Source organism: Chitinophaga agri (assembly GCF_010093065.1).
Lineage (GTDB): Bacteria > Bacteroidota > Bacteroidia > Chitinophagales > Chitinophagaceae > Chitinophaga > Chitinophaga agri.
In genome coordinates, this window is the sequence record NZ_CP048113.1 from 1,095,755 (window position 1) to 1,153,425 (window position 57,671).

Consider the following 57,671-nt stretch of genomic DNA (forward strand, 5'->3'; position numbering starts at 1 on the left):
ATCCGGTACAATATCACTTCCCGACACCTCTTCATATCCCGGTACAGCCGCCGAGATGCGGTACGTAACCCCGGTCTTGGCGACGCTCTTACTACGATAATAAACACGCCCTGACAAGATATATGGACTAAGCCTCTCTTTAAAAATGCCATTCTCAAAAAGATTAACGACGGCGTCTTTCAGTTCATTTGTGTCTTTTCTATCCCCCAGTCTCGTAGATAAAGCGACCCGTGCAATCATCACACTGTCTTTATTCATAAGCAGATTTAGTACCGGCTTATTAGAATCATCAGGAATAGATATGTTAAAAGACTTCTCACAAGCACCCAGAATGAGTAAAAGAGATAAGAGCAACAACATTTTCATCTGCATACTTAGAATCTTAAATTATAAGAGAAACTGGGTATAAGTGGTAATAACACAATACCACTAAGTCGTACCTTCGGCGTATTATCCGCATACTGCTTTACATAATAAAAGAATGGGTTCATCCTGTTATATGCATTTAATACGCTAATATTCCACGTACGTATATTTCCATTACTTTTCTGTTTGATAAAGTTCACGCCCAGATCGAGGCGATGATAAGCTGAAATCCTTAAGTTATTCCGGTTATTGATATAGTCTACCGTTGGATTCCAGTAATTCGGATCGTTTGGCGATATCGGCCCGTTAACACCTTCATACCTGGCCACAGGAACGGTAAAGGGAGATGCTGACTGATACGTCCAGGTGCCCGAAAGCTCGATATTCCTTTTCAGTTTATAGATCGTCACCAGATGAAGATCATGCCTCCGATCATATTTATAGTAGAATGTATGACCATAATTAACACCTGGAATATTACGGTCGGAAACGGCCCAGGTATATCCCAGCCAGCCGGTTAAGCGTCCTGTTTTCTTCTGTAGTAAGAATTCGAGCCCGTACGACCTGCCAGTACCTGACGCGATCTGTTCCTGCCAGGTATCTCCTTTACTGGTGGTAAGGTATGCAGCGCCGTCTTTGTACTCCGCTACGTTATACATCTTCTTATAATAGACCTCTGCAGACAATTCATACCTGTTTCGGAATACGTTACGTGCCAGTCCCAGGGCAAACTGGCGGGCCTGCTGGGGGGCTACTCTCCTTGTAGCTGGCACCCATAAGTCTGTGGGCAATGAGATGGAATTATTTGCTAACAGATGAATGTACTGGGTCATGTGGGTATAAGATGCCTTCAGTGCCCAGTCTCCAGGCAGTAAAAACCGCATGCTGGCGCGGGGCTGCAAAGAATGATAAAAATGCGACTGCACGTTGAATCCACTCCAGTGCACACCGGCATTCAATTTCAAACGTGGCGCGATCTCCCAGTCATCTTCCACATACAGGTCCATCTCTCCCGCCCGGATGTTACGGTTGTTGTTCATCGAATCCAGGGTAATGTCGTCTCCACTGGTCTGTTTCACTCGAACGATACCCGGAGTAAATACCCGGTACATATATGACGCCCCCATTTTAACTGCATGAGCAGGCATAGGACGATAATCGATATCTGTTTTGATGCCGTAATCGCTTATTCCGGAATGTAGCTTCAGGGCATTGGAGCTGCCATCCCCATCATATTTATCTTCCGTATACACACCTGTACTGAATTTGTAACTACTACCTATCAGCATGGTGTTGGTGAACAGCTTCGGAGATATGATATGCGTCCAACGCAAGGTACCCGTAATGTTCCCCCACTGAACTGCCAGGTCTGACAGATCGTAATTTTCCGCAGGTGCTTCATCATCCAACGCATATTTTTCCTGTATCCTCAGCCTGTCCTTCCCCATATAAAAACTAGCATACAGCTTGTCTCCTGACGAAAGCTCGTGATGCACCTTTGCATTCAGATCATAGAAAAAGAGGCTGAACTTTTTCAGATCCACTGCAGAACTTTTTGCGATCGGTCCTGCGATGAGATCAGGGTAGGACCGCCGTCCGGAAAGCACATAAGACGTTTTCCCTTTTCTGAGTGGGCCTTCCAGTGTTAGTTGCGTAGAAAGCAGTCCAATGGAAAAGTCTCCATGCTGTTTATACATATCGCCGTCCTTTGTTGAGATGTCTACGACCGATGACAATCTTCCGCCATAACGTGCGGGGAATGCGCCTTTATACAGTGTTACGTCTTTTAGTACACTGGTATTAAATGTTGAGAATATACCCAGCAGATGCATAGGATGGTACAATGGTGCGCCATCCAGCAGTATGAGGTTCTGATCAGGTGTTCCGCCACGGATCAGTAACGCACTTGAGCCTTCCGTACCCTGTTTGACGCCGGGCATCATTTGCAAAGTTTTCAGTAGATCGGGCTCACCCAGCAGACGTGGCAATGAGCGTACCTGCGAAGCTGGCAGATTAATGGCACTCATTTGTGAGGATGCTGTACGCGTACCATTAATGGTGACAGCCGCGAGTTGCCTGTTGGCAGGCTGTAGCCTGAAATGAATACGTTGATCCCCCTTCATACCGATAACAGTATCCAGTCGCTGATAACCGATATAAGATAGCTGCAGATGTAATGAGTCGCCGGGCAGTGTGATACTGTAAAAACCATAGTTGTTAGTCGTCGTACCAGATTGTGCCACCATCGCTGCGAGTGAAACACCGATCAGTTTCTCACCACTTACAGCATCTTCAACAAACCCGCTCAGTGTATTGGTACTCACCGGACGTGCTATGATCAGCAGATTACCACCCATCTGTTTAACATCGGCTGGCGTACCTTTCAGGATATCACGCAGTATTGTTTCCACCGTTGCGTCCCTGTACGCACGCGCTTTCACACGTATACCCTGCACCCGCGTACGCTCATACGATATAGGTATTCCACTTTGTTGCTGCAGCAATTTCAACGTTGCTTCAAGAGATGACGCCGGAATACTGATAGTGATCTTCCGCTCCATATCCTGTGCCCTGACAGGAAGCCAGCCGAGTAATAAACAAATAGTTATAAAATAGCGCATAGTTCTTTTTTGCAGGAACATAGGTTTCCATGGCCGCAAGGGCAGCCGTTTTAATTTAACGATATGTATCAGTTATTAATGTATGGTCAACGTAATTCCACTGCGTGTATATTCAAGTCCGCTGATATCTTTCAGCATCGCCAGTACATCTTCTACCGTATCGTGCTTGCTGATGCGAAATGTAAAACGGTAAGCTGTGTTGGCTGCAACATCCACTATGACCTGCAATCCATAATAGTTTTCAAGGATACGTACCACCTCGGCCAAGGACGCATCACTGATCGTCAGATTTCCATTACGCCAGTCGGCCACCTCTCCTGCCGTCCTTGCAACAGTATGCCTGGTTACCTCATAGCTGAGTTGCTGTCCTGCTTTGAGGATGTCCAGGACGCCCGTACTGTCAGCCACCTGCACGGCCCCGGAACTAACCATTACCGTCACTTTCTCTGACTGTATATATTTCAATAGTTCTTCTGCGTGAAAAACATAGCATCTTACACTAGCACCAGATTCTCACCTGTTAAAAACGCCCTGCAACGGGCTAATAATATCGCCTTAGCCAGCAATACGATAATAAAATAACAATAAAAACAGGTTTCGCAGTGGCACCACTATTTCCTTACCGCTTCAATCGATCTGACAAATACTGCCGCGGCTTCTTCCTCCGTCAAACGCGGATCATATCCAATGAATTTCTGACGAATGTTCATATTGCCGTCAATGATAAACCGTGTCGGCAAACCAATCGTTCCAAACTCATTATAGTACATGTTCTGATTACCGTCTTTTCCCTTTTCATCAAACACAACATGAAAGTTATACTTAAACCTGGCCAGGTCCTTTTGCACAAGATCCCTATACTGTTCTGACTTCTCACGGGTATCTACAAAAAGAAAAGCGACAGTCGTATCATTCGCATACCGTTGCATCACCTTATTGATCATTGGAAAATCCTTGTGGCAATAATAACACCACGTAGACCAGAAACACACAACCAGTATCCTACCTTTATAATCCGTAAGACTGACCGCTTTCCCCCTTGTATCTAACATAGTGAAACGGGGGGCAGGGGTATTTAATAGTGTATCACCGGATATGGCAGCATACCTGGTGTTAGAGAAGCCCTGCATATAGGTAAACATGCAACACAATAGAATGTAAAGCAGATACTTTTTCATCATTGAAGGTTTTTGAACGCAAAAATATCAGACCCAACATAGTTAAATGTTAAAAGAAAAAACTTTTCTGTTAACTAATGTTAACTCCGGGATAATGAATTCGTCAAACCTGTAATTTTAGCGCGCATTATGAGGAGAAAACTGAAATTTACGTTTTTCATTTCCGCAATGACCGCATTGCTGATCGTGCTATTTCAGACCTACTGGGTATATAATAGCTTTAAAGTTAGCAGGCGAAATTTTACGACTTCCGCAAAACACGCATTGCAGAGAAGCATCAGTCTGTACCAGCTCGGTCAAAGTGAAATGCCTACATCCCTGAAGTACAGGGATCCAACCCTCACTTTTTTTCTGAGGACCATCCCCAACAGGGACTCCATTGCTTTTGATACGCCAAAAGTTATCAAACCTTTTCATGCCGAGTTCCTGACCGTCAAAATAGATGAATATAATATCAGCGAAGTGAACGCGCTCCTGGGACGCCTGATATCTCAGCAACTGCGGCGACCTGTAAACGCTGATTCGTTAAACCTCATTTATAAAGAAGAGCTTCGGAAGGAAAACATTGAGGTGCCCTTTCACATCATCGTTGTGGACAGCAGTAGCATCATCAGACAACATGATATTGCTGTGCCTATCAAGTTTCACAGATCGCCTGTAGTGATTGTCAGGGCAATTCCAATCAACTTCTCACTGGCATTGTGGAAGGAGAACATTATTCCTGCTGTCATTTCCCTGATCCTGATATTATTATCCGCCGGAAGTCTTTTTGTAATGGGCAGTATGATACTACGTCAGATGAGGCTGAACACGTTCAAAGATGAATTTATCAATAACATCACACATGAATTAAGGACACCTATCACGATACTGAAATCCTCGGCCGATGCACTGAAGAGCTTTGGTGTTTCCTCCGATCCGGAGCGGCTTGCCAGGTACATAAACATCAACGTGACCATCCTTGATAAACTCGACAAAGACATCGACCGCATCCTGGAAGTAAGCAAGTATGAGCACGGCATCCTGCATGCACAGCGGAAAGTTGTCAATTTAACAGCCCTTTCCAGAGAAATAGCCAACCGGTTTGACCTGCAGGCCCCTGACAGCATTTCCATTCGTAACACGTTACCCAACGGAGAAGCAAATACCGATTGTCTCATCATAGATACCATCCTGAGCAATCTCATAGACAATGCGATCAAATATTCGCCGGGAGATATCCGCATAGATCTCGGCTTTGCTCCCATAGCCGACGGATGGAAACTGCGGATACGGGATAACGGGAAAGGTATTGAACAATTTCATTTACCTTTTATCTTTGACAAATTCTACCGCGCACAATCTGTCAATGTTCATGATGTGAAAGGTTATGGGCTGGGACTGAGTTACGTTAAATTACTGGTATCTGCATTACACGGGAACATCTCCGTCAGAAGTCAGGTAAATAAGGGAACAACTTTTACGATTCATTTCCATGACTAATAAGATCAATGTACTACTTGTAGAAGACGAGCCGGTATTGGCTGCCATCATAAAGGAATCACTTGAAACGCGTGATTTCCTCGTCAGCATTGCTATTAATGGCAATAACGGATGGACCCTGTTCAAAAAACTGAAACCGGATATCTGTATCATTGATGTGATGCTACCTGGTAAAGACGGGTTTTCACTAGTATCTGATATTCGCACTGTAGATGAAAAAATCCCTATTATTTTTCTCACAGCTCGAAAACAGCCAGAAGATGTGATACGGGGACTAGAAATAGGCGCAGATGATTACATGAAAAAGCCTTTCTCGATGGAGGAACTGGTGTTACGACTAAAGATAATGGTGCGGAGACAGGTTCAGTTCTCAGGCCCCATGAACAGTACGGCAGGTATGCTGAAAGTAGGCCGTTTTACTTTTAATACGCAAAAACAGGAATTAACGACACAGGAACAGGTCATCCAGCTATCACAACGTGAAGCGGACTTACTGAGGTTATTAATTGGCGCGAAAAACGAGCTGTTAGACCGTAAAACGGCACTGCTTAAATTATGGGGAGACGATGATCCATTCACGGCCAGAAGCATGGACGTCTACATCACCCGGCTCCGTAAATACCTTCGGGAGGACACTTCTGTAGGGATCATTAATATCCGGGGGAAAGGATATAGTCTGATAGAATATGTATAACGCATACATGGAGGAACTCAGTCTGGAATATGCCCTATTAAATGTTCATACAGCAGCAACGTGAATATGCAGCCTCATTATAAAAGAACTGATAGTGATATATCAGCGGCTTATCATGCTTACACATAAGTGAATAACCTTAATTGACAGAAAATTGCACTTATACTAAAATAATAATGACATCTATTAATCACGTTATTTCTCCGGGGTTGAACTTCTTCCCATATTTACCCCATAATCTCCATTGCAAGTCTTAATACCTATCACCATGAACATATTCAGCCTATGGCGGCTGGCCCTGTCATCATTTGCAGATACCTGGACCAGGCGCTTACTTCACCGGCATTCAGATAGGTCAATGATCACAGTCATAACGGAATATCAAACGAAAACGGCTTATCAGCACGCATTTGTGGAAGCTTTAAGTGCATATGTAGACCATGCTGTCAGGGCAGATGGAAATATCATGTCAGCCGCCTATTATGAGAGGGGAGATATTTGTGTTATGTGGATGATCGAGCGATGGAACAACTACCGATGTTACAGTAACAACAGGAGCTGCAGAGAGATAAAGAAGATCAGGGCGCTGGAAAAAACCGGGCTGATCGCCGCAGCCGACACTACCTTCCTGAAAGACTTACTCTCGCTTTCCAATCATTCAATGACTATACCATCGAGGATTAAGGAGCAGCCTGTCACTATTATGTTGCTCGTAGATGTAAAACCAGGGACTGAAAATCAATTCCGAGCGATCAACGAGACAGTGATGTCCGTTTTCAGGAACGAACCGGGGGTATTACTTTTTCAGCTCAGCAATGTAATATATGAAAAAACGAAGTTTATCGTCTGCAAGCAGTTCCGCGACAGGGATACTTTTCTATATCATTTAAAGGATCCCGCACTCCAGCCTGTGATCTCATTTCTGCAAAGCTCGGTAAAAGAGCATCCATATGAAAAAGGATACCACCATCTGATCCAGTTCGCACCATTACATCTCGTCTAATGACACACCTTTATACAAATGCTGCTCCTGACGAAGCAACCGCATCGTCTTCTTCTTCCTCCCCTCCGGAAATACAATGATGTAGCTGCCACATAAAATAAAAATCTTTATCACAGATCTGCATTGCAGCTGTATAATAAAGTAGTATTAAAATTATGAGGATACCTATCAGCTGAGTTATTTGTGGGGAAACGTTGTTACTGCCAACTTTGAACTGCCATAAAACACCTGAAAAATGAAAAAGAGAATTCTCATTATCGCTTCCAATGCGAACACCATCGGACCTCGCAACAGGAGAACCGGTACATTTCTTTCAGAAGTGGCCCATCCTTACGTCGTATTCGATAAAGCAGGATTCCAGGTTGATTTTGCTACGTTATCGGGCGATGCTCCCTATCTGGATGCACTGAGCCTTGCCGACGACCCTGACAACCTGAAGTTCTGACAGGCCAGGGATGGGCGGAGTATCCATCACACAACTGAGCCATGGTCCGCGAACAGTGTCGTTAAAGGTAACCTGGCAATAGGTAATTAAGCCGATCACCAGTCGAAATTTTCATCAGATCAATAATTCAAATATTATGAAAACAAGAAAGACAATCTTCATGTTGGCTACCGGTGTCACACTGATATGCATGAGCTTTTCGTTTATTTCCCTGCGAAACTTTACTGGTAAAGTTAGACATGCTGTAAAAGAAGACAAACCGACGATCGTATTAGTTCATGGCGCTTTTGCCGATGGATCATCATGGAGTAAGGTAATACCTATCCTGCAGGAAAAGGGGTATCGTACGATCGCTGTTCAAAACCCACTGACCTCCCTGGAAGATGATGTCGCCTTTGTTCAGCGGGCACTTCGGGAAGTTGAAGGAAAAATTGTCCTAGTAGCGCACTCCTGGGGAGGTGTTGTGATCACACAGGCAGGAAACGATAATAAGGTGCAGTCTCTGGTATATGTGGCGGCCTATGCGCCTGACGAAGGACAAAGCATCCAGAGCCTTGAGAAGGATGCATATGAAGTCAGGAAACATCCGCGTGTGCCGGGACTGGCTGATCCTGTCATTACAGATGGGTACATCAGGCTGAAAGAAGAAGCCGTGGTCAGTCACTTTGCACAAGATCTGCCAAAACAGGAAGCAAGGAACATTGCTGCCAGCCAGGGACGCTTTCATCTAAGTACCATTACTGCGAAAGTTTCCAATCCGGCATGGAAGACCAAACCTTCTTTTTTTATTGTTGCTGACAATGATCATATCATCTCACCGCTGCTGGAAGCTGATATGGCGCAAACTATCGGTGCGACCACCTACCATCTACCCACCAGTCATGTTGCGATGCTGGCCAAGCCCGAAGAAGTAGCGAAAGTGATCCTAAAGGCGGCCGGCGGCCAATAAATCCGTTATAGTATGAAAACTACACCCGTTCATGTCGTAGCCCGCTGGAAAGTAAAGGCGGGAAAACTGGAACAAGTGCTGCCGTTACTCAAAGAAATACGCACTATGAGCCTCCGGGAAGAAGGTAACCTGTTTTATGAGATACATCAGAGTAAAGCCGATGTCAATACGCTCATTCTTTTCGAGGGATATGCCGACGAAACTGCACAGCAAACGCATGTACAATCCGCACATTTTAAACGGATTGTGACAGAACAGATTGTGCCCATGCTGAAAGAACGGGAAGTGACACTGGCCATCCCCATCAATATCTAAGCAACTTATAAAGGGGTGCTTAAATAAGCTTCTCCGCTATGCCGTTGCCTTTTCACCCCCTGCCACGCAGGTGGCGGGGTGCCGGGCCGCAGTTTGTATCAGCAATGACCTTATAATAAGTATCCGTATGGATGTAACCTACATCCGTTAATACGACAGATATACAGGTAATTTAAACCGGTTCTCTATCAACGGCATATAAATATTCTGAAATAATCCTTTTAAATTATCATGTATGCCTTCACCTGTTTTCAACCAACAACCTTTCCTGCATATACAACGGCTAACAGAAATGACGGGTAAAAGGCCCGACGATATAGGAGAAGAAACCGTTGAAATATATCTGGTATTCACCGGCGAAGTAACGATCCATATCAACAGGTCACTGATAGTACTGGAAAAAAACAACCTGTACTGCTGTTATCGTAATGATATGACAGACATTGAAGCCGCCCCGGGAACAGCAGGTTATATTATTCGTTTCAGCAAACGGCTCCTTTACGCAGATGATTATGAATTACTCAGCTACGACTTATCTGCGTTTCATGCACTCGTACTGCGGAACGAAGTTGCACAGGTAGATACTGCTTTCCTGAAGGAAGGGAAACAAATATGTGAGATGATGTATCATGAATTCCGGTCTGATAACGACTACCGTAAACAGGTACTGAGAGGTTTCTTAGGCATTTTCCTGCTCCATCTGATCAGGACGTCGAGCTTATTTGTATATGTCCGGGGTAGCAAAAGACAGCATATACTCATGCGGAAATTCAATGCCCTGCTGGAACAGGAATTTAAAAACTGTAAGAAAGTATCCTGTTATGCGAACATGCTTTCTGTGACGCCCAGTTACCTGAACGAGATTATCAAGCAGGTAACCGGTAAATCTGTAGGGATGCATATAAGGGAAAGAGTTGTATTAGAGGCGGTGCGTCAGGCTATATCCAGAGGCGCTAGTCTGAAAGAAGTCGCCTACAATCTAGGCTTCAACGATAGCGCGCATTTCAGTAAATTCTTCAAGAATGTCGCGGGCATGAATTTCTCAGATATAAAGAGATCCTATTACTCAGAATTTCTCTCGCTTTCATCGGAAAAGCATATGCTATCAAGAATGGTGCATACTTAAATAAATAATACATCCCCTACTGCCACATCACTAACAGCAGGGGATGTATTTTACTGTATATTTTAAAGAGACTCTCCGTTCACTTCCAGAGAAAATAATTTATAGCTCTCAATTCTAGGGAGCTTGGCTGGCTTATGAGTAGCCTCAGTGCTCGCCTTTTTGTCTGTCTCATAATTCCTGTATTCAGCGATATATTTTCCTGTGCTCAGATTATATTCGAACGACTGATTGAATGTCGGATCACCTGTATTGCTGGACGCGCCGATCAGATAAAAGCCACCATTCTGATAGGTGAAGAGATGTTTACAGCCACCGCGGAGATATTCATGCTCAATATACCAGATATCCCCCATGATCCAGCTATTCGCCTTCACTGGTCTATCAGTAAGATGACATGAACAGTGGTTGCTCCATTTCATGGCAGCAATCGTTTTACATAAGTTGAATTAAAGTGGATCAGTTCCAGCCATTCTTAATTTCTCTGGCTACATTAGGATTATAGTTCTTTTCTACGTCAGGAATAGGAAACAACAAATGTTTATCCTGGAATGGCTGTGTACCGGTACCCGGTTCTGCTGCCTTTTCCATGTTAATCGTTTGTTTGATAATGCCCCAGCGCAGAAGATCAAAATACCGGAGCTGCTCGCCGCACAGTTCCAGCTGACGTTCACGCATCAGTATCTTCATCGCATTCGTTTTATCTCCCAACGTGTTATATAAAAACGCATGTGACCGGGCGCGTACACTATCGATCAGTGCTAACGGAGCGCTCCCCGTATTCCCTTGCTGGATATACGCTTCGGCCAGCATCAGCATGACGTCCGCCAGACGAATAACCTGTCCGTTGATCGGACTTTTCGGATCGCCATATTTCTCCATGAGATGATAATATTCATATTTTTTCCACCGATAGTCGCCCTGTGGGTCCGATGCATCAAACGGATATGCTTTCTCGCCCGTAGCACATTGCTGACAGTAAACTGTCTCTCCACCGGAAGCAGCAGTACCATAAAAAGTAGACTTCGCACGCGGATCCGTATACGGAAGGCCAGTTGCCGGGTCCGGATAAGTAAATGCTTTCACAGCTGCGTTGCTGATATATACATTCTTCCAGTCATTCCAGCCATACTCCATTGCGCGTCCGCTATGTGTCTGTCTGCCTACCTGCTCAGCGCCATTCCCAAACATGTAGTAAGGCGAACCGATCGCCCAGTCTGTCCACTGCTGGTTCATAACCTGAAAAATATTTTCCGGACTGTTCTGATTAGTGGTACTAAACACATTGTCAAAAGAAGGATCCAGTTTATACTGGTACGGTGCGCCCATCAGTTTCTCGAACTCGGCCTGTGCTGCCGCCCATTTTCCCTGGTAGAGATATACCTTGCCAAGCAATGCCGTTACAGCTCCTTTGGTCGCTCTTCCCAGTTCACCTGCGGCATATACAGTTGGTAACTCCGCGGTAGCCTGCGCTTCTGTCAGATCCTTCTCTACCTGTTTCCATACATCGTCCGAGGAACTACGGGATAGATAATTGTTATTAAGTGTAGTTTGATAATCGGTATACAATGGCACATCTCCCCATAAAGTTACAAGATGAAAATAAGCGTATGCCCGCAGGAATTTCACTTCTGCCAGATATTGATTTAGTTTCGCACGATCAGTGGTGGCCGTAGGATTCCATGCAGCGGCGCGGTCTATCACGAGGTTGGTCCGGAAGATCATCCGGTACAGAGAACTCCATAAAGAACTGAGATCGGCATTATTGGTGCCAAAACTGTAATCCCCCAGCTCCTGCTCTGCCCCCAGCAGGAAACTGGCCCGCTTGGCCTCGTGTCCCATCAGATCAAAAATATAATAGTACTCCCTCGCCCATAATCCGGGATGTAACAGTGTAGCATAACTGGCGACGGTTGCCTGGTTCAGGGCGCTGATATTGGTAAAATAGGTGTCATATGCATAAGCACTCTGGTCCACCAGGTCCAGGCGGGATTTACTGCATCCGCTACCAATGGTTATTAGTCCAATTATTAACAACAACTGATATGTATACTTCTTCATAAAAATCGATTGTAAAAATTAAAACCCTAATTGTATGCCTGCCAGAAACGTTCTTGGTTGTGGCACCTGTCCCTGATCAATACCGCGTGCGAACAAATAATCACCTGCTACTTCCGGATCATAGCCGGTGTACTTCGTCAGTGTGATTAAATTTTGCGCTGCCGCGTAAATACGACATGATTTTAGTGTGCCTTTTGTGATGGTGTTTAACGCATTCTGGGGAACACTATAACCGATGGTAAGATTGCGTAAACGCAGGTAGCTCCCATCTTCCAGCCACCAGTCGGAAGGCCGGAGGTTGCCATTACCGGTGGCATTCTGACCTAATCTTGGTAAAGTAGCTACATCTCCCTGCTGACGCCACCTGTCAAGGATATTGGTGGAAGCATTATGACCTGTGGCCATCATATCGGTTGTCAGCTTCAGGCCATTCAGGAGTTTCAGTCCGCTGATACCGGATAATACCAGGTTGAGATCGAAATGCTTGTAGGTAATACCAGCGTTGATACCATAAATATATTTTGGAATAGCATTGCCTAATACTTCCTGGTCTTTGGCAGTCAAAACGCCATCGCCATCCAGATCTTTATAAATAAAATCTCCTGGTAAAAGCCCTTCCTGATATTTTGCATTCGGGTTACCGGTTTTACCCGCAGCACCGTTGTTCAACGCTGCTACCTCGGCAGCATCTCTGGCAACATGATCCAGACGGTAACCATAGAAAGAGCCGATAGCTGCGCCTGCTGTGGTGTAGGTGGTGGCGGGTACAGGAGTAAAGGCACCTGCCTGTATGGGCGCTGAGAACTGATCACCTAATGACAATACTTTGTTACTGTTAAGTGACCCGTTTACACTCACATTAAAAGAAAGGTCATTGCTGATCTTATCCGCGTAACCGATGGTGAGTTCGAATCCTCTGTTCCTGGCATCAGCAGCATTCACTGTTTTCTTCGGCTGATTACCGGTAGGACTCACTCCGATACTAGCTGGCAGTAAGATCGTCACCAGTAACCCGGTGCTTTTCCGGTCATACCAATCAGCTTCAATGGTAAGGCGGTTGTTCAGAAACGCCAGGTCAATACCAATATCTGTCTGGTTGGTTTGCTCCCATTTTAAAGCCGGATTACTTAACGTGGTCAACGTCGTACCCGACACGAATGTTTCCGTACTGCCGAAGGAGTATACCAGCGCTCCACCAGGGGTACCCTGATAAGTACGCGCTGTGTTAAGAAAATTAGGAATATTGTTATTACCTGTCTGGCCCCAGCTCACACTTATCTTTCCATCTGACAGAACCGGTATAAGCCGCTTTACCGATTTCTCTTCTGAAAAACGCCAGGACAGACCGCCCGCCACAAAATTCCCATACCTGTTATCCGGCCCGAAATTAGAAGCGCCATCTCTGCGGTAGCTCGCTGTAAGTATATATTTGTCATCAAAAGTATAGTTAAGCCGGCTGTAATAGGAGATCACGGAGGGACGGGCGTAATTCGAGTAAGTACTGGTGACAGATTGCGATGATGCCACTACAACGTTGGGGATATTATCATTTGGCTGCCCCGTACCTCTGATAGAAGAAGAGTTAGTTATGCCCGGGTCAATATAGCTCTGTCCGGCTATCAAAAAGAGCTGATGCCTGCCAAGCAGCTTGTCGTATGACAAGTAGTTTTCCAGCATGTAGTAAGAATTCTCCGAAAAAGTAAGCATAGACTGGCGCGCCTGATTCAGAAAATTGGATGACTGATACTGCTGCTGATAACTGTTACTCCTGCTCGAGTTCACCTCGGCGGCAAACTGCGAACGGAACTTAAGTCCGTTGATAAGACGCACTTCACCGGATAGCTGCGGAAAAAAAGCAAGCGACTTACTCGTCTGGCGCTTCATAGCAATGTCCTGTAAAGGATTGATCGCGTTACTATAATCATCGATGTTAGAAAGAATAGAATATCCACCCTGTACTGATGGGTCTAAAACCGGCTTATAAGGCGCATATTGAATCGCATTGACAATATTAGCGTAGTTACCATTACCGGCGTATTGTCTGAATATAAGGTTCTGGGTAAACTTAAAGCGTCCAAGCGTTTCTTCCAGACCCACACGTGCCTGAAATCTTTTATTCGTCGCGTTGGTTAAGATCGCCTGCTGATTAATATAGGTGGCAGAAAGAGAATAGTTCACCTTCTCTCCCCCGCCGCTGATGTTCAGATCATTTTCCGATACTAACGCATCACGAAAAATAGCATCCTGCCAGTCCGTACTGTCCTGTAATACCGCTTCTGTGTTGAACTTCGCAGGCAGTACTGCATTTTTCGTGACAGCCAGGTCCTTCAACGCATCTACATACTGCGCCGCATTAAGCAGGTGTAGCTGTTTCCAGGCTTTAGCGATGCCCCATTGTGACGTAAAGCTGACACGCGGGGGCCCGTTCTTCCCCTTCCTGGTAGTGATGATCACGACACCATTGGCAGCTGCAGAGCCATAGATGGCCGTAGATGATGCGTCCTTCAGTATAGTGATACTTTCTATGTCCTGCGGATTGAGTGTATTAAAAAGGTTTTTTGTGCCCTGTATGCCGTCGACTACATACAGGGGATTGATGTCTGTAAAACTACCGGTCCCCCGGATAATGATCTGCGCATCTGCGCCGGCGCCGCCACTGCTTTGGAGCACCTGTACGCCGGCAGCCTTGCCAATAAGCAATTGCGAAGGATTCGTTGCATTTACCGCTCCAGCTTCTTTCACTGTCACTACGTTAAAAGCACCCACTACATCCTTTTTTTTAGCAGTACCATACCCAATTACCACAACGTCACTTAAAGCGGCGACTGTTCTGACCAGGCGCACCGAGAACGTTAATGTTCCCCCGGACCTCAGCTGAACATTCCTGAGTTGCTGTGTCTCGAAACCTACATAAGATACATTCAGTGAATATCTGCCTTCAGGTGGTAACCCGGAGAAACGAAATACACCATTACTGTCCGTCATTACACCGGCGGAATACTTTGTCTTTTCATTCAGGGCTACGACGGAGGCATTGGGTAGCAGTTCGCCCATGTCGGTACGTACGGTACCGGTAACCTGCATGCGGCTCTGTGCCTGCGAGGTCAGTGAAGCGCATGATAGCAGCATGTATAGCATCAGCAGCAGACGCCATGTCGGGTGGTAGAACATCTTCATAACTGGAACGTGTTTTTATAACCGGGGCATAACGATCCCCTGACGCCTGTAGGCGTATTGTGGAATATTACTATGATTGACGTATTATTTCTTCTTAATAATGAATCCGCTGTCGTTTCGGATGAGCATCAGGTTATTGGGTAATGTCAGGTCCGTCAGGATCTTCGCCAGTGAGTCTGTCTTTTCAAACTTACCATCAAAGTAAATTTCAGTTACATCTGATGGATAATAATAGATAGAAACCCCATAATAATTACTCAGCTGATCGAGCACCTGCGTCATTGGCTGATTGTCAAACTTATACCAGTCGGGCTTTACATGGCTGTCGCCATTACGCCCTGCTTTTACTAATATATCCGTTTTGGTTGTGTTAAAGTTGGCTACGACCACTTTCCCTGTTTTACGGTAATAACGGAGTTCTTTTCCGGGTGTCAGCACTACATCACGCATGATCTTCTTTTCGGGAGGGCCGCCCTGTACCAATACTTTGCCCGTATTCAGTCGCACGGTGATCATATCTTCCCCTGTGATAGCCTTCACATGAAAAAACGTGCCCAGGGCCGTTGTCGCTATTTCACTGCTATATACCACGAAGGGATGTAGTTTATCTGCTTTCACATTAAACGATGCTTCTCCGGTCAGCTGTATCTGCCTGTTTTCACTAAACTGTTTACTATAGACCATGGTAGACGCCGGCTGTAGCTCAGCAACTGATCCATCGGATAATACAATGACCATTGCCTTATCGCTCCTGTTTGCCTGGAACTCCTGCGCTTCAGCCGGAAAAGCTGCCGGACTCCGGTCAGCCACAGTTTTTGCTTTTCTGACGTCCCGGTCCACCAGTATCAATACACCTCCTATCAGCATACCAGACATTACAGCGGCTATTGCCAGTCGTTTCACCCATTTGGTGCGGCTATTGACCCTAGTCTGCTGGTGAATATTCTTCAGCCATTCGTGGGACACACCTTCCGGAAAATCGTCACCCTCCTTTAATGTCAAAAATTCCTCCTCCGGCAAATACTTCGCCAGCACCTCCGGATGCGCCTGCAGATATATGGCTACATCCCTGGCTTCTTCCTGTGTACATTGATTATTGAAAAAGCGTATCAGTAAGTCATCGTTGATCATGTTGTATACAGCTGATATAAGTAATACGTGTGTGAAAGGCAAACTACTTAGTCAAAACAAAAAAATAATTCTAAAAAGGAAAAAGCCAGACCAGGAGCAATAACAGAAGGCCGAGATAGTGTTTTATCTGCCTGATCGCCTGGAAGATATGTGATTCTACGGTTCTGGATGAAAGTGACAGTTCATGGGCGATCTGCTGATGGCTCATGCCTTTAAAACGACTCATTTCAAATACCTTACGACGCATGGGAGGCATTTCCTCCAACACATGGGCCAGTTTATGCTGCAATTCTTTTTCAGCCAGTCTGCCCCAGAGATCATCCAGAGGAAGCGTATAATTGGCTATTACATGTACCACCTTTTCCTGGTAGACCGTTTCCTTACGAAGAAGGTCTATCAGGGTAGTACGGGCTATCCTGAACAGCTGCAACTCTACACCTATATTGTCAGCCAGACTATCCCGGTAATTCCAAAATTTGATAAACGTAAGCTGTACCACCTCTTCTGCTATGAAGGGAGACTTTGTTTTACGGAGAATAAAATAGTAGATCCTTTTATGCCAGGAATAGTACACTTCATTAAATACCAATAGGTTACCTTGTTTCAAAGCAGCAATAGTATTCACAACGTGGCGTTTTACTATAGCAATTTAGATAAATCCGGGAATTTCCGGGAATTTAGTACTCATGCATATATGACAACCCTGATAGACGTTCGTCAAATGAAAAAATATTCTCATTCTGGTAAAATATTTTCGCTGCCTGTTCGTCGATTACTCATATGAAGAAATTACTCAGGATAGCGATCAGATCCCTGAAGATAGCACTTTTACTAGTATTATTATTGACAATCACAGCGTTAATATATATGAGACATCCACTATTCGGGGAGAAGCCTTCCGGAAAGAGATTAGAACTAATCAAGCAATCGCCGCATTATAAAGATGGCCAGTTCCAAAACATTCACCACACACCTTCCCTGTCTGAAGGCTATAGTATGGGAGGCGTATTGTATGACTTCCTGTTTAAAAAACGGGTACGCCTGCGCCCCGTAGATTCGTTACCGTCCGTAAAAACAGATCTGCTGTCCCTCAGACCCGGTCAGGATATGTTAGTCTGGTTTGGTCACTCCTCCTATTTTATCCAGGCCAGCGGAAAACGTTTCCTGGCTGATCCGGTATTTTCTGGCAGCGCTTCACCGCTACCGGGTGGGACGAAGGCATTCAAAGGAGCTGATATTTACACGGTGGATGATTTCCCGAAAATAGACTACCTGTTCATATCTCACGACCATTACGACCACCTGGACTATAAGACCATAGTCGCATTAAGGACCAAGGTAGGCAAAGTGATCTGCGGACTGGGCGTTGGTGCACATCTGGAAAGATGGGGCTATGCGTCTGACCAGATCATAGAAACAGACTGGTGGCAGGACATAGACCTGGGAGATGGCTTTATTGCCCATACAGCACCCACCCGTCATTTTTCCGGGAGAAGTTTTTCCAGGAATAATACATTATGGCAGTCCTACGTACTGCAAACGCCGGACATGAAGATCTATATAGGCGGTGATAGCGGATATGATACGCACTTTGCAGAGATAGGAAATAAATTCGGTCCGATAGATTTTGCCATCCTTGAAAATGGCCAGTATGACGTTGCCTGGAAGTATATCCATATGCAACCGGAAGAAGTACTGCAGGCCGCCAAAGACCTGAAAGCAAAAAGACTGCTTCCCGTACATTCCTCCAAGTTTACATTAGGTAATCACCCCTGGGACGAACCTCTTAGGAGATTAAAAAAAATAGCAGACATGCCGCTGGCTACTCCCATGATAGGTCAGCTGGTGGACCTTCGCGACGATCAGCAGACATTTGAGTCGTGGTGGACAACCGTGAACTGAGCCAAATGATACCGAAATATCGGCTATCTTTGTATGATGTTCGACATTTTAAACAAATATAAAAAACAGGATCATTTCTTCCTCAAACCAGAACAAGATCTGCAAAAGGTATGCAATGCACCAGCTGATAAAAGTGGTTTATATATTATCTATGCATTGAAAAAGGGCAGAGTGGAACTGATCTACATCGGCCACTCAGGAAAAATTGAAAAAGATGGTTCTCTGTCTATCAGAAAAGAAGGAGTAGGTGGCCTGAAAGACGAAATCATCAATGGTATGCAGTTTGGTAAAACACCGGCACATATCGCCTGGAAGAAACAGATGAACAGAGAAAATATAGAGGCATTAAATATATACTGGTACGTTACCCACGATACCGGATATACGGATTGCCCGGAAGTAATAAAACGGAACTTATTAAGACAACATCAGGATATCTTTGGCGCTTTTCCCAAATGGAATAAAGCCGTCTAAATTACTTCGCATATCTAATGGCCTTATTTTAACAGCGGGCGTAGCTGTTAAAATAAGGCCATTAATAAAATAATTAGCCTGCTGCGGTTTTGTTGCATACACTCTTAAGTGTTTTCTCAAAATGTCTCATCTGCTTACCTACAACTTCAAAAAGCAGAATAATCTGATCCTCGAATTCAGCCGCAACTATCGGTTCACGGGGTTGCATACTTTATTTAACACAGTGATACAAACGTATAATTACAAGACCATTAATGCTATCAATAACACGAATACATTGTCCGCCCGGGAGGAAGTTTCTATAAGCTGTTTAATACCAACATCGCGAGGTCTAAATCTATTTATTTCACTTATAAATACAACCGTGAAACCAATTTTCTGCAAAGCGTGTTTGACTCCGTCTCCGCTAACGTGTTCTACTACTCTAACCGGCTTTTTAACAGCAGGAATACTCATACATTAAATACAGGCGCAAGGAAAGGTTTTTACTTTGAACCGGTTTATAACAGGCTCGATGTAAGTGGTGGATTCACCTACACCGCCAGTAGGTACACAACGTTTATCAGTAACAGCGAAGTGCCCGCTAGCTCCGAATTGTGGGAACCCTTTATGGTTGTGGGATTCACACCTAGAAACTCCTGGATACAGGAAGTGACCGGCCGCATTCAGTGGACTAATATTACATTCAAATGTGACGTTAAAACTATAACAGAAACCGATCTATCATTACGAGATTTTGTACTTTATCACGACACACTTTATGTCGACGAATTAGCCGCATATAGGAAATGTGTGTAAACAAAACTATTGTACACGCTACGGCAGGTATAGCCGGTAACCAGTAGACCATTCTCTCATTACCCACGATCCGGCAAAGGAACAGTTAAAGAGTATCAACGGGAAACGGGTGATGAATAACTGAAAGACAGGTTAAAACAATAAATAAATTTTCACAGTTGATGATATAAATACATCATAACCGTTCATAATGTGGACAATTATCGATTCACTCGGACAGTACGACGGTATGTTTTGGCGGTATCACTGGTGATACCAAAAATGATACATACTGTACAAATCGTAATTTTGCATCGAACTATCGAAATAAATATTATGGACGCAAATAAGAAGATAAAAGTCGGAATAATAGGCGTTACGCCGGAGCGCGGATGGGCAGGAATGTCACATGTACCCGCACTGAAAGCTTTACCAGGATATGAAATTACGGCGCTTTCAACGCGTAACAAAGAAAATATACCAGCGCTAAAGAGCATCGTAGATGTACCTCATGTTTACCAAAGTGTGCAGGAACTTGTATCCAGCCCAGACGTAGATCTGGCAGTAGTATCCGTGAGAGTGCCATTGCATGCAGGAATTATTAAAGACGCCTTCGCTGCAGGGAAAAATGTATTAAGTGAATGGCCCCTGGGAAAAACATTACAGGAAGCCGAAGACCTTTCACAAATGGCAAAAGAAAAGGCACTGCAGGGATATATTATGTTACAATCAAGGGCAGTACCTGCCATTCGGTATGTAAAGGATTACATCAGCCAGGGGCATATAGGAGAAGTACTTTCTACCAGTATGATAGGTTCAGGTATCATATATGGAGAGTACATTCTTAAAGCTAATGATTATACCGCGGATCCGGAAAATGGCACAGGGATGATAAATGTAACTTTCGGTAATGCAGTTGATGCCCTCGCATATGTGCTGGGCGAATTCACCGAGCTGTCTGCCACCACTGCTATCCGGCGGAAAACCGCAAAAATGGTAGAAACAGGTGAAGAAGTACCTGTTGGTACGGCGGACCAGGTGGCGGTCACAGGCACATTACAGGGCGGAGCGGTTGCGAGTATACATTTCAGAGGCGGTATGTTTTCCGGGACTAACTTTTTCTGGGAAATAAACGGCACAAAAGGAGATATACAAATCTCTGCCCCGGGCGGCAGCCTTGCTGTCTTCGACGTTACCGTTAAAGCCAGCACAGGTAAAGATGGCGCCATGGAGCCCCTTGCGATTCCGGACGAATATAACCTGGTTTCAGGTGGTTCTCTACCTAACATTCCGCTTAATGTTGGCCAGATCTATCAACTAATACAGCAGGGAACAGCTCCGACATTCAGTGATGCGGTGATCCGCCATAGGATGATCGCTGCTATCCAGCTAGCTGCTGCAACGGGAACAAGGCAGCGCTACAGTCTGGACAAATAAGATCCCCGACATAGTATATAAAAACTTTTGTTCACAAGAGCGGAATGGACATTAACATGTCCGTTCCGCTCTTGTCACATCCCCCAATATACCCCCTCTTACCTACAGCTATAAAAAACGCCCCCTATGTCAGCCGCCTCCTATTAACAAAAAAGTTGGATGAAATGGAATAATTGCTCTGGGGCGCATAATAGACCTTTACAACACAGATACACAAATAAATAACCGTTTAAAAATGGAGGTATATTATGCCGTTTGTAAATGTAAAATTAGTAGAAGGTGTTTTTTCCAGCGAAGAAAAACACGCCCTGGCTGCAGCCTTGACAGATGTGATGGTGAAATTTGAAGGTTCGGAGGCTTTCAGGGAAACGGTCTGGGTACTGATCGAAGAACTTCATCCTGATGGCTGGCATATTGGAGGCCGGGGCTGGGCAGGGCCGCAATCATTGGAAGAAACACTTACCCGACAGAAGAACATCATCGAAAGTGTGACCAGCCATCCAAAAACACGCCAGGAATGGGCAGCAGCAGCACCAGTAAAAGAATAAAAGCATCGGCGCTGGTATTACTTCCAGGAATGCGAGCAGAAAAGGAACAACACCACGTTAGTCTATAGCTGTGGCCCAGTATGCATAGACATGACGAATTAGATTATTTGCTAAAACAAAACACGATGCAACAGCAGTCAAAACAAAAAAACAACTATGTTATTCTATCATTGAGCGTAAAAATCGTCTTACTTATGGCGCTTACTATTTCTGCCTCACAAACTTTCAGCCAGGTGAAAGATTACGCTACAGATCCTAATTTGTCTGTCGCTACAAAAAACTTCCTGAAATTAATAAATACCGGGGGACCCGGATTGGAGACAATGTCGCCAACAGATGCAAGAATGGTGCTGGTGAACGCACAATCTGTTAAAGTTGATTTGTCCGGCATTGACGAGTCAGAAAAAACTATAACCGCCGGCGGTTATACAATAAAGCTGAACATTGTACGCCCTGCCGGAGTAAAAACAAAATTACCAGTATTCATGTTTATTCACGGCGGAGGCTGGGTATTGGGTGACTATCCTACGCATAAGCGTATGGTACGTGACCTGGTAGTCCTTTCGGGTGCGTCCGGGGTATTCATCAATTATACGAGAACACCAGATGCCGCGTTCCCGCAGGCCATTAACGAGATCTATGCTGCAACGGAATGGGTGGCTGCTCACGGAGATGAGATCAACGTAGACGGCAAACGGCTTGCTGTTGTAGGAAATAGCGTAGGCGGCAACATGACGGCTGTAACGACCCTTATGGCCAAAGATAAAAAAGGCCCTGAAATAAAATTACAGATCATGATGTGGCCGATTGTGGATGCTAACTTTGAAACGGCATCTTATCAAATGTTTGGAAAGGACAGGTTCCTAACCACACCTTTAATGAAATGGATGTATGACATGTACATACCCGATCCTGAAAAACGGAAAGATATCTATGCATCACCGTTACAGGCAACTATTGAACAGCTGCGGGGATTACCTCCAGCACTCATTCAGGTTGCTGAAAACGACGTGCTGCGCGACGAAGGAGAAGCCTATGGGCGAAAACTGGATGAAGCAGGTGTACCGGTAACCACTGTACGGTATAACGGCACGATCCATGATTTTGGCCTGCTCAATGGCCTGGCAGATACCCCTCAGACCCGCGCACTATTCGTCCAGGCGGCAGCTGAATTAAGAAAATATCTGAAGTAAATGCCACTTACTATAACCAGAGATAATTTTATCTGTAAAGACCGGACGCCCCGTGGCGCGCCCGGTCTTTATGGTTTTACTGAGTCACCAGGCGGGATCAGTATTGTACCAACCGAAGCCTTGTCAGCCTGAGACTAGCTATCTTCCAGCTATTGGCCTGATTTATAAATGCGATGTGATAATGTCCATAGCCGTGAAAGACTTTAATGCTCTTGCCAGCATCATCAGTCCTATAAAAGCGGTCTTCCATTGCCCATATAGCTGAGGCATGCTGATCATCGGATATTGTAATCTCCGGATTATACAGATGATGCACTGTAACAAGATCTGTTATCGCTTCCCTGGAGGCCTGGATCAGCCCTGCTGGTCCGGTAAATGTATACAGCATTTTTCCCTCAGTGTCCTGAAATTCCAGGACAGCATTATCAGCTATTATTTTGCCGAGTAGATCCCATTGCTTGGTATCAATATATCTGCAGTATGCAGACATGGTATGCTGTATCTGTGCCGAATCAACCTTATTTGTCTTATCCATAAGTATCAGATATTAATAACTATTTTGCCCTGTGTATGTCCTTTTTCAATCTCAAGATGTGCCTCAGCCATATCATACAATGTAAATTCCCTGGACACATGAGACCTCAGGGTGCCATTTTCCAGCAAGGTTGCCACCAGCCTCATGTCCGCGCCATTGCTCTGTATAGCATTGTAAAAAGCACTTACGCCCCTTTCCGCTGCTTTGTTGCGTTCCTGTTCCGAAATATTTGACCATAGGCTGATAAGCGTGCCTCCCTTCCTCAGCACATCCAGGCTACGCACCACGTGCCCCTCATTTCTGACCGCATGAACAACCAGGTCCACATTACTCAGTGTCTCGTTAAAGACCTGTGACTGGTAATCAATAAATTTATCCGCACCCAATCCTAGTACGAATTCCTTTTTTGCACCGGATGCGAGCGCAATGACATATGCACCATAATATTTTGCAAGCTGCACCGCATAATGTCCTACGCCTCCACCCGCTGCTGTTACCAACACACGGTCGCCCCTTTTGATGCCTACTTTCTGCATGGGTTGCAAGGCAGTCAGCGCTGCCAGGGTTGCCGCGGCAGCCTCCTGATGGGTGACATTGTCCGGCTTTAGGGAAATATCTGCTGCAGGAGCAGCCACATACTCTGCATATGTCCTTCCGATACCCGGGTGACGAATAACACCAAATACATTATCGCCTATCTTATATTCTCGTACATCACTACCAATAGCCACTATTTCGCCCGATATATCCCATCCTAATATCAGCGGCCGCTGATCACCAAATATCCAGCTTACATGCTCGTTTTCCCTCACAATAGCATCTGCGGGATTTATACTGATGGCTTTCGTTTTTATCAATACCTCATCCCGCTTTATTTCCGGGAGCGGAACTGTAGCCAGAACAAAATTCTCAACGCCGCCCTGCTTCTTTAATATAACTGCCTGCATATAAAATGACTTTTTTTAGCTCACTTCCTACACTGATCAAAAATGGTCTGTTGTTCCAAATCCGCATAGTTCGGGCTATGGTGTTACTAAAATTTTTATGCAAAGATATGCGCCTAATGATGTTACTTTGTTAATGGTATCACTGGTGATACCGCTGATAACAATGGAAAAAAAATGCACCAAAGTTCTCCATCTGGAGGAAAACATCAGAGCTTTACAGGACACCATTTATGTGATTGGCGGCAAATGGAAATTGCCTATCGTCCACTCCATATGCAACGGTAATAAGCGTTTCAGCGATATCCTGCGCAGTATTCCCGGACTCACGCACAGAATGTTATCCAGAAACCTTAGAGAACTGGAAGACAATAAGCTGATCACACGTAGCGTTGATGAAAACTTTCCCGGCGTAGTTGAATATGACTTTACAGCATACGCTACGCAATATGGACTTCTGATTAATGAAATGATCGAATGGGGTAAAAGTCATAAGAAGATGATCACAGGAGATCGGCAAACCAATCACTCTTAAACCACGGACATGAAGTACAGATTTTAGTAGCCATTGTGCTGCTGCTGTAACCATATGCTATCTTATTTAAATTAAGCTGATAATTATCTTCCCCTTTGTGTGGTCCTTTTCCATTTCAATGTGCGCCTCCCTTATTTGGTCAAGCCGATACGTTCTTGAAACGAACGATCGGATAACTCCCTTACTTAATAAACCTGCAATTGCTTCCATATCGCTACCGTCAGATTTAACTGCATGATACCAGGCAAAGACCTTTCTCTCCCTGGCGATTTCCTCGCAGATAGTACCTTTAATGTAATTGCATAAACTGATAAGCGTACCTCCCGGCTTAATGATCCTCAGCGATCTCTCTATATGATTCCCTCTTAATAACTCCAGAACCAAGTCAACCGGTTCAAGCATGGTTATGAACTGTTGATGCTCATAATCTACATGCTCGTCGGCACCCATTCCAAGCACAAAATCCTTTTTTTCTAATGATGATTGGGCAATCACGTGCGCGCCCAGATATTTTGCAATCTGTATCGCATAATGACCAACACCGCCCGCACCGGCTGTAATAAACAAACGGTCACCCTGCTTAATTTGCGCTTTTGCTAATGACTGCCAGGCGGCAAGTGCGGCTAACGTCGCCGCTGCCGCCTCCTCATGGGATATATTCGCAGGCTTAAAGGTTATATCAGAGGCCGGAGCTGCAATGTATTCCGCATAGCCCTTGGCATGACCCGGATAAAAGCGTCCCGGATACTTTATCAGCCCAAAAACGTCATCACTCACTTTAAAACCAATAGTATTCTCACCCACACGCACGATAGTGCCAGATATGTCCCATCCTAATATCCTCGGTCGTTCACCGTTGAAAACATAGTCAAGTGTCCTTTGTTTCCGTATGTATGTGTCTGCAGGATTGATCGCTATCGCACGAACTTTAATAAGCACCTCATCGGCCAGGAGGGTGGGAATGGGCAATTCAACCTGAATTAAGTTCCCCACACTTCCCTGCTCCACCAGAATGACTGCTTTCATTTTCAATATTTACGATGATATAAACAGTTTTTAAAAGCCACAAAACTACAGCGTCACCTGTTCATTTGTACACTGGGAAAACGGAGAACAGGTGCCCGGACAGCTGCGCTAATGAACTATATGGGATATAATAATTCACCGTTAATTGTCCTGTGATCTAAGCAAAGTTCAGTAAAGCGTTAGCTTGTTACTAGACCAAATCATTCATCTTTTTATACTATGCGAGTTATTTATAATGATCTGCAATGAAGTTCCGACCATATGTACATTCCATTTCTCCAAAAGGATATGGCATACGATATATCAACAGGTATTGGCTAATTGACGAAATATCGCTGGCTGAATCTTCAAAAAGCAGACATATGTTTCTAAAAATCAATTAAATATACAATGGCACTCGCTTTGAAATACTCTTTACGGCTTAGCACGATTACCATCAACATAAATCTTAACCATTATGCAACCACTATGTCCCCATGATCGGAAATCTCCGCCACAAGACTTTAAGGCCTTATCATTAAAAGGATGCTCAACTGTCCGGCGTATTACCTGTGAGCATCATAAATCGGCATCCTTTTATTCAGAAGAAAATATGCTATTCTTCATACTTGAAGGAACAATAACTATACGCTGCGCGCGTAACACGTATGAGATCAATCAGCATAAAATTGCTTTTATAAAAAGGAATACCCTGTTCGAACTAGAAGAATTTTCGGCTACTGATGCAGGTGCTAATACCGAATACGTCTTGTTTACGCTCACCAATGAGCTGGTAAAGGAATTTACGAAGCTGGCTGCTGTGTGCGTAAATGCTAATGAAGAGTCATTTCCGGTGATCGTAAGCGATACGCAGAAAGAACTACACAATTACATGGCATCGCTTGAACCATACATTCAGGTCTCGCAGACCGTGGACACCAACCTGATCAGACTGAAGGTCCTGGAACTGTTATTCTGTCTATCGAGATTGCATAAAGATATAATTACACATTTGCTGGACATTAGAGATCATTTCAGGATGGACATCACTACTACAGTTGAAAGTAATATAACTAACCCCATCACGTTAAGTGAGCTGGCCACGTTATCAGGAAGAAGTCTCTCCAGTTTCAGAAGAGACTTCGCAGCCATTTACAAAATGCCCCCGTATCAGTGGATAAGACAAAAGAAACTCGAAAAATCAAAGGAATTATTGTTGAGCACAACTATGACCATCACCGACGTATGTTATACAACAGGATTTGAGAGTGTAGCACATTTCTCCAGGTTATTCAAGTTACAGTTTGGATGCCCGCCCTCAGCTTTCAGAATGAATGTACAGGCCTAGGCTGCCACGTCAGCGTAAGTTATTTTTCGGGATACGCTAGCCACGATGTTCCCTGTGAATTCCAAGCTTTTTAAGTTTTGAATTTAGGGTAGATGCGGGCAACCCCAGTAATTCTGCAGCTCCTCCGGGACCAGATATCCTGCCATTAACTTTTTTCAGGATTTTGAGAATATAATCTTTTTCCTGTTCCTGTAAAGTCTGAATGACGGATGGCTGTTCATTTTTATTGTTATCAAATACCGTTTTTACAGCAGGTAAATAGACGGTGTGAATCGTTTCAGTATTGGTCAGCAAAACACTACGCTCAATCACATGCTCAAGCTCCCGTATGTTGCCCGGCCAGTCATATCCTATAAGTTCTTTCAGGGCTTTCGCATTCAACGCATGAATGATTTTCCCGGCCTTCTTGGCATATCTGGACACAAAATGGGAGGACAAAATGGGAATATCTTCTTTACGGTCCCGCAATGGGGGCAACATAATAGGGAAGATATGCAGTCTGTAGTATAAGTCCAGCCTAAACCGACCGTCTGTGATCATTTGTTCCAGGTCACGGTTCGTGGCAGCAATGATGCGAACATCTATCTTGATGGTTGTTTTGCCGCCGATCCGTTCGATCTCCTTTTCCTGTAATGCGCGAAGGAGCTTTACCTGCAGCTCCGGGGACAATTCACCAATTTCGTCCAGAAATAATGTGCTTTTATCCGCCAGCTCAAATTTGCCTATCCGTCTGTCAATAGCGCCCGTAAAACTTCCCCGTTCATGACCAAAAAGTTCACTTTCTATAAGACTTGCCGGCAGAGCCGCGCAATTTATTTTAATCATTAACTCCTTCTTACGGGGGGAGGAATTATGAATAGCGCGTGCAATCAATTCTTTTCCTGTCCCCGTTTCCCCGAGTATCAACACGGTACTCTCTGAAGGAGCAACCTGCTCTACCAGCGTTAATACCGATTTGATAGCAGGACTCGATCCGATAATTTCAGAATGATTATGATTGATCTTAATTTCCTGTTGCAGGTAATAATTTTCCTGCTCGAGTCGCTGCTTATAATTATTTATCTCGGTCAGTTGCTTTTGAATCTTCTCATTAGCGACAATATTTGCAGCAGCTATAGATAATTGATGGGTTACGCCAGACAAGATATTCAATTGATTGTTATCTAACCACTCTCTCTCCCTGGAGAACAGCATAAAAAATCCGATTATCCTGTTATCTTCTTTCAACGGCGCGATCAGCATCTCGAGAGATCCACCATCATAGTTTCTTCTTATAAAATCGGGCGCCAGCCCAGTGTTCACAAACTCATTCAAATCTACCAGTACAAAACCGCTGGAAACCATTTCAAATGCACTATTTTTCAAAGGCACATTCTCTATGATCACCTGGTTATACTCCCATTCTTCCGGATCTTTCTCCTGAGGATCCAGGATAAATGTGATACAGCTTTTCTTATCATCATTGATACACGCGATCATCGCATGTGAAAACCGGAATAGTTCCCGGAGCTTTGTATTCAGCAATTTAAGAAACTGCATTTTGTCATGTATGGCCGCAATAGCATTGCTGAAGTCGAGCAGTTTACTCTTCTCAATTTGTCGTTCATAATTGTTCTCAATAGTTAGGATATTTGAAATGGCAACTGCCAATTGAGAACATACGCCTTTCAGCAGGCTGCTTTTCACCTCAAACTGAACACCGTTCTCCACTACAAAGTGAGCGGTACCGATTGCGTGCCCTCCAATTCGCAAAGCCGCTGTGAGTAAACGTTCTGCACCGGTAGCAGCCAGGAATTTAATATAAGCCGGCGGGTTAGGTCTGCTAAGTAGATCTGCCATATTATACACAATAGGATCCTCTGAGGCGATGATCTCACGGTATAAGGATTCATGCGCATCATATCTTGCCTTTAGCATTCTTTCCATATCAAACTGCTGATCAGTGGGTTTGTCTTCATCCATGAAAAAGATGCTATAGGTATCTCCGTCTTCCTTGATCTTTGAGAATCCCAGGCGTCTGACAGAAAACAATTCCTTAATGCTTCCGGAAATAACCCTGAAGAGATCTTCCCTGTCTTTAACTGAGGCGATTTCATTACTCAATGATAACAGGAGATTCTTCTCCTGTTCGCTGGCCAGTATTTTCTCATTAGCCAGAATATTGGAAACAGCAACGCCTATCTGGGCACATATGCCATTTAATAACATGCTGTTTGCTTTGGAATCATCCCTGCTTTCGAAATGTAATGGCACAAATCCCACCAGGACGCCACCTACACGGAGGGGCACATGCAGGTAGTATTGATGCCCTGCTTCTTTCCAGAACCTGACATATTCAGGCATTCCTGTCTGCGCCGCCACTTCTGCAACGTCAAACCAGATCGGTCCCCTGGCATCCCTCACCTTCGTGAAGATGGGATCGTCCGTACTATACCGGGCCGAAGTGACAACATGAAAACCGGGCGTCGATTTCGTTCTATCTGAAAAATCCAGGACAAATGCACTATATGTCTGCCCATCCTCATCAACCTGCGCAATACCAAACTCGTTGACAGATAGCAGCTTCTTGATGCGTGTATTTACGATGAGAGACAGGTTTTCTCTTGTCTTTAAAGCCGCAATCTCATTACTGAGCGATAATAAAACATTTTTCTCCTCATCCCTTTTCTTTATTTTCTCATTCGCGAGGATATTGGAAATGGCCATCACCAGCTGTGTACTAACAGATTTCAGCAAATGGATCATTTTCAGAATTGTCTGCCTACCGTCCACATGAAAATTAATAAATCCTACAGCCACCTGGCCATCCCATAGTGGCACTGATAACACCTTCCTGATCCCAGCCCTTTTCCAGAAAGACACATACGCGGGTATGCCGGGCTTGGTCAGCAGTTCATCCACATCCAGCAGCGTAGGCTCTTTTGACTGTGTGATCATCCTGAAAACAGTATCCGTTACTGTATACTTCGCAGAAGTGACCTTTTCAAATTCGTCTACTCTCCTGGTGTCATTGCTCATTTCCATGTAAAACGCTCCATAAGACTTCCCGTCTTCATGTACATAAGCAATCCCGAATTCGGTTACAGATAATGTTTTTTGTATGAATCCATTAACGAAACGGGAAAGGTCCTCCCGTTTTTTAATGGTAGCGATTTCATTACTTAAAAGCAGTAACTTGTTTTTTTCCTCCTCGTTCATAACACGGTCTTCAGCTGCGATGATATTTGCTGTCGCAATCGCGATCGGATATGATATCTTTCTAAGCACCTCAAGCATCCCCTTATCGCAACGTTCATCGGGCTTAAAGAACACTATCCAGAACCCTATCAGCAACGATCCATCGATAAGTTTTATCGTTACACATTTCCTCACCGGTGGATTTTCTGAGGTATTAAGATCGCCATCTGCCACGGGCTGCAAGGAATCTGTATAGCTCAGGACAGGCTTATGCCCCCCTTCAATGCTTTCATCCATAATGGCATAACCGATATCACAATAAAATGTATAATTATCAGCCCACTTTTCCCGCCCGTCAAAAATGTAGGGATGAGCCGTCATAGTAGTGTTATCTACGCGAAGGACCATACAACTACTGAACGGGACGATGGAATTTAATCTGGTGTTGATAAGAGATAGTAAATCTGTTTTGGCTCTTATACGTGCGATTTCATTACTCAGTGAGAGTAATTGGTCATCCTGCTTAAATGATTGAAGCGTCATGGCGTTGGGGAATAGTGTTCTTACTGGCAATAGTCCTTAACATCCGGCATTCCGAACTGGCAGAATACCGCTATCATGTCCCTGTAAAGAACAACGAGCACCCGGGGAAAGTTTGATTGAATTTCGAACAAGAAGTGTTTGACCCATAAAAAGATGGAAAATCAATTACTATTAAGTCAGTTAAACACACGCAAAACACTGGTTATTAATATAATATACAATCACCCAGCTACACCACTTTGAGAAATGATACCATTAGATTTTTACAACGCATATATATTTCTCACCTCATATGAATACATATTTTCCGATGCCATAACCAGGTAAACGGGTAGCAGTGACGATTTGCTGCAATGAATTTATTATTATCTTACAACGGATGAACGTACACGTTGACGGATTCACGACCCACTTTTTACCATAGAAAGACTAAACTATTACCCGCGTATGAAAAAACTAGTATTGCTGTTTTGCTTTATTGCACAGATTACCCAGGCACAAAAAGCCAACGATGTGACCACGCCACTGCATGCGCTGCAACCCGACTATCCTTTTCCTTATAAAGTGATGTCAACATCCGAAGTAAAAACCACGTTAGACCGGATACTGGACTACCTGGACGCCGCTACCCCTGCAGAATGGGTGAACCGCCGCACCAATGAGCCAGTAACACTGACCACGACCGCCGATACCAGCATCACCTTTAAACCGGGTGATTTCCGTCTTACCAGCTACGAATGGGGCGTAACCTACGCCGGTATGCTGCGGATAGGCGAAGTCACCGGCGATGAACGATATAATATCTATACGACGGAACGACTGAACTTCCTCGCTAAAGCGTACCCTTTTTTCAAAAAACTGTATGAACAAGATCCGAAAGCAGTAAACGCTTTACGGCAGCCCGTCGCCCCACATGCCCTTGATGATGCAGGTGCCATGTGCGCGGCCATGATCAAAGAATACCACCGTACTAAAGAACCGGCGCTACGTCCGCTGATTGACCATTTCATTCAATACATTTCCACCAAAGAGTACCGCCTTGCAGATGGTACGCTGGCCAGGAACCGTCCACTGAAAAATACACTGTGGCTGGACGACCTGTTTATGAGCGTACCCGCCCTGGCGCAAATGGGCAAACTGACCGGCGATACAAAATATTACAACGATGCTGTTAAACAGGTATTACAGTTTTCAAAACGGATGTTTAACAAAGACCTCGGTATCTACATGCACGGCTGGGTTGAATCAATGGAGGTGCACCCGGAATTTCACTGGGCACGGGCAAATGGCTGGGCAGTACTGGCCATGACCGAGCTGCTGGACGTATTGCCAACACAGGCAAAGGGTCGTCAGGAAGTACTGGCACAACTGCGCGCGCACATCAAAGGACTGGCACAATATCAGTCAGGACAAGGGTTCTGGCACCAGTTACTGGACAGGAACGACAGCTACCTCGAAACCTCCGCCACCGCTATTTATGCCTACGCTATCGCCAGGGCTATCAATAACGGTTGGATAGATGCCAAAACATACATGCCGATGTGTTTACTCGCGTGGAGCGCAGTATCCACCAAGGTCAATGCCCACGGAGAGGTAGAAGGCACCTGCGTAGGCACAGGCATGGCGTTCGATCCGGCATTCTACTATTACCGCCCGGTCAATGTATACGCAGCCCATGGTTATGGCCCGGTACTACTGGCGGGAGGAGAGATCATCTCATTGCTGCAAAAGTATCCATTGGAGATCAATGACAGCGCCCTGATGCTAAATGACAACTAAATTACTGATCAAACCCAATTCCCTATTTACCTACACAATACATTATGAGCTTATTTAAAAACATCTTCTCAGGCAGTAAGCCTAAACACACGGACTTTTCACCCGGTGACATATTTTACATGGAATCAGGTAAAAAGTACCAACTGTATAAATTGTTAGCGGTGGATGCTGCTTTTGACTGCTACCATGTGCTGAGTTATGCACCTTTGGACAGCCTGCCTGCTGTAGCTGAGCTCCCGGTTATTCCGGTGTTCATCTATCATTCTCCGGTTGACAAAAATGGTTTCCCGAATGCGAAACTATGGACAAACGCTCCTGTCACAGCGGACGACCTGATTGGCTACCACGAATACCTTCGGCAAACACAGGCACCTAAAGAGTACATCCCGCTTGCTAATCACTACTATAAAACCGGCAACAGCCTGGCGAAAGAAAAGAAATATGAAGCATCGATTGACGCCTATTCAAAGGCGATCGATCTCTTCCCGCAATTCTTTGAAGCATTGGACAACAGGGCATTCAGTAAAATGGACCTGGGGCGATGGGGGGAAGCAATAGCCGATTTCAGTCTCTCCCTGGAATTACGGCCGAATAGCTTACTGGCCGAATTCTCCATAGGCGAATGTTACTTCAAAATGAGAGACTACCAGCATGCAAAGCGGCAATTTGAAATAGCACTGACCATTGCACCGGGTAATGAACACGCTACCCGTTACCTCGCCATGGTAAATGATATATTAAGCGAGCAGTAAAAATCCATATACGAAAAAGGGGCCATGCGCCGGCCCCTTTTTTATATCTGCTACGCATTATTCGCTGCAGAAGCTCCGGGAAAAACAAGTATCTTTCAAACACGCCCCGCTCCGATTTATTTGGCAGATTAAACTACTCATCGTAATTTTAGTGTAGATGATAGGTAACTAGCCATAGAAGATCGAGTTACACCCCAACAATTAACAACCATATTTACTTTACCCCAAACACGACGCCTTTTATGTTCGAGGACATAGATAAAAGGAATGCACGTGTCCCATCGTCTCAAAACGCCAGTAATCAACCTGTTAATACTGCTTTGGAAAAACCGCAGCCTTCCGGCGCGTCCCAGAGTATACAACTGGAAATTCCACAGGTAAATCTTCCCAAAGGAGGCGGGGCACTTACTTCCATCGATGAAAAATTTGAAGTGAACGGTGCCAATGGCACCGCTGCATTCAGTATACCCATTCCACTGTCACCCGCCAGGAATGGATTCGTTCCCACGATGGGCCTGTCCTATAATTCCGGCGGTGGGAATACTGTCTTCGGCCATGGCTGGAGCTGCGAGGTTCCCGCTATACAACGCAGGACAGACAGGCAATTGCCCACCTATACAGATGATGATGTCTTTATCTTTTCAGGGATGGAAGACCTCGTACCCGTGCTGGAATACAAAGTGGACCATTGGGAACCGAAGGTTACTATATCGGATGAATATACCATCCGCTCCTACCGGCCACGTACGGAGGGGAGCTTCTCCCGGATTGAACAGATCAGCCATCCGGATAAAGGCTTCTACTGGAAAGTCACTACCCGCAACAATATCACGACCATCTTCGGCCGCGATGATAACAGCCGGCTGACGCATCCGCATCAACCGGAGAAGGTATTCAAATGGCTGGCGGCGTTCAGTTTTGACTGTATGGGCAACTGGATCAGATATGAATATGAGCCGGAGAACCGTGATAACGTGCCCGCTTCCTCCCATGAAAAGAACAGACTCACGCCCGCCATACAGCCCTTCACGAACCGCTATCTAAAAAGAGTGAAATATGCAAACAGGGCGCCTTACTATATCAACCCTGACGACGTATATGATCCTCAACCGCCCGTGGATGAACGTTATTTCTTTGAGGTTGTCTTCGATTATGGCGAACATGATACGGCTACGCCACGACCAGTAGCGGATACTACATGGCCCTGCCGGGAAGATCCCTTCTCTGATCACCGCGCAGGTTTCGAGATACGCACCTACCGGCTATGCCGGCGTATACTAATATTCCATTACTTTGAAGAACTGGGTAACGATGCCTGTCTGGTACGCTCCCTCGACCTGACACATAAAGGCTCCGGCATCAATAACAGCGGGCAACACGAACTGACCTACCTCTCGTCAGTGACGCAGTCCGGTTACATCCGCCAGAATGATACCTACTCCAAAAAGTCATTCCCCCCATTGTCATTCAACTACCAGGAACTGCAATGGAATAAAAACATTCATACCGTCTCCCCGGAAAGCAGCCTACATATGCCCACAGGCATCAGTAATGCATATCAATGGGTGGACCTGTACAATGAAGGTATCGCAGGCATCCTTTCCGAACAGGGCAACGGCTGGTACTACAAAAGCAACCTTGGTGATGTGGACGAACTACAGGAGGTCAGGTTCTCTCCTGCCCGGCCGGTCATCCCAAAACCCTCCTTTCTTGGTATCCAGGCGGGTACGCTGACCATCCAGGACCTCGATGGGGACGGGAATAAACAGGTCGTTGTCAATTCTGATGGATTACAGGGCTATTTCCCGCTCTCCGATGACCAGCAGTGGACAATGTTCCGTCCATTTGAAGAACGGGCCAATATAAGACCTAAAGACCCGAATATCCGGCTATTTGATGTTGATGGGGATGGTTTGCCTGATATCGTGATGAGCGAAGACAATGTATTCTCCTGGTTCCCCTCCAAAGGCACCAGGGGATATGATGCCCGCAGGAATACCTCCAAACCTTTTGATGAGGAACAGGGCGCCGCCATCGTTTTTGCTGATCCCCTGCAAAGCATCTTCCTGGCCGATATGACCGGAGACGGTCTGACGGACATCGTCAGGATACGGAACGGGGAAGTCTGCTACTGGCCTAATACCGGCTATGGCAGCTTTGGTGCGAAAGTGACCATGAGCAATGCTCCGGTATTCGATCATCCGGATCATTTCAACACGTCCTTCCTCCAACTGGCAGATATCAGCGGCACCGGCGTCAGTGATATCATCTACCTGGGCAGGAACAGCTTCTGCGCCTTCCTCAATCTTAGCGGTAACGGCTGGAGCAATGCGCATGAGATAGCCCCGTTCTTCCGCATCAGCAAGCCCGGACAACTCGCCGTCATCGACCTCCTCGGTACGGGTACCGCCTGTATCGTGTGGTCATCAGATCTTCCGGGCGACAGCCAGGCGCCTATGCGGTACATTGATCTCATGAACAGCAAAAAGCCACACCTGCTTATTCAGTATAAGAACAACCTGGGTAAGGAAACCAGTATCCATTATAAAAGCGCTACCTGGTTCTACCTGAAAGACAAACAGGAAGGGACGCCCTGGATCACCCGGCTGCCTTTCCCCGTGCATGTCGTGCATAAAACACAACTGGAAGACAAGATCAGTAACACAAAGTTCAGTACGGAATATCACTACCACCATGGTTACTACGATCATGCTGAACAGGAATTCCGCGGCTTTGGTATGGTAGAACAGATCGACTCAGATAGCTACGCCAACTGGGAGAAGAACACGGCCGGCACGCAGCTGGAACGTACTGAGACGCTGTTCCAGCAACCGGTATTGACCAAAACATGGTATCATACCGGTGCATTCATCGACCGCGATAAGATCCTGTCTCAATATCAACAGGAATACTGGTATAATATCCTGATACAGAAAGGCTTTCCTGTGGCTACCACGGAGCCTGTGCTGCCGGATGCGCTGATCACTATAGCGAACAATATCGCTCCGCAGGTCTCCGCACTCAGCACCCGGGAATACCGCGAAGCCCTGCGCGTATGCAAAGGCATGATGCTACGGCAGGAAGTTTTCTCCCTGGACACGCCACTGATAAATCCGACCAGCGATGAGATCAGAAGAGGGCTAACGCCTTTTTATACCGCTACACACAACTGCCATATTAAACTGTTACAACCCCGGGCAGGAAACAAGAACGCCGTATTCACCATTACGGAAAGCGAAGCGCTCACCATCCAGTATGAAAGGAATACGTCAGATCCCCGCATGTCACATACGCTGAACACGGTCGTGGATGACTTTGGATTAGTACTTGAAAAGGCTGCTGTCGTTTATTCCCGGCAGGAAGATGATCCGTCCTTACCGGCAGCCGTCATTGCTGCGCAGAACAAAACGTTCATCTGTTATAATAAGTTCTCTTTCACCAATGATATTACGACACCGCCGATCTACCGGCTTCGCCTCCCAGCTGCTTCCAGTAGTTATGAACTGACTGGCATTGCAAAAACAGGTATATTATACCGGTTGGCCGATTTCACGGATGTACTGGGCGCCGCAACTACCGAAATCCTTTATGAACAAACAGCTGGCATCGCTCCCGCCAGACGACTCATAGAAGACCAGTGTACAACTTACCTGGACGATACGCTCACCACGGAACTGCCTGTCGGACTACAGGGCGCTGTTGGTCTCAAATACCAGCAATACCAGTTAGCATTTACGCCTTCGCTATTGCAACACATCTTCGCGCCAAAGATCAGTCCAGCTGAAGCAAACGCCCTGCTGACCAGCGCCCATTATGTACAGCGACCTGGACATCCCGGCTGGTGGATTCCGTCGGGTATTATCCATAATGTGCTGACCGGCGAGACGATTGCCGATGCGAAAAACCGGTTCTATGCACCGTTACTGTACACAGATCCTACCGGCGCTGATACCTCCGTTACCTACTACAAGGATTATTTCCTGCTGATCAATGGTACGGAAGATGCCCTGCACAACAGCACCCGTGTAGATGCGTTCAACTTCCGGACACTTCAACCGGCTATTGTCAGAGACAGCAACGATAACATCACCCAGTCTGTTTACGACGAACTCGGGTTATTAAAAGCAGTGGCTTTCCTGGGGAAAGATCTTAACAATGACGGCATCGCCGAACTGGATATAGCAGATGATCTCACCGGCATCACAGAACTGACCTTACCTGCTGAGCAAACTGCCATCACCACATTCTTTAATACAGAAGACGCGGCAGCACTGATGACGGCCGCTGCTGACCTGCTCCGGCATGCTACCATCCGCTATGTATACGATTATGACAAATACCGCATCAACGGGGCCCCCGTAGCGGTGTCGACCATCACCAGGTCGGTACATCATGCCAACGTCTCACCCGACAATCCACTGCAACTCTTCATGGCCTTCGAATATACCAGTGGTAACGGTCAGCCGGTAATGGCCAAAATGCAGGCCACTCCAGGCATCGCCACTAAAGTGACCGTGAATGACGACAATACCTATACGGTCGCTCAGGTGGATACTGCCGCACAGGATCCACAACGGCTCAGATGGGTGGGGAACGGCCGTATTGTACTCAATAATAAAGGAAAGCCTGTAAAACAATACGAACCCTATTTTTCTGTCACGCCTTTCTACGAAACACAGCCTGAACTTGTGGAGACAGGCGTATCCCCTGTTGTCTACTACGATCCCCTGGGAAGGATTGTACGTACCGTAATGCCGGAAGAGACCTTTACCAGGACGGTCTTCACTCCCTGGAAACGGACCGTATATGATGTGAATGATAACATCGCCCTCTCCAACTGGTACCTGAAACGTATCAACAATGAAATAGATGCGGAACTGATCGCAGCTGGCAAAGACCCCACAAGGGAAAAAGAAGCGGCGCAGCAAACAGCCGCCCATGATAATACGCCTTTTACCATGCACCTGGACCCACTGAACCGGGACATTTACAGTGTAGAACATAATGTCGTCGCTGGTACCGATGAATTCTACAACACCTTTACCCAGATGGATATTGAAGGCAATATCCTGTCTGTTACAGACGCGAGGAATAATGTGGTCATGCGCTACCGCTATAACATGCTTGGACACGCAGGCTACCAGCAAAGCATGGATGCAGGAGAACGCCGGGCACTGAACAACGTGACCGGAAAGCCTGTTAAAACCTGGGATGACCGCAATCATACCTTCCTGTTCACTTATGATATTCTACAGCGGCCACTGGATTCCCGCGTTACCGGCGGCGACGGCCCCGTCCCACTGGATAATGTATTCAGCAGGACCAGCTATGGAGAAACAGCGCCTGATAACAAACAGCATAACCTGCGTGGCCGGGTGCACATCACCTACGACTCGGCGGGAAAACTGGAATCTGTAGACTATGATGCCAAAGGTAACCTCGTACTTTACCACCGGCGGCTCACATCAGACTATAAACAACTGGTCGACTGGGCAACGCCCAATCCGGATACACGCCTGGAGGCGGATAACTATACCACGACAGCCAGCTATGACGCTATTGCACGCATCTACCGGCATGCCTTCCCAGATGGCAGTATACTGGAACCGCGTTATAATGAAATGAGTCTGCTGAAAGAAATCCGGATGAACGGGACCTTTTATGTAAAGAACATCGACTATAACGAAAAAGGACAACGTAGCAGGATCGTCTATGGTAATGATGTCAATACCCGCTACAGCTACGACAAATTCACTTTCCGTCTCACCCGGCTGGAAACAAAACGTAACAACAACGATCCTCTCCAGGATAACTACTATACATACGACCCCGCGGGCAATATCACACATATTGCCGATAAGAACATACCAGTTGTCTTCTTCAACAACCAGAAAATAGAAGGGGTTACCAACTACCGGTACGATGCTGTTTACCGCCTTACCGGCGCTGCCGGCAGGGAACATGCAGCCGCAGCAGGTGCTGGTCCGTCGGACAATTTCGATGACCTGCCCTTTCTGCAGCCATATAGTCAGGGCAACGCGCTTGGCTGGAGGAACTATACGCAGGAATACGACTATGACACAGCAGGGAATCTGAAACAGGTAAGGCATACTGCTGCTGGTGGTGACTGGACACGTGACTATTCTACCGACGCTGCCAGCAACCGCCTCTTGTCCACTACTACCGGCGCTGGTACATTCGTTTATCCGCATCACCCGACTCACGGCTACATCATGGGCATGCCCCATCTCACGGTTATGCAGTGGAATTTCAAAGATCAGCTCCAGGCAGTGTCCAGACAAGCGGTGAATGCCGGCACACCTGAAACCACCTGGTATGTGTACGATGGCTCAGGTCAGCGGATCAGGAAAGTCACCGAGCGACAGGCTGCGGAAGGTGTTATGCCGCTGAAGAAATCACAACGTATCTACCTCGGAGCTGTAGAGTTGTTTGAAGAATATGACAACGCCAACAATCCCGTGCTGCAACGCAACACCCTGCATATCCTGGACGATACCCGCCGCATTGCGCTCATAGAAACGCGTGTCTCAGGTAATGATGATGGTCCGCAGCAACTGGTACGTTACCAGTTCGATAATCACCAGGGCTCCGCCTGTATCGAAACTGACCAGGACGCGCGCGTGATCAGTTATGAGGAATACCATCCCTTCGGTACGACCTCCTATCAGGCTATTGACAAGGACATCAAAGCGGCCTATAAACGTTACCGCTATACCGGCATGGAACGGGACGAAGAAAGCGGGTTCCAGTATCACAGTGCCCGCTATTATCTGCCGTGGATCGGGCGATGGCTCAGTGCTGATCCGATAGGTATTGGCGACGGACTGAATGTCTACCGGTATGCCAGGAATAATCCGCTAATGTATGCCGATACCAGTGGTACTTCCTGTGCAGATTCGGTACCTGTTGCAACGAACGAAAAGAAGGATAAAGAGAAGAAAGAAAAAAAAGAACTGGAAGAGACCGCAGCTCTTACGGCACTGACCGGAGAAGCTCCCGGAGATGGCGCGACGGGTGGCGGAGGCTTTGCCGGACCAGGAGGTGGAAATGCCCCCGGTGGCGGGTCTACCGATGCTGGTGGCGCCATCGGCGACAGCATTCTCAACGGACTGAAAGGACTGGGTAAATGGATCGGTGAAGCCCTGGGCAAACTATGGGACTGGATCAAGGGTGCCGCGTCGACCGTCTGGAACTGGATCAAAGGTGCGCTCTCTTCTGCCTGGGATTGGATCAAGGGCGCGGCCAGCACTATCTGGGAAGGCATCAAAGGCGCTGCAAGCGCTGCCTGGGACTGGATAAAAGGAGCTGCTTCCACCGCCTGGAACTGGATAAAGGAAACAGCTAGCAAGGTGTGGGAATGGACCAAACAGAAAGCAACTGAATTCTGGAACTGGTTCGCAGGGGACGATGGCTTCCTGGAAGACTTTCTCGAAGTGGTCGGTCACCTTACCTGGGGACTACCCGCTACCCTGGCAGGCTTCCTGTTCAGTCTCTTCAACTTCACGATCGGTAACCTGATCGTAGCGATCCACAATGATTCCGCAGCAGCCAATGACCAGTGGGAGTATGCGAGTATTTCCATCGGCGGACCTAATAACGAGAATGATATCATCGGCAACTACGGCGGCATCCTGAATGTGGGTGGACTCAGTGAAGCCGTCACCCTGGGCCCTTTTGTATTCTTCCAGGGATCAGGTGCCGCCGCGACAACAGCAGGTGCTACAAGTATACAGGACTATTACGCAAACCACGAAACACCACAGTCCATTTATTTGTCCAACACACCACTCCGCACCGCCGATCATGAAGAAGGGCATGAAGACCAGAACCTTTTATATGGTCCGTTCACATTGCTGTTCGGACTGATATTCAGTCTGCTGCCTAACGGCCTCAAATCACCGCACAACAGCGGATGGTACTGGTATGACCGGCAGGCTAATAAGTGGTCAGGTGGTAACAGCATCGCTCATCCAAATACGACCGTACATCCATAACATTTCCATTCATACTTAAACCTCAAAAAAATGACAGATCCTACCAACTTGGTTTGCAGGGTATATGGTACCGTAACCGACGCGCAGGGCATTCCTGTTTCCAATATACTGATCCGCGCCTTTGACCGCGATCTACGCACCGAAGAACTACTGGGAGAAAAGCTGACTGACGATACCGGTAAATATGAGATCATCTATGATCCTGCCTCCTTTAAACGGGCCGAAAAACGGTCTGCCGATCTTTCACTGAAAGCATATGATACGTCCGGAAAACAGCTGCTGTACGAACAGACGGTAGACCAGATCGTCTTTAATGCCCCCCGTGAAAAAAGGGTAGACATCACTATACGTATAAGGGCGAAACGACTGGAGAATGAATTTGATATCATCCTGCGGACATTGCCACCACTGATTGAAAACGTTCCGCTTGTCAGCCTGCAGGAAGACGCGAAAACACGTGATATCACCTTCCTTTCAAAAGAAACTGCTATCTCCCCCCGATGGCTGCAATATATCGTTGTAGCGCACCGCGTACAGGAGATCTCCAGGATAGATGCCGCATTCTTTTACGGTCTGCTGCGCAAAGATACCCTACTCAAACTGGACCTGGCTAAAGCATTCAATGCCCGGGTACAGATAGATATCAATACGGATACCAGGTCGGTACTTTATGACGCCGCTCTGGCAGATGAGAAGCAGATGGATGCAGATATCAGAACTGCCATCCGGGAAATGATCATCCCTGAACGCGCAGCCGGACAACTGCGGGAGATCATGGCGATGCTTGGTCAATACCGCGACGAGGCTCGCCGGTTTGAAGAAGAAGAAAGAAGAAAACGGATTACGGATACGCTGACCAATTTCCTGATGAAAGATAAGCTGGGGGAAATGCAGCAGCTCTTCGATGCGAACAGACAGGACTTCACCAAATTCCTTGATGCGATCTCCGCTGCTGACTTCTTTGCCACGGCCGAAGATAAAAAACGGGGCCAGGTAAATCTCGCCCTGGGTAATGTGTTTGGCTTCAATGATCAGATCATCAACACGGTTGCCTCCTCACAGAAAATAGACAAACCATCGGATATCAGGAAGCTTGCAAAGCTGAACAGTGCCGGATGGCGGGAAGTACTGACAAAGTCTGCCGGCGAACTAAACGTAGATCCTGCGCTGATCAGGGTACATGCCGCGGCGCTCGCACGCAAAATGGAGACGGCTTATCCTACACAGGCGTTCACTGCACAACTGGAAAGGGCAAAGGAAAAGACGGGGCCACAGCATGATGCTATCGTAAAATTACTCACGGAGAACGAGGACTTCGATCTGCAACGTTCTAATATAGACACCTTCTTCCGGGATAAAGGCATAAGGGACATCGCTGATACTGCGCCTGCACTGAAAGAGCTGAAATCAATGCAGCGTGTGTTCAAGCTGGTACCAAACTATTCAAAGACCACTGCCCTGCTATCACAAAAGGTGCATTCTGCACAAAGCATCGTGGCTACCGGCAAATCACGTTTCGTACAGGAAGTAGGACCTGCTGCTGGCATTTCCGAGAAGGAAGCCACGGCCATCTACAATAAGGCCAGCAACATACAGGCGGCCTCTATGCTCGTTGCGGGAGAACTCCGGGATACGATCACCAGTATGGATATTGCTGCGCTGAATGTCAACGCACTTGCCGCCAAACTGAAAGCTGTCAGCAAAGACTTTCCAAATCTGAAGACGCTCTTCCAGTTATCCGACATGTGTGCCTGCGAACATTGCCGTTCGGTATACAGCCCTGCCGCTTACCTCGTAGAACTGCTACAGTACCTCGACAAACGAACGGTGAGGAACCTGGACGTGGACCCGGACGCCCCTGTACGTATTGCCAAAGACGTGCTTTTCGAAAGGAGGCCAGACCTGGGTGAGATCGACCTCGGATGCGAAAATGCCAATACGCCACTGCCTTATATAGACCTGGTATGTGAACTGCTGGAAGAAGCAATTGCCCCGGATGCCGGTATCACTTATAACGGTGCACTCGCCAACGGCAAGATACCTGCCGCATTGCAGACTTTACTGAATACGAACAACATCCCTGTCACTGACAAGGCGCTCGTATACGAACCGCTTGATCCCGTGATCAATCCTGCCTGTTACCTTCGGGACGAGGGTGTTGTATGTAAGCTGTCGCCTGTGGCGGCAAACCAGTGGCTGGTAAAAAGGCTGCATCAGACATTCGGATCCGCCGAAGAACTGGCCGCTTCGCCCGAATATGTGAATGAGAATGCCTACACTATACTAAGCACACAGCAATTTGCGTTCACACTTCCCTTTGACCTGCCACATACTGAAGCACAGGCTTACTTCTCCCGCTTCGGTATCAACAGGGCCACCCTGATGCAGGACCTGCGGAAAGGCACTACTCCTCCTGATGAGACTATTGCCGCTGAAATACTGGGACTGACAGCACAGCAACGGAAGCTGATCATCACTGCCGATGCCGCCAATCAGGAAAACTACTGGAATACCGGCGCCCCTAACGTCGTGGATTATATGAAGGTCGTGGACAATATGCTGCAGAGAACAGGACTGACCTATGCTGCATTGAACAACCTCTTGTCACTGACGTTCATCAACCCTGACAATAAACTGTTCATACAGCACCTGGACACCGGATGTGATACGACAAAAAAAGAGATTGCCAATCTGGATGAAGCCGCGCTTGACCGTATTCACCGCTTCCTCCGGCTGGTAAAACTTACCGGCTGGAAACAGGAGCTGCTGAACGAAGTGATCATGCAGACAAAGCTGGGCAATAAAACGCTGGATGATTCCTGTCTGATCACCCTTTCAAAACTACAGACCATCAACCAGACCACCGGCATCAAGAGAGAAGAGCTCATTGGTTTTTATGGAGAGGTCCCTCACACCATCATTCCCAATGCGACTGTCAAACCACTTTATCAGCAGGTATTCCTGAACAAAGCCACAACAGGCTTCCTGGATGAAACCCTGCTGCCGGCATTGGTAGATGGCAGTACCACACTAAACGATCATGCGGTGAGCCTCGCTGCCTGTTTGCAGCTCTCTGCACTGGACTTCAGCCATATCACCGGCGCGATGGCCAATATAGACCTGACCTTCGCTAACATCAGTCATGTTTTTGCCGTGGCCCGGCTTTGCAGAAAAGGGAAGATCGCTGTCAGCGACTATGGTGTGTATGTCACACTCACTGGTCTGGATGTATTCAGTAGTCCTGCTGTTACCCTTGACTTTATTAACCACATCAACATCGGCAAAAAAGCGCCACTTAAACCCGCTGATGTACAGTTTATGCTGCGACATGAAGCAGATAACCTGGCTGAACGCGAGATCGCAGATGAGAAGATCACCGCCCTCCTCACAGCGCTACAGGCAGGCTATCAGCAGGCTTATAATACGAACAAGTCCCCCTATGATGATCTGCTCTCCGCCGATGAACTACAGGAACCCCTGAAAAATGGACTGGCTAAACTGCCCGGCTTCACGGAAGAGATCACCAATAACTTCGTGAAGATGGCAAATAATACCTGGATCTCTCCACCTGACCCGGTAGCTGCTACCTATATCAGTGAGCAATTAACCCCTTTCTTCTCCACGGCCGTTATAACCGATATACAGACTTTACAGGCCGCCATCGTTGCCGCACCACCAGCTAACCTGGAAATGGCCCGTAAGGCATTTCTGGAGGCGCTTTTCACTGCCTTATCTGCCTACTTCTTTGTAGCTGAAAAGACGGAACTACTAGTCACCTCACTTGCCAGTACCTTCAAAGCGGAAAATGAACTGGTCACCGCCGTACTAAGTACTGCCAGACTGAAACAGCCTGCACCTGGTACCGCCCTGTTGCGGGATATTCTCTTGTCAGACACGCTGATTGACAAGATCACCGAACCGCCGGTACCGCCAGTGATCACACCTGGTGGCTTTACCCAGCTGTACAATGCCGTACGGCTATTACACAAACTCTTCCCCTTTGTAAAAGCAGTGAAGCAAGACCCGGATGCTATTGCATGGCTGATCAGCAACAGTCCCGCTCTCGGATGGCTGGAACCTGACAGTATTCCCTATGCAGCAGCCCAGACACCGGTTGCCTACACTACCTGGGAAAATTTTGCACAACTCCTCTCTTTATTGAATACCCTTACGCCGGTACCCAATCCGGGAGATGCGGAAAATCCGCTGACTTTCTTTTCCCTTATCACTATTTTACAGGATGGTGCTACCACGCGCCAGCAATGGCTGGACGCATTTGCCCTGCTCAATGGTTATGACCGGGAAGTACTGGATGACGCTGACCTGTACTTCGGCTTCTCTAATCCTGACCTGACACAATACCGCTTGGTATCCACCTGGATAAAACTGGCCACTGCCATGCAGGACCTGCGCATCCTGGGTACTAATGCCACCATCGCCAAGGAATTCATTAAACCGGCGCTTAGCAGTACGGATACCAGTCAGTTGCGCATGACACTCAAAGCGCGATATGAAGAAGACCTGTGGCTGGACACACTGAAAGAGATCATGAACACGGTACGTCCGCGCAAAAGAGACGCGCTTGTAGCTTATTTGCTGGCCACCACACCAGATGTACACTCACCAATTGACCTGTTTGATTACTACTTAGTGGATACCCAGATGGAAGCCATTATGCCTTCCTCCCGCATTGTACAGGCACACGGCACGATCCAGCTGTTCGTACAACGCTGTCTGATGGGACTTGAACCTACTGCTGCGGCAGACAGGAACAGCGATTCTGGCTGGAACCAGTGGAAATGGATGAAGAACTACCGTGTCTGGGAAGCCAACAGAAAAGTATTCCTGTATCCGGAAAACTGGATAGAGCCCGAACTGCTGGATGACAAGTCCTTCCTCTTCTCCGAAATGGAAGAGCAATTACTACAGGATGAAGTGAACGAGTTCACCACTGAAGATGCCCTTATCCGCTATCTCGAAAAGCTGGATGAGATCGCCTTTCTGGAAGTAGTCGCCGAATACTACCAGGCAGATATCTACACCCTGCACGTTTTTGCACGTACGAAAACCGGAGATCCGGCTACCTATTACTACCGCCGGCTGGAACAGGAACGTTACTGGAGCCCATGGGAAAAAGTAGACCTGGACATCACCAGCAACCAGCTGCTCGCATTCGTACACAATAACCGCCTATGTCTGGCGTGGCCGATCTTCAGTGAAATACCTAATCCTACTCACCAGGTGACCATCCCCGGCGTATCCGCGAATGAAAGCTCACCCAAAGACATGAAAAAGGTAGAGCGCAAACTCAAGATCCAGCTGGCCATCAGCCAGTTCGCCAATAAACAGTGGCAGCCTAAAAGAGTGTCCCGAAAGGGTATTCTGACGCCCGACAACTACACGACGGACAGTTTCGACTATGACGTCTATAACCTCCTGTACTTCGAGTTCTCGCAGCAGATCATGGTCTTCCACACCACCACCGAAAGCGTGCAGGAATATCATTACATGGACGGCTTATTTGACATCGCAGGTTGCAAGGGCTATCCCGAACTGACCAGTACCAAGCCAAACTGGTTCCCTGACTTCTTCCCGGACTTTAAAGACACCCTGCTGGGTTCCGACAGGTATATTGAGCAGAACCTGGATACCGGTAATGCCTTTTCCGTACGCAATGCCATCCTCTTCTTTAACTTCTTTGACCTGCTGACAGAGACCCCGGGTACCTTCCGGCTCAGCTATCCGCATCAGTTTACCTGGGTAGATATGCTGGCACTGCTTTACCAGGTACTGATGAAAAAACTCCTGGCTAACTTCACCGACCTGGGTGGAAGAAGCATCAAAGTGCCACTGGGCACGTTACTGCCTTATTTCTTTGAAGACAGCAAGCATAATTACGTCATCGTGCCCGGCTTCTATGGGATGGATAAAGATCCGCAGATAGGCACACCCGTTACCATCAAACGAACATACACCGATGTACTGAAATTGCTGGAAGCAGTCATCGCGCTGTATAACAAATACGTACAGGTCATCAAGGACAATCCCGGCATGCCGGCGGCCGACCTGGTTGCCAAACTGGTGGCTGACCCCGACTTCCAGGCGATCGTGGCTGAATGGAAGGTTTATACACAATTAAAGTATGGTGAACAGTTCCGTAATTTCTATCATCCGCTGTTATGTATGATGCGGAAAACACTGTACAAAGACGGCATTCCTGCATTGATGAAACGGGAAACGCAGCTGACCAAAACAAGCTTCAACTTCGCTGAATACTATAAACCTACCGCACTGATGCCCGGTCCGCTACCTGTCGAAGACATCGACTTCAATAGCGATGGCAGTTACAGCAGCTATAACTGGGAATTGTTCTATCATACGCCTATGATGCTGGCCACGCGGCTTAGCAGGGACCAGCGCTTTGAAGAAGCCCTGGTTTGGTTCCATTATATCTTTAATCCGACAGGCGCATTAGAAGGCAATCCACCCCAGAAATACTGGGTGACTAAGCCCTTCTATCAACGTCTCTCTCCGGAATACCTGGAGCAACGTATAGACAACCTGCTTACTAAGATCGCTGACCCTGGCACGCCCGAGATCAAAGAGCTGGAGTTTGCCATAGACCAATGGCGTACCAAGCCATTTATGCCGCATGTAGTAGCCCGTTTCAGGCCAGTCGCCTATCAGAAGGCTACATTGATGAAATACATAGAGAATCTTGTGCAGTGGGGAGATAACCTCTTCCGGCAGGACACCATGGAATCAATCACACAGGCGACACAACTATACATCCTGGCCGACAAACTACTCGGGCCTAAGCCCCGCATCATACCGCCGGCTGTGAAGGTGCCTTATGAAACGTACAACCAGCTGGAACCTAAACTGGATGCCTTCGGCAATGCCCTGCTGGAATTTGAGAACCTGCTACCAGATCTCTCCGTCCTGCCACATGGCGGAGATGAATTACCGCCACCGCCGATCACTATGTCCAGTCTGTATTTCTGCGTACCACCCAATGATCAGATGCTGGCCTGGTGGGATGTAATTGAAGACCGGCTCTTCAAGATCCGGAACTCACAGAATATCGACGGCGTAGAACGTGTACTGGCACTCTTTGCACCTCCTATTGATCCGGGTATGCTGGTACGTGCAGCCGCAGCTGGTCTGGACCTCTCCGTCATCATCGCCGGACTAAATGCACCGCTGCCAAACTACCGCTTCAACATCATGTCCCAGAAAGCAACAGAGCTGATACAGGAGGTCCGCGGATTGGGCAATGCACTCTTACAGGCCCTGGAGAAAAAGGATGCAGAAGCACTGGCATTGCTGCGCAATGAACTCGAGATGAAGTTGCTCAAGAGCATGCTGGATATGAAGAAGGTCCAGCTCAAAGAAGCCAAGCAACAAATAGAAGTACTGCACCGCACCAAAGCCATCACTGAAGAACGGGATGCCTACTTTACCTCCATAGAGCGCATCAGTGCCAGCGAACAGCTGAACCTTGATAAGCTCTCCGAAGCACATGACTTCCAGATGGCCGCCCAGATCGTACAGGCCACCGGTGCCGTATTAGGACTGATCCCTGATTTTGGATTCGGCGGACATGGATTCGGTGGTTCTCCTGCTGTGGATGTAACATGGGGGGGCAGCTTCCTGGCTGCTGCAGCCAATGCGGCAACAGGCGTACTGAATATCCTGAGTGGCGTGGCGTGCTACGAGGCCAACAGGGCGTCTATCCTCGGTGGTTTCGACAGGCGTTACAGCGACTGGAAACTACAGGAAAGACTGGCCAAACTGGAAATAAAACAGATCGAACAACAGATCGCCGCTGCTGAGATCAGGGTGGACATAACAGCAGCAGACATCAAGACGCAGGAACTACAGATCGACAACAACCTGAAGACAGATGAGTTCATGCAGGAAAAGTTTACTAATAAAGACCTCTACCAATGGATGATCGGCCGGATCAGTGCCGTGTATTTCAAAGCTTATAAACTAGCCTTTGATGTGTCTAAAAAAACTGAACGCTGCTACCAGCATGAACTGGGCAATACGGATACCTTCCTCCAATTCGGTTACTGGGACAATCTTAAAAAAGGATTGCAGACAGCTGATCAGTTGTTCTATGACCTGAAACGTATGGAAGCCAGCTACCTGGACGTCAACAAACGTGAATACGAGGTCACCAAACACATCTCTCTCTCAATGCTGGATCCCCTGGCCCTTATCAGGTTACGCGCCACCGGGATATGCGACTTCCAGGTGCCGGAAGCGCTCTTTGATATGGACCATCCGGGACACTATTTCCGCCGTATCAAAACAGTCAGTATCACATTGCCCTGCATAGCCGGACCATATACTTCGGTAAGCGCAAAACTATCCCTGATCAATAACAGGTACCGTAAGAACACCACCAAAGCTGTTGGCTTTACTGACGATAAAACGGCCTACGAAGAAGTGCCGGGTAACGACGACCGCTTCGTATACAACATAGGTACGATCCAGTCCATTGCTACCAGTAGTGCCCAGAATGATAGCGGCCTCTTTGAACTGAACTTCCGTGATGAGCGCTACCTGCCTTTCGAATATACAGGCGCCGTTAGCAGCTGGCGACTGGAACTCCCCGCGGGCGTACGGCTGTTTGACTACAACACGATCGCTGACGTGATCGTCCACCTTAAATACACCGCCCGCGAAGGCGGCAGCACTTTAAAAACACTGGCATCAAACACATTACAGGAAAAACTGGCGGAAATAGGTCAGGAACTGAATCAAACCGGCCTGCACCTGGCACTGAACCTCCGGTATGACATGCCGGATGAATGGAATCAGCTGAGAAAGAACGGCACGGTCAATATGCAGATCGCCAAAACAAGGCTCCCCTATTTCATGCAGGCATTTGCAGCCGAAATTGATAAGGTGACAGTACTGGCCAGATTTAAAAACACACCGGCGGTGGTAAGCGTCACCATTGAAGGCGCATCGCTGACACTGAATCCGAAACCGGAGTGGGGCGTTTTCCTCAATGAGACCATGACCATCGAACTGGATACCCCGTTCCTGCTCGCAGCAACCCCAGCGCTCATGAACGATATGGAAGAACTGGTGATGATCATTAAATATCAGTTCCCCTGACATCAGATTGTCATGGCACGCATAAACACAAAGGCGTTTCCCCTATAAAAGGGAAGCGTCTTTGTGTCTATCCATTCTGTTAAAGCGGTGTTATTGTGTGGATGCATGCCGGCGTAGCATCTTCCTGCCCGATCTCATCGTTTACGCCCCCTATCATCACATTATCAATCCATTGCAGTCTAAATATGTTATTGCTGACTTCCTTTTTAGCGCCTATGGCACTGCGCTGCAGCAGTTGTCCCCAAAACTAACCATCTCAGATCATAATACATTGTATAATTATCGGATATTATTTTGTAATCTTACAAACGTTATTACTTCTTACAACACGTCAAGCGAACCATGGGATACGCTGTATAAGTAAATATACTACTGGCGTATCAAAGAAGTGACATCTAAGCAATAAAGACCCAATTCCATTATGACTCGATCAAAAATAACAGGCACAGGTGCGCATATACCGGCTCGGAATATAGCAAATGATCATTTTTTGGGCAATATCTTCTTTAACAATGATCATACAGCGATTGAACAACCGGTTGAAAAGATCATCCAGAAGTTCAAAGCAATTACCGGCATAGAACAGCGGCGGTATGCTCCTGCAGGGATAGTTGCATCAGACATGGGCACCCTCGCCGCAGAAGAGGCAATACGCAATGCAGGAATAGACCGTGAATCAATAGATCTGATCATTGTTGCCCATAATTACGGAGATATGAAATCGCCGGGAGATCCGCGGGATATGGTCCCTTCTCTTGCCTCCCGGATCAAACATAACCTGGGTATTAAAAATCCGGAGTGTATCCCCTATGATATTATATTCGGTTGTCCTGGATGGCTTCAGGCCCTGATGCAGGCACATGCTGCTATCCGGTCAGGAGAGGCAGAAACCTGCCTTGTTATCGGTGCTGAAACGCTTTCACGGGTACTCGATGCGTCAGACCGTGACAGCATGATATTTTCGGATGGGGCTGGCGCCTGCATTATCCAGGCAAGCATCACTGGGGAGAGCGGGATCATAAATACGGCGGTGAGATCGGATACCAGTGAAGAACTTGGATATATATACTCGGCTGGCACCAATAAAGGGGACGAATCTGATACACGATTTATCAAAATGAATGGCCGGAAAGTGTATGAGTATGCACTGAAGTATGTTCCTCAGGCGATGAAGGCGTGTTTTGACAGGAGCGGGAGAAACATTTCAGACCTCAAAATGATCTTCCTTCATCAGGCCAATGACAAGATGGACGAAGCGATTGTACAAAGATTCTTCGAACTATATGGCATAACAGACCTGCCTGTAAACGTGATGCCCATGAATATCGCGATGATGGGCAACAGTTCTGTAGCGACCATTCCTACATTATTGCATCAGGTGCTCAATGAAGAGATAGGTACTTTTCAGCTGTCCGAAGGGGACTTAATCATGTTCGCGTCCGTTGGTGCAGGAATGAATATCAATGCGCTCACATACCAATGGTGAGGATAGTTTACCGGACGGCGAAAGGTATCCGAATAAAAGGAGGCTGTATTAAAATAGAAATGCCCCTAAAAGTCAGACGCTTTTAGGGGCATTTCTATTTTAATACAGCCTCTTTCGCTAATACAGCGTTTCGCAACGTCGTGGTGAAGCAGCTAAGTACATGTCAACCAGCAACCTTGTTTTAATGAAGCGTCCGCTCAAACGAACCTTGCAGTCGCGCTTGGTAATCAATCGATTACTATCATAGAACTGTCAAAAACATATCGAATCCCGGGCTAAAATTGCCTCTTTCACATTTCTTTAGCTTTTTCTTGGGTAAATTTGCATCATTATGTCAGAAACACGGCCGGACTTACCATCAGCCCGGCTTATTTTAGAAAAACCTAACCCATTCCATTAATGAAGAAACCTGTGTTTAAGAAAGTATTTAAGTTCACACTCATTGCCGGCTTATTTTCCGGAATTCTTTTTACCGTCGCTGCACCAACTGCAGGAAACAAAACAAGGATCGTCCGTCTTGCTGAGAACAAGCTGGATGAAAGACTTGCGATGTATACGACGCTGAAACTGGATTCCCTGGGATTGTCAAAGGAAGCATTTGCCTATGCATTAGCAGGCATGGAAAAACTTGGCAGGGAAGGAAAGTTGTCCAATCCTGATGTGCTTACCATCGCTGATTTCAGTTTACCGTCCAGTAAGAAAAGACTGTTCGTGATCGACCTGAGCAAAGGCGAAGTACTGTTCAACACACTCGTCTCTCACGGAAGGAATTCAGGTACTGCACTCGCAACTAACTTCTCCAATGCGCCTGAAAGCTTCAAAAGCAGCCTGGGCTTCTATGTAACCGGACAGACCTATAGAGGAGAGCACGGTTATTCGCTGAGACTGGAAGGTGAAGAGGCGGGCATTAATGACAACGCGATGAGTCGTGGAATCGTAATGCATAGTGCTAATTATGTAAGCGAACAGATCGCCAAATTACAGGGGTACATTGGCCGCAGCCTTGGTTGCCCTGCTATTCCTGAGAAAGTGCACCGGCAGATCATTGAAGTGATCAAGAACGGTACCTGCCTGTTTTTATACAGTCCGGACAAGGCATACATGGCTAACTCAAAGATGCTGCTGCCGACAGATACAACGGTAGTGTAACAGGAATTAGCGATCAGGAATTAAATTTTTTTGCCATCATATCAAAAAAAATGAGGCGCTTCATTGAGGCGCCTCGTTTTTTTTATACTTATACCTTAATCTGTGTAATATGATCAGTAGTATACTTATTAGCATGCTATACATCTTTAGTGATAACTAACCTTCCCTGTCCCCCACAATCTACACTGTATTTCAATTCTTAATTCCCCCCACTCCCCCTGGCCCCTCTTCAGACACACACAAAATGCGCTCAATTAGATCAATTCTCACGCTCATAACATTATCGCCTCTGCATGGTGACAACGCGGCTCTGAAAAGGGCCAGGGAGATGTTGGAGAGGATGGTGATTATTTATATTTATTTAGCATCAGTAAATAGCTTACCTGCCATATAGGCGTCATGGTCATAGATATCTTCTCTGAACTGTACTTTACCTGCCTCATCTGCCCAGGCGGTATAATAGGTGATCAGCACCGGCACAGGATCTTTCACTCTCACATACTTTTCCTTTCCACTGTTCATGGCGCTGTCTATCCGCTCAGCATTCCAGCTGCTGTTATCCGATAACAGATAGTTGGCCATTTTTACAGGGTCTCCCAGACGAATGCAACCATGACTAAATGCCCGCTGGTCCCTGTCAAAAAGGTATTTTTGATTGGTATCGTGGAAGTAGATATCAAAGCTGTTAGGGAAAAGGAATTTCACTTTACCCAGCGGATTGTCTTTTCCCGGCAGTTGTCGCACGATAGGCAGTCCATTCCGCTCTCCCGTGATCTCCATATTCTTCTGAGAGATGTAATCCTTATTTCTGGCTATAGCAGGTAAGACCTCTTCTCTTACAATGCTGTTAGGCAGGTTCCAGTAAGGACTGAACACGATCTGATCCAGCTTACCTGAGAACATCGTGGTGCTCTTACCTTCCTTTCCAACTACTACCGGCATATCAAATTCCTTCTTACTACCATTCCATACATGCAATGCAAATTCCGGTATGTTGACAAGTATCAGTCTTCCTGCAGGATTAGCAGGTGCCCAGTGCATTCTCTCCAGGTTAATGAGTATGCGCTGTACAAGTTTGATCGCGGGCGTATTCATTTCGCGAAGCAGCGTATCTGTCAGCACACCTTTTGGAGTATGTCCGTGTGTTTCTTCGAAGCTCTTCACAGCGGCTTCCAGCGCATCATTAAAAAGTGAAGACGTGTCTTTGTCTGCCAGTTCTCCGGTAGCCTGCAGCCTTCGTTTCGCCCAAACGATAAGTGCAGTGCTATCACCTTTTTTATATCGCTTTTTCTTCTCTACAGTAATAGTATCCCATCCTCCTTTTTTCGCCAGATCCACATATTGCTGTAGTGATTTTTTCAGATTAGTGTAGCTGTTACTTACCATGCCCTCTTCCTTACTGCCCAGCACTTTCTCGGCCTGCTTCAGTATCTCCCCTTTTGTAACAGGCACCGCATGCTCCAACGCTTCAATGTTCTCATTTTCCTGCTGCAGGTAATAATCTATGAAACGCTGTGTCAGCTGCAGCTCCGTTTTCACAATGTTAGCATCCTTCGGAGAAGCGGCTGAATCCATATCACCATTCATCATCGCATTCAGCCGGTACTCGAGTGATTTATTTCCTTCACTGGTATCTTTACTATAATCGTATAGACTACGGAAGCCATATGCCTGCTCATTTAATCCATTACGGTCGAACCATGCATACTGGAAGTTACGTGCATTATAAAAACTCCGCATCCTGGCAGCCATCGTATCATTCAGCTGCTGCGCAGTGATGAATTTATTGACATCACTGGTGTCGAGAAAGAAATTATTATAGGCATTCGCAGGAGTCACATCAGTGTTACGGGGTGTAACTGTGACAGCACGTTCTTCCTTCTCTTTTTTTGTTTCTGTCCCACAACTATAAGTAAAGGTCGCTATAACCAAAGTCAGTAAAATCAGCAGATTATTCGTCTTCATGATGAACCCCGATGCAAAAGACGTGCCTCTGCATTTACCTTAGGCAGACAGAGCTGACCCCAGGTGTTTTTGTAGAAAAAAGTTCACAGAGAAACGCAACAGATTATAGATTCAACGTCTTTCCTTCCTTGCTGAATTCCTTGCGGATGCCGGTGTGTATGTCTTTCAGCAGGATAGTCCGGCTATTCCTTTTCAGGGCTGCCAGGCAACTGTACTGTACTACGTTAATGATGGACCCTCCTGCCAGTTCATGTTTCCGCGCGAGCTCTTCCAGGCTGATAGCCGCATCCAGTTCCGCGTCCTGCGGGAAGGACTGTTGCCAGAGGCGTTGCCGCTGTGACGGAGATGGAACAGGAAAATAGATCATCGACTGAAACCGCCTGCCAAAAGCTTCATCAATATTCGCTTTCAGATTCGTCGCCAGTATGACCAGGCCCGGAAAGTCCTCTATACGCTGCAGGAGGTAAGCCACTTCCTGGTTTGCGTAACGGTCATTGGAAGAATTGGTGGCACTCCGCTTCCCGAACAGGGCATCTGCCTCATCAAAGAAAAGTATCCAGTTCTTGTTAGCCGCCTGGTCAAATACACCTGCCAGGTTCTTCTCCGTTTCTCCGATATATTTCGACACGATCATAGAAAGGTCTATCCGGTATACGTCCAGACCAAATGTTTTACCCAGCAGACAGGCCGTGAAAGATTTACCCGTACCCGGCGGACCATAAAATAAAGCCCGGTAACCAGGTTTGATCCTGCTCTCCATCTTCCAGTCACGTAGCAATGTATTACCATGCTCTATCCAGGTGCGGATCTCCTCCACCTCTGTCAGCGTATGCGGGTCCAGCACCAGGTCCTTCCAGTCCAGCCCTGTGCGGATCTGCTTCGCCGGAAACTGCGCACTATAATGCGGCTGGTAAGGAATGCCATGGGTGAAGTAACTCAGGTATTCCGGTGTTATCTGCAACGCACCACTTAACATAGGCTCGTCAGTATGTGGAGAGACGAGCTTCAATATATTATCACGGATGAAGAAGTGATTGGGACTGAACAGTTGCAACAGCTGCAAACGTTGTAACAGATCATTCGCTGCCAGCAGGAATGCGGCTGTTTCGCCGGTAGGCAGGAAGCCTCCATGCTGATTTCCCTTAATACCACCGAACTCAGTAAAACCACGATCGTAGGTACTGTTCTTGACATAGAAGATATCGAGCAACTGCGGTTGCAGATGCGGACATAAAGCCAGCAGCAACAACAGTCTTTCTGACACACTCATTTTGTAATGCCGTATGATCTGTGAAAAGACAGAGTTATCGTCCGTAGCAGGCGGTGGCGGCTCGTCCATCTGAGCACCGTCCGCCTCTTCAAAGTAACGCTGCATGCGTACCTGTAATACCTTCGCAAACCATTGCAGTGCTGCCTGCAATGCTGCCGCGTTCGCAGCGATCAGGTGAGTATCCATTCTGTATATACTGGTTTAGAGAGCCATGAAAAACGCATCATGCCATAGCTCCAGGGTAGTGTTTGTAAAATAATGTCATAACTGCGCTTTTCAACACGCAGCATCCACGCTTCTTCCGTTTGCCATAACAGCCCGTCCCTTTGCAGGAAAGACGCCCGGAAACCTTCGATTGAACTGTTATGCATCTTGGGCCATTGCTGGATCGCGGCATTGAGCAGTCCCTGTGAGAGTGCCTTTTCGTCTTCAGTAATAATAATATCAGGATCCAGTGGCTCCTGCCAAGGCATATCACATAATACCCTGTTGAGCAATAAGGTATGTTCAGCATGCCCCGTCCCTCCATCTACCAGCAGCTGTAACAGGCGTATCGCACGCTGCCTGGCCTTTTCATCATTGAACTGGCCTTTGGTCAGCATGTTCAGTCTTGAGAAATAGTGACTAAAGAACGGATGCAGCAATACCAGACCTGCATTCTGTATCCTCACCGCTTCCTGTTCAGACGCTGCCGGCTTCACCGGGCGTGCAAACAGGCTTTCATACGGTTGCTGTGCAGGTGGCAAGAATGGCTGTTCCTGCTGTGATGTGATCTGTTCTCCGGACATGGTCCCTGTATTTTGCTGAGGTAGTGCATCCGCTTTCATTAACGCAGCCGTCGCCTGTTGTAACGCGGGCAATGCATTGCGTATCTGCATAAAGGTAGTCACGCTACCCATGTCCTGCTGCACGATAGCCTGTAAAAGTTTCTTTACGGTCGTCTCTCCAAAGCTATGAAGATACTGGGCCAGCTGACTGATATACGACTCGCTGCTATTGATCTGTATCCTGCCGGACAACCAGAGCAGGTTGAACTGACGGAACAACAGTTTTATTCTTTCCCGTTCCAGGTTATCAGTGACAAGCCCTTCCAGTAGCTGCTGCCATTGCTGTAATGCGGCAATAGTATGGTTTCCCCATAACAGCGGCAGCGCATC

The 57,671-nt window shown here is 46.8% G+C and carries 36 protein-coding genes (2 of these 36 running past the window's edge); 20 read left to right on the plus strand and 16 right to left on the minus strand.

Annotated elements, in window-relative coordinates; all coding sequences use genetic code 11:
- From GWR21_RS04140 to GWR21_RS04155, 4 genes are all read right to left on the minus strand, one after another.
- Window positions 1-372, minus strand: the 5' portion of a protein-coding gene (locus GWR21_RS04140) for a DUF4249 domain-containing protein (RefSeq protein WP_162330523.1). The gene continues 501 nt to the left of window position 1, outside the view; 372 of the gene's 873 nt are visible here — the first part of the coding sequence; the start codon lies at window positions 370-372; the stop codon falls past the left edge of the window.
- 2 nt (window positions 373-374) lie between these two features.
- A complete protein-coding gene (locus GWR21_RS04145) occupies window positions 375-2,987 on the minus strand; it encodes a TonB-dependent receptor (RefSeq protein WP_162330524.1) in 2,613 nt (870 codons plus the stop codon).
- A 75-nt stretch (window positions 2,988-3,062) separates the two neighbouring features.
- Window positions 3,063-3,452: a FecR domain-containing protein gene (locus GWR21_RS04150; RefSeq protein WP_238430173.1), complete on the minus strand. Its 390-nt coding sequence runs from the start codon at window positions 3,450-3,452 to the stop codon at window positions 3,063-3,065.
- A 146-nt stretch (window positions 3,453-3,598) separates the two neighbouring features.
- Window positions 3,599-4,165: a TlpA family protein disulfide reductase gene (locus GWR21_RS04155; protein WP_162330525.1), complete on the minus strand. Its 567-nt coding sequence runs from the start codon at window positions 4,163-4,165 to the stop codon at window positions 3,599-3,601.
- Between the two features lie 129 nt (window positions 4,166-4,294).
- On the opposite strand from GWR21_RS04155, the gene GWR21_RS04160 reads away from it, so the two are divergent.
- From GWR21_RS04160 to GWR21_RS04190, 7 genes are all read left to right on the plus strand, one after another.
- Window positions 4,295-5,647, plus strand: coding sequence for a sensor histidine kinase (locus GWR21_RS04160; RefSeq protein ID WP_162330526.1), 1,353 nt, complete (start codon window positions 4,295-4,297; stop codon window positions 5,645-5,647).
- Window positions 5,640-6,341: a response regulator transcription factor gene (locus GWR21_RS04165; RefSeq protein ID WP_162330527.1), complete on the plus strand. Its 702-nt coding sequence runs from the start codon at window positions 5,640-5,642 to the stop codon at window positions 6,339-6,341. Before GWR21_RS04160 ends, GWR21_RS04165 begins: the two co-directional genes overlap by 8 nt.
- Window positions 6,342-6,609: 268 nt before the next feature.
- Window positions 6,610-7,344 carry an antibiotic biosynthesis monooxygenase gene (locus GWR21_RS04170; RefSeq protein WP_162330528.1) on the plus strand — a complete coding sequence of 245 codons (735 nt, stop codon included), beginning with the start codon at window positions 6,610-6,612 and terminating at the stop codon, window positions 7,342-7,344.
- Window positions 7,345-7,579: 235 nt separating this feature from the next.
- The gene (locus GWR21_RS04175; RefSeq protein WP_202929041.1) at window positions 7,580-7,789 is read left to right on the plus strand and encodes a type 1 glutamine amidotransferase family protein; all 210 of its coding nucleotides are present in this window, start codon (window positions 7,580-7,582) and stop codon (window positions 7,787-7,789) included.
- Window positions 7,790-7,925: 136 nt separating this feature from the next.
- Window positions 7,926-8,738: an alpha/beta fold hydrolase gene (locus GWR21_RS04180; RefSeq protein ID WP_162330529.1), complete on the plus strand. Its 813-nt coding sequence runs from the start codon at window positions 7,926-7,928 to the stop codon at window positions 8,736-8,738.
- Between the two features lie 12 nt (window positions 8,739-8,750).
- Window positions 8,751-9,053, plus strand: coding sequence for a putative quinol monooxygenase (locus GWR21_RS04185; RefSeq protein WP_162330530.1), 303 nt, complete (start codon window positions 8,751-8,753; stop codon window positions 9,051-9,053).
- 235 nt (window positions 9,054-9,288) lie between these two features.
- Window positions 9,289-10,179: a helix-turn-helix domain-containing protein gene (locus GWR21_RS04190; protein WP_162330531.1), complete on the plus strand. Its 891-nt coding sequence runs from the start codon at window positions 9,289-9,291 to the stop codon at window positions 10,177-10,179.
- 62 nt (window positions 10,180-10,241) lie between these two features.
- Here GWR21_RS04190 and GWR21_RS04195 read toward each other — a convergent pair whose 3' ends face one another.
- The 5 genes from GWR21_RS04195 to GWR21_RS04215 form a co-directional block, all read right to left on the minus strand.
- Window positions 10,242-10,598, minus strand: coding sequence for a hypothetical protein (locus GWR21_RS04195; RefSeq protein ID WP_162330532.1), 357 nt, complete (start codon window positions 10,596-10,598; stop codon window positions 10,242-10,244).
- A 37-nt stretch (window positions 10,599-10,635) separates the two neighbouring features.
- On the minus strand, window positions 10,636-12,237 hold the full coding sequence (locus GWR21_RS04200; protein ID WP_162330533.1) for a RagB/SusD family nutrient uptake outer membrane protein: 1,602 nt from the start codon (window positions 12,235-12,237) through the stop codon (window positions 10,636-10,638).
- Window positions 12,238-12,255: 18 nt separating this feature from the next.
- Complete coding sequence (locus GWR21_RS04205) at window positions 12,256-15,414, minus strand: SusC/RagA family TonB-linked outer membrane protein (RefSeq protein ID WP_162330534.1); 3,159 nt, start codon at window positions 15,412-15,414, stop codon at window positions 12,256-12,258.
- An 84-nt stretch (window positions 15,415-15,498) separates the two neighbouring features.
- Entirely contained in the window at window positions 15,499-16,545 is a 1,047-nt protein-coding gene (locus GWR21_RS04210; RefSeq protein ID WP_162330535.1) for a FecR family protein, read from the minus strand.
- Window positions 16,546-16,615: 70 nt separating this feature from the next.
- Window positions 16,616-17,170 (minus strand): sigma-70 family RNA polymerase sigma factor, encoded by a 555-nt coding sequence (locus tag GWR21_RS04215; RefSeq protein WP_162330536.1) that lies wholly within the window; start codon window positions 17,168-17,170, stop codon window positions 16,616-16,618.
- A 242-nt stretch (window positions 17,171-17,412) separates the two neighbouring features.
- On the opposite strand from GWR21_RS04215, the gene GWR21_RS04220 reads away from it, so the two are divergent.
- The 5 genes from GWR21_RS04220 (at window position 17,413) to GWR21_RS04240 (ending at window position 22,876) form a co-directional block, all read left to right on the plus strand.
- Window positions 17,413-18,447, plus strand: coding sequence for an MBL fold metallo-hydrolase (locus GWR21_RS04220; RefSeq protein ID WP_238430175.1), 1,035 nt, complete (start codon window positions 17,413-17,415; stop codon window positions 18,445-18,447).
- Window positions 18,448-18,483: 36 nt separating this feature from the next.
- Complete coding sequence (locus tag GWR21_RS04225) at window positions 18,484-18,921, plus strand: hypothetical protein (protein WP_162330538.1); 438 nt, start codon at window positions 18,484-18,486, stop codon at window positions 18,919-18,921.
- A gap of 1,113 nt (window positions 18,922-20,034) precedes the next feature.
- A complete protein-coding gene (locus GWR21_RS04230; RefSeq protein WP_162330539.1) occupies window positions 20,035-21,135 on the plus strand; it encodes a Gfo/Idh/MocA family protein in 1,101 nt (366 codons plus the stop codon).
- A 248-nt stretch (window positions 21,136-21,383) separates the two neighbouring features.
- A complete protein-coding gene (locus GWR21_RS04235) occupies window positions 21,384-21,683 on the plus strand; it encodes a tautomerase family protein (RefSeq protein WP_162330540.1) in 300 nt (99 codons plus the stop codon).
- 194 nt (window positions 21,684-21,877) lie between these two features.
- Window positions 21,878-22,876 (plus strand): alpha/beta hydrolase, encoded by a 999-nt coding sequence (locus GWR21_RS04240; RefSeq protein ID WP_162330541.1) that lies wholly within the window; start codon window positions 21,878-21,880, stop codon window positions 22,874-22,876.
- Between the two features lie 97 nt (window positions 22,877-22,973).
- Here the strand turns inward: GWR21_RS04240 and GWR21_RS04245 are convergent, their stop codons facing one another.
- Window positions 22,974-23,411, minus strand: a complete 438-nt coding sequence (locus GWR21_RS04245) for a nuclear transport factor 2 family protein (RefSeq protein ID WP_162330542.1) — start codon at window positions 23,409-23,411, stop codon at window positions 22,974-22,976.
- Between the two features lie 5 nt (window positions 23,412-23,416).
- A complete protein-coding gene (locus GWR21_RS04250; RefSeq protein ID WP_162330543.1) occupies window positions 23,417-24,358 on the minus strand; it encodes an NADP-dependent oxidoreductase in 942 nt (313 codons plus the stop codon).
- A gap of 97 nt (window positions 24,359-24,455) precedes the next feature.
- On the opposite strand from GWR21_RS04250, the gene GWR21_RS04255 reads away from it, so the two are divergent.
- Entirely contained in the window at window positions 24,456-24,890 is a 435-nt protein-coding gene (locus GWR21_RS04255) for a winged helix-turn-helix transcriptional regulator (RefSeq protein WP_238430177.1), read from the plus strand.
- 66 nt (window positions 24,891-24,956) lie between these two features.
- Here the strand turns inward: GWR21_RS04255 and GWR21_RS04260 are convergent, their stop codons facing one another.
- A complete protein-coding gene (locus tag GWR21_RS04260; protein WP_162330544.1) occupies window positions 24,957-25,916 on the minus strand; it encodes an NADP-dependent oxidoreductase in 960 nt (319 codons plus the stop codon).
- A gap of 592 nt (window positions 25,917-26,508) precedes the next feature.
- Between GWR21_RS04260 and GWR21_RS04265 the strand changes: the two genes are divergently transcribed.
- Window positions 26,509-27,243 carry a helix-turn-helix domain-containing protein gene (locus GWR21_RS04265; protein WP_162330545.1) on the plus strand — a complete coding sequence of 245 codons (735 nt, stop codon included), beginning with the start codon at window positions 26,509-26,511 and terminating at the stop codon, window positions 27,241-27,243.
- Window positions 27,244-27,279: 36 nt separating this feature from the next.
- Here GWR21_RS04265 and GWR21_RS31455 read toward each other — a convergent pair whose 3' ends face one another.
- Window positions 27,280-30,963 carry a sigma-54-dependent Fis family transcriptional regulator gene (locus GWR21_RS31455; protein ID WP_238430179.1) on the minus strand — a complete coding sequence of 1,228 codons (3,684 nt, stop codon included), beginning with the start codon at window positions 30,961-30,963 and terminating at the stop codon, window positions 27,280-27,282.
- Between the two features lie 447 nt (window positions 30,964-31,410).
- On the opposite strand from GWR21_RS31455, the gene GWR21_RS04275 reads away from it, so the two are divergent.
- The 6 genes from GWR21_RS04275 (at window position 31,411) to GWR21_RS04300 (ending at window position 53,279) form a co-directional block, all read left to right on the plus strand.
- Window positions 31,411-32,742, plus strand: a complete 1,332-nt coding sequence (locus GWR21_RS04275) for a glycoside hydrolase family 88/105 protein (RefSeq protein WP_162330546.1) — start codon at window positions 31,411-31,413, stop codon at window positions 32,740-32,742.
- A 44-nt stretch (window positions 32,743-32,786) separates the two neighbouring features.
- Complete coding sequence (locus tag GWR21_RS04280) at window positions 32,787-33,494, plus strand: tetratricopeptide repeat protein (protein WP_162330547.1); 708 nt, start codon at window positions 32,787-32,789, stop codon at window positions 33,492-33,494.
- Window positions 33,495-33,736: 242 nt separating this feature from the next.
- Window positions 33,737-41,509, plus strand: coding sequence for a SpvB/TcaC N-terminal domain-containing protein (locus tag GWR21_RS04285; protein ID WP_162330548.1), 7,773 nt, complete (start codon window positions 33,737-33,739; stop codon window positions 41,507-41,509).
- Window positions 41,510-41,539: 30 nt separating this feature from the next.
- On the plus strand, window positions 41,540-50,644 hold the full coding sequence (locus GWR21_RS04290) for a Tc toxin subunit A-related protein (protein ID WP_162330549.1): 9,105 nt from the start codon (window positions 41,540-41,542) through the stop codon (window positions 50,642-50,644).
- A 421-nt stretch (window positions 50,645-51,065) separates the two neighbouring features.
- The gene (locus GWR21_RS04295; RefSeq protein WP_162330550.1) at window positions 51,066-52,130 is read left to right on the plus strand and encodes a 3-oxoacyl-ACP synthase III family protein; all 1,065 of its coding nucleotides are present in this window, start codon (window positions 51,066-51,068) and stop codon (window positions 52,128-52,130) included.
- Between the two features lie 399 nt (window positions 52,131-52,529).
- Window positions 52,530-53,279 carry a murein L,D-transpeptidase catalytic domain family protein gene (locus tag GWR21_RS04300; RefSeq protein ID WP_162330551.1) on the plus strand — a complete coding sequence of 250 codons (750 nt, stop codon included), beginning with the start codon at window positions 52,530-52,532 and terminating at the stop codon, window positions 53,277-53,279.
- 357 nt (window positions 53,280-53,636) lie between these two features.
- Here the strand turns inward: GWR21_RS04300 and GWR21_RS04305 are convergent, their stop codons facing one another.
- The 3 genes from GWR21_RS04305 to GWR21_RS04315 form a co-directional block, all read right to left on the minus strand.
- Window positions 53,637-55,244, minus strand: coding sequence for a L,D-transpeptidase family protein (locus tag GWR21_RS04305; protein WP_162330552.1), 1,608 nt, complete (start codon window positions 55,242-55,244; stop codon window positions 53,637-53,639).
- Window positions 55,245-55,347: 103 nt separating this feature from the next.
- Window positions 55,348-56,700, minus strand: a complete 1,353-nt coding sequence (locus GWR21_RS04310; protein WP_162330553.1) for an ATP-binding protein — start codon at window positions 56,698-56,700, stop codon at window positions 55,348-55,350.
- Window positions 56,685-57,671 carry the 3' portion of a contractile injection system tape measure protein gene (locus GWR21_RS04315; RefSeq protein WP_162330554.1) on the minus strand. 1,542 nt of this gene lie beyond the right edge of the window, so the window shows 987 of its 2,529 coding nt (coding positions 1,543-2,529); the start codon falls outside the window, past its right edge — the gene reads right to left on this strand; it ends in the stop codon at window positions 56,685-56,687. The genes GWR21_RS04310 and GWR21_RS04315 overlap by 16 nt, the downstream gene beginning before the upstream one ends.

Bases quoted from the DNA above. Each gene is read 5' to 3' on its own strand.
- GWR21_RS04145 (WP_162330524.1), bottom strand. From the start codon at position 2,987: ATGCGCTATTTTATAACTATTTGTTTATTACTCGGCTGGCTTCCTGTC.
- GWR21_RS04155 (WP_162330525.1), bottom strand. From the start codon at position 4,165: ATGAAAAAGTATCTGCTTTACATTCTATTGTGTTGCATGTTTACCTAT.
- GWR21_RS04160 (WP_162330526.1), top strand. From the start codon at position 4,295: ATGAGGAGAAAACTGAAATTTACGTTTTTCATTTCCGCAATGACCGCA.
- GWR21_RS04165 (WP_162330527.1), top strand. From the start codon at position 5,640: ATGACTAATAAGATCAATGTACTACTTGTAGAAGACGAGCCGGTATTG.
- GWR21_RS04170 (WP_162330528.1), top strand. From the start codon at position 6,610: ATGAACATATTCAGCCTATGGCGGCTGGCCCTGTCATCATTTGCAGAT.
- GWR21_RS04175 (WP_202929041.1), top strand. From the start codon at position 7,580: ATGAAAAAGAGAATTCTCATTATCGCTTCCAATGCGAACACCATCGGA.
- GWR21_RS04180 (WP_162330529.1), top strand. From the start codon at position 7,926: ATGAAAACAAGAAAGACAATCTTCATGTTGGCTACCGGTGTCACACTG.
- GWR21_RS04185 (WP_162330530.1), top strand. From the start codon at position 8,751: ATGAAAACTACACCCGTTCATGTCGTAGCCCGCTGGAAAGTAAAGGCG.
- GWR21_RS04190 (WP_162330531.1), top strand. From the start codon at position 9,289: ATGCCTTCACCTGTTTTCAACCAACAACCTTTCCTGCATATACAACGG.
- GWR21_RS04195 (WP_162330532.1), bottom strand. From the start codon at position 10,598: ATGAAATGGAGCAACCACTGTTCATGTCATCTTACTGATAGACCAGTG.
- GWR21_RS04200 (WP_162330533.1), bottom strand. From the start codon at position 12,237: ATGAAGAAGTATACATATCAGTTGTTGTTAATAATTGGACTAATAACC.
- GWR21_RS04205 (WP_162330534.1), bottom strand. From the start codon at position 15,414: ATGAAGATGTTCTACCACCCGACATGGCGTCTGCTGCTGATGCTATAC.
- GWR21_RS04210 (WP_162330535.1), bottom strand. From the start codon at position 16,545: ATGATCAACGATGACTTACTGATACGCTTTTTCAATAATCAATGTACA.
- GWR21_RS04220 (WP_238430175.1), top strand. From the start codon at position 17,413: ATGAGACATCCACTATTCGGGGAGAAGCCTTCCGGAAAGAGATTAGAA.
- GWR21_RS04225 (WP_162330538.1), top strand. From the start codon at position 18,484: ATGTTCGACATTTTAAACAAATATAAAAAACAGGATCATTTCTTCCTC.
- GWR21_RS04230 (WP_162330539.1), top strand. From the start codon at position 20,035: ATGGACGCAAATAAGAAGATAAAAGTCGGAATAATAGGCGTTACGCCG.
- GWR21_RS04235 (WP_162330540.1), top strand. From the start codon at position 21,384: ATGCCGTTTGTAAATGTAAAATTAGTAGAAGGTGTTTTTTCCAGCGAA.
- GWR21_RS04240 (WP_162330541.1), top strand. From the start codon at position 21,878: ATGGCGCTTACTATTTCTGCCTCACAAACTTTCAGCCAGGTGAAAGAT.
- GWR21_RS04245 (WP_162330542.1), bottom strand. From the start codon at position 23,411: ATGGATAAGACAAATAAGGTTGATTCGGCACAGATACAGCATACCATG.
- GWR21_RS04250 (WP_162330543.1), bottom strand. From the start codon at position 24,358: ATGCAGGCAGTTATATTAAAGAAGCAGGGCGGCGTTGAGAATTTTGTT.
- GWR21_RS04255 (WP_238430177.1), top strand. From the start codon at position 24,456: ATGCAAAGATATGCGCCTAATGATGTTACTTTGTTAATGGTATCACTG.
- GWR21_RS04260 (WP_162330544.1), bottom strand. From the start codon at position 25,916: ATGAAAGCAGTCATTCTGGTGGAGCAGGGAAGTGTGGGGAACTTAATT.
- GWR21_RS04265 (WP_162330545.1), top strand. From the start codon at position 26,509: ATGCTATTCTTCATACTTGAAGGAACAATAACTATACGCTGCGCGCGT.
- GWR21_RS31455 (WP_238430179.1), bottom strand. From the start codon at position 30,963: ATGACGCTTCAATCATTTAAGCAGGATGACCAATTACTCTCACTGAGT.
- GWR21_RS04275 (WP_162330546.1), top strand. From the start codon at position 31,411: ATGAAAAAACTAGTATTGCTGTTTTGCTTTATTGCACAGATTACCCAG.
- GWR21_RS04280 (WP_162330547.1), top strand. From the start codon at position 32,787: ATGAGCTTATTTAAAAACATCTTCTCAGGCAGTAAGCCTAAACACACG.
- GWR21_RS04285 (WP_162330548.1), top strand. From the start codon at position 33,737: ATGTTCGAGGACATAGATAAAAGGAATGCACGTGTCCCATCGTCTCAA.
- GWR21_RS04290 (WP_162330549.1), top strand. From the start codon at position 41,540: ATGACAGATCCTACCAACTTGGTTTGCAGGGTATATGGTACCGTAACC.
- GWR21_RS04295 (WP_162330550.1), top strand. From the start codon at position 51,066: ATGACTCGATCAAAAATAACAGGCACAGGTGCGCATATACCGGCTCGG.
- GWR21_RS04300 (WP_162330551.1), top strand. From the start codon at position 52,530: ATGAAGAAACCTGTGTTTAAGAAAGTATTTAAGTTCACACTCATTGCC.
- GWR21_RS04305 (WP_162330552.1), bottom strand. From the start codon at position 55,244: ATGAAGACGAATAATCTGCTGATTTTACTGACTTTGGTTATAGCGACC.
- GWR21_RS04310 (WP_162330553.1), bottom strand. From the start codon at position 56,700: ATGGATACTCACCTGATCGCTGCGAACGCGGCAGCATTGCAGGCAGCA.